General features: G+C 66.1%; 31 protein-coding genes and 1 pseudogene. 23 read left to right on the forward strand and 9 right to left on the reverse strand.

Features of this window, described 5'->3' with window-relative positions:
• Positions 1-169: 169 nt before the first annotated feature.
• The 8 genes from PMN64_RS21750 to PMN64_RS21785 all read left to right on the forward strand — a co-directional run bounded on the left by PMN64_RS21750 (position 170) and on the right by PMN64_RS21785 (position 13,287).
• Positions 170-1,612: an amidohydrolase family protein gene (locus PMN64_RS21750; protein ID WP_411782104.1), complete on the forward strand. Its 1,443-nt coding sequence runs from the start codon at positions 170-172 to the stop codon at positions 1,610-1,612.
• Between the two features lie 174 nt (positions 1,613-1,786).
• Positions 1,787-4,219 (forward strand): CaiB/BaiF CoA transferase family protein, encoded by a 2,433-nt coding sequence (locus PMN64_RS21755; protein WP_411782105.1) that lies wholly within the window; start codon positions 1,787-1,789, stop codon positions 4,217-4,219.
• Positions 4,219-5,295, forward strand: coding sequence for an ABC transporter ATP-binding protein (locus PMN64_RS21760; protein WP_411782106.1), 1,077 nt, complete (start codon positions 4,219-4,221; stop codon positions 5,293-5,295). The genes PMN64_RS21755 and PMN64_RS21760 overlap by 1 nt, the downstream gene beginning before the upstream one ends.
• Positions 5,292-6,296: an ABC transporter ATP-binding protein gene (locus tag PMN64_RS21765; protein WP_411782107.1), complete on the forward strand. Its 1,005-nt coding sequence runs from the start codon at positions 5,292-5,294 to the stop codon at positions 6,294-6,296. Before PMN64_RS21760 ends, PMN64_RS21765 begins: the two co-directional genes overlap by 4 nt.
• A gap of 217 nt (positions 6,297-6,513) precedes the next feature.
• Complete coding sequence (locus PMN64_RS21770) at positions 6,514-8,061, forward strand: ABC transporter substrate-binding protein (protein WP_411782108.1); 1,548 nt, start codon at positions 6,514-6,516, stop codon at positions 8,059-8,061.
• 3 nt (positions 8,062-8,064) lie between these two features.
• Complete coding sequence (locus PMN64_RS21775; protein ID WP_411782109.1) at positions 8,065-9,021, forward strand: ABC transporter permease; 957 nt, start codon at positions 8,065-8,067, stop codon at positions 9,019-9,021.
• Positions 9,018-9,902 (forward strand): ABC transporter permease, encoded by an 885-nt coding sequence (locus PMN64_RS21780; protein WP_028343670.1) that lies wholly within the window; start codon positions 9,018-9,020, stop codon positions 9,900-9,902. The genes PMN64_RS21775 and PMN64_RS21780 overlap by 4 nt, the downstream gene beginning before the upstream one ends.
• An 82-nt stretch (positions 9,903-9,984) precedes the next feature.
• The gene (locus PMN64_RS21785; protein WP_411782110.1) at positions 9,985-13,287 is read left to right on the forward strand and encodes a carboxyl transferase domain-containing protein; all 3,303 of its coding nucleotides are present in this window, start codon (positions 9,985-9,987) and stop codon (positions 13,285-13,287) included.
• A 199-nt stretch (positions 13,288-13,486) separates the two neighbouring features.
• Here PMN64_RS21785 and PMN64_RS21790 read toward each other — a convergent pair whose 3' ends face one another.
• Positions 13,487-15,121 carry a flavin-containing monooxygenase gene (locus PMN64_RS21790; RefSeq protein WP_411782111.1) on the reverse strand — a complete coding sequence of 545 codons (1,635 nt, stop codon included), beginning with the start codon at positions 15,119-15,121 and terminating at the stop codon, positions 13,487-13,489.
• 234 nt (positions 15,122-15,355) lie between these two features.
• On the opposite strand from PMN64_RS21790, the gene PMN64_RS21795 reads away from it, so the two are divergent.
• The 7 genes from PMN64_RS21795 to PMN64_RS21825 all read left to right on the forward strand — a co-directional run bounded on the left by PMN64_RS21795 (position 15,356) and on the right by PMN64_RS21825 (position 22,461).
• On the forward strand, positions 15,356-16,579 hold the full coding sequence (locus PMN64_RS21795) for a cytochrome P450 (RefSeq protein ID WP_411782112.1): 1,224 nt from the start codon (positions 15,356-15,358) through the stop codon (positions 16,577-16,579).
• A gap of 115 nt (positions 16,580-16,694) precedes the next feature.
• A complete protein-coding gene (locus tag PMN64_RS21800) occupies positions 16,695-18,296 on the forward strand; it encodes a GMC family oxidoreductase (RefSeq protein ID WP_411782113.1) in 1,602 nt (533 codons plus the stop codon).
• Between the two features lie 7 nt (positions 18,297-18,303).
• Positions 18,304-18,753: a hypothetical protein gene (locus PMN64_RS21805; protein ID WP_411782114.1), complete on the forward strand. Its 450-nt coding sequence runs from the start codon at positions 18,304-18,306 to the stop codon at positions 18,751-18,753.
• An 85-nt stretch (positions 18,754-18,838) separates the two neighbouring features.
• A complete protein-coding gene (locus PMN64_RS21810; protein ID WP_411782115.1) occupies positions 18,839-19,861 on the forward strand; it encodes a S1C family serine protease in 1,023 nt (340 codons plus the stop codon).
• Positions 19,862-20,240: 379 nt separating this feature from the next.
• The gene (locus tag PMN64_RS21815; protein WP_411782116.1) at positions 20,241-21,149 is read left to right on the forward strand and encodes a LysR family transcriptional regulator; all 909 of its coding nucleotides are present in this window, start codon (positions 20,241-20,243) and stop codon (positions 21,147-21,149) included.
• A gap of 100 nt (positions 21,150-21,249) precedes the next feature.
• On the forward strand, positions 21,250-22,140 hold the full coding sequence (locus PMN64_RS21820; RefSeq protein WP_411782127.1) for an NAD-dependent epimerase/dehydratase family protein: 891 nt from the start codon (positions 21,250-21,252) through the stop codon (positions 22,138-22,140).
• A 3-nt stretch (positions 22,141-22,143) separates the two neighbouring features.
• A complete protein-coding gene (locus PMN64_RS21825) occupies positions 22,144-22,461 on the forward strand; it encodes a DoxX family protein (protein ID WP_411782117.1) in 318 nt (105 codons plus the stop codon).
• Between the two features lie 148 nt (positions 22,462-22,609).
• Here PMN64_RS21825 and PMN64_RS21830 read toward each other — a convergent pair whose 3' ends face one another.
• The 5 genes from PMN64_RS21830 to PMN64_RS21850 form a co-directional block, all read right to left on the reverse strand.
• Positions 22,610-23,389, reverse strand: coding sequence for an alpha/beta fold hydrolase (locus PMN64_RS21830; RefSeq protein WP_411782118.1), 780 nt, complete (start codon positions 23,387-23,389; stop codon positions 22,610-22,612).
• 4 nt (positions 23,390-23,393) lie between these two features.
• Positions 23,394-24,689: an O-acetylhomoserine aminocarboxypropyltransferase gene (locus PMN64_RS21835; protein ID WP_411782119.1), complete on the reverse strand. Its 1,296-nt coding sequence runs from the start codon at positions 24,687-24,689 to the stop codon at positions 23,394-23,396.
• Positions 24,690-24,797: 108 nt separating this feature from the next.
• A complete protein-coding gene (gene pncB / locus PMN64_RS21840) occupies positions 24,798-26,102 on the reverse strand; it encodes a nicotinate phosphoribosyltransferase (RefSeq protein WP_092082610.1) in 1,305 nt (434 codons plus the stop codon).
• A gap of 61 nt (positions 26,103-26,163) precedes the next feature.
• On the reverse strand, positions 26,164-29,706 hold the full coding sequence (locus PMN64_RS21845) for a molybdopterin cofactor-binding domain-containing protein (RefSeq protein WP_411782120.1): 3,543 nt from the start codon (positions 29,704-29,706) through the stop codon (positions 26,164-26,166).
• Positions 29,706-30,173 (reverse strand): (2Fe-2S)-binding protein, encoded by a 468-nt coding sequence (locus PMN64_RS21850; protein ID WP_411782121.1) that lies wholly within the window; start codon positions 30,171-30,173, stop codon positions 29,706-29,708. Before PMN64_RS21850 ends, PMN64_RS21845 begins: the two co-directional genes overlap by 1 nt.
• Before the next feature lie 275 nt (positions 30,174-30,448).
• On the opposite strand from PMN64_RS21850, the gene PMN64_RS21855 reads away from it, so the two are divergent.
• From PMN64_RS21855 to PMN64_RS21890, 8 genes are all read left to right on the forward strand, one after another.
• The gene (locus PMN64_RS21855) at positions 30,449-31,897 is read left to right on the forward strand and encodes a 6-hydroxynicotinate reductase (protein WP_411782122.1); all 1,449 of its coding nucleotides are present in this window, start codon (positions 30,449-30,451) and stop codon (positions 31,895-31,897) included.
• Positions 31,894-32,802 (forward strand): UPF0280 family protein, encoded by a 909-nt coding sequence (locus PMN64_RS21860; protein WP_411782123.1) that lies wholly within the window; start codon positions 31,894-31,896, stop codon positions 32,800-32,802. The genes PMN64_RS21855 and PMN64_RS21860 overlap by 4 nt, the downstream gene beginning before the upstream one ends.
• A 16-nt stretch (positions 32,803-32,818) precedes the next feature.
• Positions 32,819-33,403, forward strand: coding sequence for an amino acid synthesis family protein (locus tag PMN64_RS21865; protein WP_016842455.1), 585 nt, complete (start codon positions 32,819-32,821; stop codon positions 33,401-33,403).
• Between the two features lie 28 nt (positions 33,404-33,431).
• Entirely contained in the window at positions 33,432-34,646 is a 1,215-nt protein-coding gene (locus tag PMN64_RS21870; protein ID WP_411782124.1) for an ABC transporter substrate-binding protein, read from the forward strand.
• Positions 34,647-34,797: 151 nt separating this feature from the next.
• Positions 34,798-36,687 (forward strand): ABC transporter permease, encoded by a 1,890-nt coding sequence (locus PMN64_RS21875; RefSeq protein ID WP_411782125.1) that lies wholly within the window; start codon positions 34,798-34,800, stop codon positions 36,685-36,687.
• Complete coding sequence (locus PMN64_RS21880) at positions 36,684-37,475, forward strand: ABC transporter ATP-binding protein (protein WP_016842451.1); 792 nt, start codon at positions 36,684-36,686, stop codon at positions 37,473-37,475. Before PMN64_RS21875 ends, PMN64_RS21880 begins: the two co-directional genes overlap by 4 nt.
• Positions 37,472-38,176, forward strand: a complete 705-nt coding sequence (locus tag PMN64_RS21885) for an ABC transporter ATP-binding protein (RefSeq protein ID WP_028343689.1) — start codon at positions 37,472-37,474, stop codon at positions 38,174-38,176. Before PMN64_RS21880 ends, PMN64_RS21885 begins: the two co-directional genes overlap by 4 nt.
• 15 nt (positions 38,177-38,191) lie before the next feature.
• Positions 38,192-38,647: a MarR family winged helix-turn-helix transcriptional regulator gene (locus tag PMN64_RS21890; protein WP_038383940.1), complete on the forward strand. Its 456-nt coding sequence runs from the start codon at positions 38,192-38,194 to the stop codon at positions 38,645-38,647.
• 224 nt (positions 38,648-38,871) lie between these two features.
• On the opposite strand, the gene PMN64_RS21895 is transcribed toward PMN64_RS21890, so the two are convergent.
• From PMN64_RS21895 to PMN64_RS21905, 3 genes and pseudogenes are all read right to left on the reverse strand, one after another.
• Entirely contained in the window at positions 38,872-39,540 is a 669-nt protein-coding gene (locus tag PMN64_RS21895; RefSeq protein WP_411782126.1) for a hypothetical protein, read from the reverse strand.
• A gap of 102 nt (positions 39,541-39,642) precedes the next feature.
• Positions 39,643-41,043: a selenium-binding protein SBP56-related protein gene (locus tag PMN64_RS21900; protein ID WP_168857886.1), complete on the reverse strand. Its 1,401-nt coding sequence runs from the start codon at positions 41,041-41,043 to the stop codon at positions 39,643-39,645.
• Positions 41,044-41,367: 324 nt separating this feature from the next.
• Positions 41,368-41,570, reverse strand: a pseudogene (locus PMN64_RS21905) (IS110 family transposase); the annotation flags it as partial.

Raw genomic sequence — 41,570 nt, forward strand, 5'->3', positions numbered from 1 at the left:
ACGGCATACGCGATGATATCCTAAGTCTCGTGGGCTCGGAGATGTGTATAAGAGACAGCTCCACGAGTCATATCGTGCTGAGAGCCCCCACCCGGATCGCATCTCCGATGCGATCCGACCTCCCCCGCGAGCGGGAGAGGTGAAGTTACGCAAGCGGAGATGACAGGCGATGATGACCGACGTCACGGCAAGCCGTCTGTTCTGCGGTGCTGACCGCGACATCCGCAACGACATTGTGCTCCGTCACGCCGACGGCATCATCACCGACATCTCCGAAGCCGCGGGCCCGGCGACAGCCCCGCGCTCGCTCATCCTTCCCGCCTTCATCAACGCCCACGACCACGCGCGCCCGCGCGCGTCGAGCTTCGGCGCGGTCGGCATGCCGCTGGAGAGCTGGATCCTGCGCACAGTGGTGGGCACGCCGGTCGATCCGTATCTCACCGCGGCCTCGGCGTTTGCCCGCGCAGCGCAGGCCGGCTGCGCGGCGATGATGGTGCACTACACCCGTCCGAGCGGGACCATGCCGCTGGTCGAGGAGGCCAGGGCGATCGCGCGCGCCGCCGCCGATGTCGGCATCCGCATCGCCTTTGCCATCGCGGTGCGCGACCAGAACCCGATCGTCTATGGCGACAGCGAAGCGGTGCTGTCAGACCTTCCGGCCGACGATCGCAGCGCGATCGAACAGCTGTTCGTTCGTGCTCCGATGTCGCCGCAGGCCTATATCGAGCTGACCGACGCCATCGCGGCGGCGATTGGCGGGCCGAAGGTCGACGTGCAGCTTGGGCCGGCCGGGGTGCAGTGGTGCTCGAAGCCGCTGCTGGAGGCGGTCGCGGAGAACTCGGCGCAGACCGGCCGTCGTATCCATATGCACCTGCTCGAGACGATCCACCAGCGCGCCTGGGCCGACCGGCATTTTCCCGATGGCATCGTGCGCTATCTCCGCGACATCGGCTTCCTCTCGGAGCGGCTGACGCTCGCGCATTGCATCCACGCGCGGCCCGACGAGCTCGAGATGATCGCGGCCTCGGGCGCGCGCATCGTCACCAATTTCTCCTCCAACCTGCACCTGCGGTCCGGGTTGGCACCGATCGCGGCGGCGCACGCTTGCGGTTGTGCGATTGCCGTCGGCGTCGATGGCCTGGCGCTCGACGAGGATGACGATGTGCTGCGCGAGATGCGGCTGGTGCAGATGATGCACGGCGGCCTCGGCTTCAAGCGTACATGGACTGCTCAGGAATTCTTCACGCTCGCGATCCGCAACGGCCGCCGCGCCACCGGCGCGCCGGGCACCGGCGAGCTCGCGGTCGGTGCGCCGACTGATTTCTTCGGCATCGATCTCGACCGCCTCGAGCGCGATCAGATTCTCGATGCCGATCCGCTCGACCTGTTGTTCGCGCGCGGCAATGCGTCGCTGATCTCAGAGCTTGTGGTCGATGGTCGCACCGTCGCCAGGGGCGGCCGGTGCCTCGGTGTTGATCTTCCCGCCATTGAGCAGGAACTGCGCGGCATCACCCGTGCGAGCGCGGCCACATACGCGCATGTCTTGCGCGCATGGCCGCGATTGTCGAACTCAGTGCAACACTGGTTCGAAGCGCAGCTCACCTGCAATTAGCTGCACAATCTTCGCTTCGCGCTGAGCAGCAGCTTCGGTCATACGCTCGCTAATTCCGTCAAGCGGAAGAAAATTCCACTTGCATCACACTCGTCGCGCGGCTTCAAGTTCACCCAACAAGAAAACTGAATCAGCCGCTGTCACCGGCTGGTCATTTTGTCGCGAGGAAGCGTGATGGGCGCGTTGTCGCATCTGCGGATTGTCGAGATCGGAAGTGCTGCGGCGACGAGCTATTGCGCGCGGCTGTTTGCCGATTTCGGCGCCGATGTACAGAAGATCGAGCCGCCGTACGGCGATCCGCTTCGCCGCACCGCGCCGCTGACGCCCAAGGGCCAGAGTGCGTGGTTTGCGTTTCTCAACTTCAACAAGTCGAGTGTCGTGCTCGACGCGAGCGACGCGGGCGCGGCATCCCGCTTGCGGGAGCTGATTGTCGGCTGCGACATCCTGCTCGACGGGCGCGGCATCGCTGCGGCGGATTGTCCCGAGATCGATCTCGACGCGATCAAGCGGGATAATCCTGGCCTCATTCATCTCGACCTCGCCTGGTTCGGCGATCGCGGTCCCTACGCCAATTTCGCGGCGACGGACTCCACGATCCGCGCGCTGACCGGGCTGGTGAAGCTGGTCGGTCCGGAGCAGGGGCCGCCGATGCATGCGCCGGATTTCCAGATCGGCATCCTGGGCGGGCTGTGGGGTTTCATCGCCGCGGCCTCGTCGGTGCTCGGGCGCATGCAGGACGGGCGCGGCCGCGCAAACCATCTCAGCCTGTTCGAGGCCTCTATCGCCGTCACCGAATACATCATGTTCGAGGCGTTCCAGCGCGGCGACATCATGCGGCGGATCGGCGTCAACCGGTTCTGGCCGACCTTTCCGGTTGGAATCTACGAGACGAAGCAGGGCTGGCTCGGCGTCACCACGGTGACCCCGGCGCAATGGCGCGCGTTCTGCGAGATGCTCGGGCTCAACGAGTTGCGCGACGATCCGACGCTGGTCATGGGTGTCGACCGGCTGCGCCATGTCGCCGAGATCGAAGGCAGGATCTTGCCGAAGCTGAAGCAGCGCACCGCGCAGGAGTGGTTCGCCGAAGGGCTCAAGCGCAGGATTCCGATCGTGCCGGTGCCGGAGGTAGCGGATCTCATCGCCGATGAGGAGAAGCGTGCGCGTGGCGCCATCGTCCCGATCACCATCGGTGACGAGACCGGCTTTTCCGCCGGCACGATGCAGCGGCTGACCGCAACGCCGCCGCTGCGCGGCGGCCGGGTGCCTGATCTCGGCGAGCAGCAGGCGCGGCGCGACGCTGCGCCGCGCGTGCCGGTGCCCAGGGCCGATACAACCGATCGCTTGCCGCTCGAGGGCATCCGTGTCGTCGACTTTTCGATGGGCTGGGCCGGGCCGATCTGCACCCGCACGCTCGCCGATCTCGGCGCCCACGTCATCAAGATCGAGGCGACCCAGTATCCGGACTGGTGGCGCGGCGTCGACCGCCGTCCGGCCTATGTGCTGGAGCAGATGTACGAGAAGTCGGTGCGCTACTGCATCATGAACCGCAACAAGCGCGGCATCACGCTCGATCTGACCCGGCCGAGGGGGCTTGAATTGGCGAAGCGCCTGCTCGCCGATGCCGACCTCGTGGTCGACAATTATTCGGTCGAGGTGCTGCCCAAGCTCGGCCTCGGCTACGACGTGCTGAGCAAGATCAATCCCAAGCTGGTGATGATGTCGATGTCGGCGTTCGGCGCCGGCAGCGTGCATCGCGACTGCCGCGCCTATGGCTCGACCCTGGAGCAGGGCTCCGGTCTGCCGAGTGTTGTCGGCGATCCCGATGGTCCGCCCGTCATGAGCCATACCGCGTTCGGCGACGCCGTCGGCGGGCTCAACGGCGCCGCCGCGGTGCTGACCGCGCTGATCCACGCCAAACTGACGGGGCAGGGGCAGTTCATCGATCTGGCGCAGATCGAATGCATGATGCCGTTCGCCGCGCCCTGGATCGTCGCGCATTCGACCAATGGCAAGCCGCCGACCAAATACGGCAACCGCCACCCCGATTTCGTGCCGCACGGCTGCTTTCGCTGCGCCGGAGAGGACAACTGGATCGTCGTCGCGGTGTCCGACGACGCGATGTGGCCAAAGCTCGCGCGGCTGCTCGGCCGCAAGGACTGGGCGGCGGACGAGACGCTCAGGACCGCCGCGGGCCGCCGCGCCATCGAGGCCGAGATCGAGGCTGCGATCACGGCCTGGACCGCGGCGCGCGATGCCGATGCTGCGATGACCGCGCTGCAGGCCGAAGGTGTCGCCTCCGGCGTGGCGCGGCTGCCGATCGATCTCCTGGAGGATCCGCAGCTCCACGCCCGCGGCTTCATCCAGCAGGTCGACCGCGCGTTCATCGGACGACATCCGCAGCCGTCGATGCCGTTTCGCGAGAGCGATGCGCCATTTGCCATTCGTTCAGTGCCGCCGACGCTCGGCGAGCATAACCGCGCGATTCTTGGCGGCATGCTCGGGCTCTCCGACGCCGAGCTCGATGAGCTCAGCCGCGAGGGCATCATCGGCACCGAGATGCTGATGGAGGAGCAGCTGGTGAAAGAGAAGAAGCGGGCGGCGGGCTGATGGAGGCAGGTCAGCCGGCACAGCGCAGGGCGGAGGGCGCGCGCGAGGCCGCGCGGCCGCTGCTGTCCGTGCGCGGGCTCGGCATCCGCTTCAAGACCGCGCAGGGTGTCTGGCAGGCGACGCGCCGCATCGACTTCGACATCGCGCCCGGCGAGCGCGTCGGCATCGTCGGTGAGAGCGGCTGCGGCAAGACCATCACCGGCCTGTCGATCCTGCGGCTGTTGCCGGGCAATTTTGCCGGCCTCGACGGCAAGATCCTGTTCGACGGCGTCGATCTCGCCTCCTGCAGCGCGCGGCAGATGCGCGCGATCCGGGGCAAGCGCATCGCGATGATCTTCCAGGAGCCGATGAGCGCGCTCGACCCGGTGTTCACCGTCGGCCACCAGATCGCCGAGACGCTGCGCGTCCATACGGACGTTTCCCATGAGGAGGCGCGCGCCAGGACGCTGGAGATGCTCCGCCGCGTCGGCATCGCCTCGCCCGAGCGGCGGATCGACGACTATCCGCACCAGCTGTCCGGCGGCATGCGCCAGCGCGTGATGATCGCGGCGAGTTTGATCTGCGGGCCGCAGCTTCTGATCGCCGACGAGCCGACCACCGCGCTCGACGTCACCGTGCAGGCGCAGATCCTCGAGCTGCTGCGCGACATCAGCGAGACCTCGAAGACCGCGCTGATGCTGATCACCCACGATCTCGGCGTCGTCGCCGAGACCTGCACGCGGATGATCACGATGTATGCCGGCGAGGTGATCGAGGACGCCACCGTCGACGAAGCGCTGGTGCGGCCGCTGCATCCCTACACGTCGGGCCTGTTACGCTCGCTGCCGCATTTGAGCCCGCGCCACGGCCGCCTGCCGTCGATCCCGGGCCGGGTGCCGTCGATCGCGGAGATGCCGAACGGCTGCCGCTTCCGGGCCCGCTGCGCGCATGCGGCCAAAGGTTGCGAGGCCGAGCAGAAGCTGCAGGACGCCGGCGGCGGCAGAAGAGTGCGCTGCTGGCGCTTTGCCGAGCTCAATCTGCCGGGCGCGCTGCATCCGCCCGGCGCGCCGGCTGCTGCAAAGGTCGCGACGCAATGACCACAGCCGGTGCCGAGCCCCGCCGCGATGCCATCGTCTCGGTGCGCGACCTCCAGGTCCGCTTCCAGACCTCGGACCGCCGCGCCACCGTGAAGGCGGTCGACGGTGTCAATTTCGACGTCCGCCGCGGCGAGACCTTCGGCATCATCGGAGAGTCCGGATCGGGCAAGACCACGATCGGCCGCGCGCTGGTGTTTCTGCTCAATCCCAGCGCCGGCGCCATCCTGCATGACGGCATCGATCCAACGGCGCTGCCACGCCGGGAGTTTCAAAGCCATCGCCGCGACTACCAGATCATCTTCCAGGACCCGAACGCCGCGCTGAATCCGCGCATGACCATTCTGGCCTCGGTGCTGGAGCCGCTGGAGCTCGCACGTGCCGGCAGCCGTGCCGAGCGCGAGCGGCAGGCGCGGGAGGCGCTGGAGCGGGTGGGCCTGCCTCAGGAGTTCGGCGCGCGTTACCCGCATCAGCTGTCCGGCGGCCAGAAGCAGCGCGTCGTGATCGCCCGCGCGCTGACGCTGAAACCCAAACTGATCGTCTGCGACGAGGTGGTGGCCGCGCTCGACATGTCGATCCGCGGCGACGTGCTCAATTTGTTTGCCGATCTGCAGCGCGACCTCGGCCTGACCTATGTCTTCATCACCCACGATCTCGCCGTGGTCTCGCATATCAGCGAGCGCGTCGCGGTGATGTATCTCGGCCAGTTCGTCGAGCTCGGGCCGACCGAGGAGGTCGCCGAGCGGCCTCTGCATCCCTACACGATCGCGCTGCTGTCGGCCGAGCCGCGGCCGTTGCCGTCCACGATGCGGCAGGAGAGCCGCATCGTCTTGCAGGGCGAGGTGCCGAGCCCGATCGATCCACCCTCGGGCTGCCGCTTCCGCACCCGCTGCCCGCATGCGCAGCCGCTCTGCACCGACCGCGTGCCGGAGTGGCGCGAGCTGAAGCCCGATCACTGGGTGGCCTGCCATTTCGCCGACCGCCCCAATTTTTCGCCGAGTTAGCGCGCGATGAGATCAGTTCGAATAGCGACCCCGAAGGAACTGCACTCCCTCTCCCGCTTGCGGGGGAGGGCTCTCTCCACGAGTTACATCGTGGAGAGAGCCCCCACCCGGATCGCATCTATGATGCGATCCGACCTCCCCCGCAAGCGGGAGAGGTGCAGCCAGTCTGCCGCTAAGCCGATTCAAATTGACGCCCTGGGATAATGGAGGACCTGCCATGACGATGACGACACGACGCGAGGTTATGGCGCTGATCTCGGGCGCACTCGCCAGCACCACACTCGGCGGCCGTGCGTTTGCGGAAGGCGCGCCGAAGAAGGGCGGCACCCTGCGCATCTCGGCGCCGGCCAACCCGTCGAGCCTCGATCCCGCGACCGGCGGCGCCGGCTCCGACCACGCCTTCCTGTTCACGATGTACGACACGCTGACCGAATGGGAATTCGACACGCTGAAGCCGAAGCCCGGCCTTGCCGAGAGCTGGAAGTTCACCGATCCCACCACGCTGGTGCTCAACATTCGCGCCGGCGTCACCTTCCATGACGGCACGCCGCTCGATGCGGAAGCGGTCAAGTTCAATCTCGAGCGCAACCGCAGCGATGCGAAGTCGAACATCAAGGCCGATCTGCTCTCGGTCGCCGCGGTCGAGGTCACTGGCCCGCAGCAGGTGACGTTGAAGCTGAAGACGCCGGATACCGCGCTGCCCGGCATCCTCTCCGACCGCGCCGGCATGATGGTGTCGCCGACGGCGCTGAAGGCGGCCGAGGGCGGCGTCGTGACGCGCAAGCCGGTCGGCGCCGGCGCCTATTCGTTCGTCAGCTGGGCCGACGGCGAGAAGATCGTGGTCAAGCGCAACGAGAAATACTGGAAGCCGGAGCGGCCGCTTCCCGACGCCATCGAGATCTCGATCATTCCCGAGCTCACCACCGGCGCCCGCTCGGTCACCGCCGGGCAGAACGATCTGATCTACCAGCTGCCGCCGCGGCAGAAGGTGATCATCGAGCGCGCCTCGAGCGTCAAGGTGGTGCATGGCCCGACGCTGTACGTGCTTCAGATCTTCCTCAACTGGGCCAAGCCGCCGTTCGACAATCTCAAGGTCCGCCAGGCGCTCAACTTCGCGATCGATCGCGAGTCCTTCGTCAAGGCCGCGCTCGCAGGTCTTGCGGAGCCCGCCTACATGAACCTGCCGAAGGCGCATTGGGCCTATGATGCCGAGGTCGCAAAACTCTATCCCTATGATCCCGACCGAGCGCGCAAGCTGCTCGCCGAGGCCGGCTTCAAGGAGGGCACCCAGATCGAGCTCGGCGGCTATCCGGACCAGGATTCGGTGCAGCGTCAGGAGATCCTGATCGAGCAGCTGCGCAAGGCCGGCATCGGCGTGCGCTTCGTCAACGCCCCGATCGCGGAAGCTTCCGCGGCCTTCTTCGGTGCGGAGAAGAAGGGCGCCGGCCTGCTCTCGGCCTGGACCGGACGGCCCGACCCGAGCCTGACTTACTCGCTGATGTTCACCAAGGACGCCTACTACAATGGCGGGCGCGCGCCAGTGCCGGCCGAGCTCGAGGCCGCGATCAAGGAATCGCGTGCGTCGGAGGACATCGACACCAGGCGCAAGGCGTTCTCCACCGTGCAGCGGCTGGTGATGGAGAACGCCTTCGTCGCGCCGCTGGCCTTCCAGTTCGAGCTGGTCGCGATGAACAAGAAGGTGCAGGGCTATCGGCCGAACCTGCTCGGCAAGCCGAAATACGACGACGTCTGGCTCGGGAGTTAGGCGATGGCGCGACGGTCACCAGTCAAGGTCATCGGCAGCCGCCTCGTGCAGGCGCTGCCCGTGATCCTGCTCGCGACCTTCATGGTGTTCGCGCTGCTCAAGCTGGTGCCCGGCGACATCGCCGTGACGCTGGCGGGCGACAACGCAACCGACGCACGGATCACCGAGATCAGGAAGATCTACGGCCTCGACCGCCCGTTCCTGGTGCAATATGGCGCCTGGCTCGGCAATGTCGCGCAGGGCGATCTCTCGCAATCGCTTCTCACCGGCGAGAAGGTCGCGGACTCGATCGGGCGTGCGTTTCCGAACACGCTCCTGATCGTCGTGATCGCGCTGGCGCTGGCGCTGGTCACGGGCATTCCGATGGGCGTGATGGCCGCGATCAAGCCGAATGGCTGGGTCGACAAGCTGATCAGCATGCTGGCGTCGCTCGGCGTCGCGGTGCCCGGCTTCTGGCTCGCGATGATCCTGGTGGCGGAATTCTCGCTGAAGCTGAACTGGCTGCCGGCGACCGGCGCGAAATCCTTCAGCGCCTCGCCGGTCGATGCGATCAGGCATGCGCTGCTGCCTGGCATCGCGATCGCGGCCTATGGCATGGCCGAGGTCGCGCGCCAGCTGCGCGGCGCGCTGCTGGAGGTGCTGTCGTCGCAATATGTCCGCACGCTGCACGCCAAGGGCCTGTCGATGTCGCGCATCCTCTGGCAGCACGGCCTGAAGAATGTCGGCGTCAATCTGCTCACCATCATCAGCCTGTTGGTCAACCGCATGCTGGCGGCGACCGTGGTGATCGAGGCGGTGTTCGCGATTCCCGGCCTCGGCAGCCTGATCGTGCGCGGCGCGATCCAGCGCGATTTCCCGATCGTGCAGGGCGTCGTCTTCACCATGGTGGTGGTTGTGATCGCGGTGAATTTGATCACCGATTTGCTGTGTGCTGCGGTCGATCCGAGGATCGAGCAATGACCGAGGTGGCGCTCGCTCCCCTGAAGGCACCGGCGAGGCCGACGCGGCTGCGGCGATTTGCGCGCTGGCTCGCCGGCGATCTCCGCGCCGCGCTGTCGATCCTGGTGCTCGTGGTGCTCGTCGTCGTCGCAATCGGTGCGCCCTGGATCGCGCCCTATGCGCCGACCGCGCAGGACGTCAACAACATGCTGGCGCCGCCGGGGCCGGCCCATCTGCTCGGCACCGACGATCTCGGCCGCGACATCTTCTCGCGCCTGATCTACGGCGCGCCGGCCACCGTCTATGCCAGCCTGCTGGCGGTCGGCGTCGCGGTCCTGATCGGGCTGCCGGTCGGCCTCATCGCCGGCTATTTCGGTGGCTGGATCGACGACATCATCAGCCGCATCATCGACACCTTCCTGTCGTTCCCCGCCATCGTGCTGGCGATCGCGGTCACCGGCGCGCTTGGCATCGGGCTCACCAACGGCATGATCGCGGTCGGCATCACGATGTTCCCGGCGCTGGCGCGCATCGTCCGCGCCCGCACGCTGATCGTGCGGCAGGAGCTCTATGTCGATGCCTCCAGAGGCTTCGGCGCGCCGACCTGGCACGTGCTTTGGCGCCACGTGCTGCCGAACACGCTGCAGCCGGTCATCGTGCAGGTGACGCTCTTGCTCGCCGCCGCGCTGCTGGCGGAAGCCAGCCTGTCGTTCCTCGGCCTCGGCATCCAGCCGCCGGACCCGAGCTGGGGCGCCATGCTGGCGCGCGCCTATCAATACATGGAAATCGCGCCGGAGCAGATGTATGCGCCGGGCCTTGCCATTCTCGTCGTCTCGCTGGCGTTCAACGCGCTCGGGGAGTCCTTGCGCGTCGTGCTCGATCCGACCATGAAGGATCGTTGACTGTGAGACGTCGGCCGGTCGCGCACGATTTCTTCACCTCGCCCCGCTTGCGGGGAGAGGTAGCAAACTCACGGAATTGATCATGTCGTTCAAGAAATTGCTGATTGCCAACCGCGGTGAGATCGCGATCCGGATTGCCCGTGCCGCCGGCGAAAGCGGCCTTGCCACGGTCGCGATCTATCCCGCCGACGATGCCGCCTCGCTGCATGTCCGATCCGCCGACGCCAGCCACGAGATTCCAGGCCGCGGCGCGCGGGCCTATCTCGACATCGAGGCCGTCATCGCGGCGGCCAAGACCACGGGTTGCGATGCGCTGCATCCGGGCTACGGCTTCCTCAGCGAGAACACGCAGCTCGCGCGGCGCTGTGCCGAGGAGAGGATCACCTTCGTCGGCCCGTCGCCGGAGGCGCTCGATCTGTTCGGCGACAAGGCCAAGGCAAAGGCGCTGGCTAAGAAATGCGGCGTCCCGATCATTGCCGGCACTTCGGGCGCGACCAGTCTCGACGAGGCAAAGGCGTTCTTCGCCTCGCTCGGCGCCGGCGCCGCCGTGATGATCAAGGCGATCGCCGGCGGCGGTGGGCGCGGCATGCGGGTGGTCGAGGACGCCGCCAAGCTCGACGAGGCCTATGCGCGCTGCCAGTCGGAGGCCAAGGCGGCGTTCGGCAGCGATGCGGTCTATGTCGAACGGCTGATCCGCAAAGCGCGTCATATCGAGGTGCAGATCATCGGCGACCGTCACGGCGTCATCAGCCATCTCTGGGAGCGCGAATGCACCATCCAGCGCCGGAACCAAAAGCTCATCGAGGTGGCGCCGAGCCTGTCGCTGAGCGAGAGCCTGCGCGCGCGCATCATCGAGGCGGCGAAGCAGCTCGCGACCGCCGCGCGCTACGACAATCTCGGCACCTTCGAATTCCTGGTCGATGACGAAGCCGGCGAAGGTGAGGGCGCGTTCGCTTTCATCGAGGCCAATCCGCGGCTCCAGGTCGAGCACACCGTCACTGAGGAGGTGCTCGGCGTCGACCTCGTGCGCGCGCAGCTCGCGGTCGCCGCCGGCGCTACGCTGGCCTCGCTCGGCCTCGCGCAATCAGCGGTGCCGCTGCCGCGCGGCTATGCGATGCAGCTGCGCGTCAACATGGAGGTGATGGACGAGAAGGGCATCACAAAACCGACCGGCGGCACGCTCAGTGTGTTCGACCTGCCGTCCGGCCCCGGCGTTCGCGTCGATACGTTCGGCTATTCCGGCTACCGGACCTCTGCCGCGTTCGACTCGCTGCTCGCCAAGGTCATCGTGCATTCGCCGAGCCCAAAATGGACCGACGTGGTGCACAAGGCATCGCGCACCTTGCGTGAATTCCGGATCGGCGGCGTCGCCACCAACATTCCGTTCCTCGGCGCGATCCTGGCGCATCAGAGCTTTGGGCGGAACAAGATCAGCACCAACTTCATAGATACCCATGTGGCGGCGCTGGTCGGCGCGGCGCAGGATCTCGCCGCACCATTGATCGAAGTGAGCGAGGTGGCTGCGACAAAGACCGTCGTCACTGAGGCGCCGCCCGAGGGATCGCTCCCGGTGCCCGCGCCGCTGCAGGGCACCATCGTGGCGATCGAGGTCGCGGAGGGCGATCTGGTCCGTCCCGGCCAGCAGATCGCGGTGCTGGAATCGATGAAGATGGAGCATCTCGTCACGGCACCGCATGGCGGCCGGGTGACCAGGATCGCGGGCGGCATCGGCGTCACCCTGATGCATGGCGAGCCGATCCTGTTCTTTGAGCCTGCCGAGGTTGACGGCCATCACGCGGCGGAAGAGGCCGCGATCGACCTCGATCACATCCGCCCTGATCTCGCCGAGCTGATCGCGCGCAAGGCGATCACGCTGGACGAGAACCGCCCGGCCTCGGTCGAGCGCCGCCGCAAGACCAACCAGCGCACCGCGCGCGAGAACATCGCGCAGCTGGTCGATGAGGGCTCGTTCGTCGAATACGGCTCGCTGGCGATCGCGGCGCAGCGCCGCCGCCGCAAGGTCGAGGACCTCATCAAGAACACGCCGGCCGACGGCCTGATATCAGGCGTCGCCACCGTCAACGCCAAGGATTTCGGCGCCGACGGCGCGCGCTGCATGGTGATCTCCTACGACTACACCGTGCTCGCCGGCACCCAGGGCCATATGAACCACAAGAAGATCGACCGCATGCTCGGCCTCGCCGAGCAGTGGCGTATGCCGCTGGTGTTCTATGCCGAGGGCGGCGGCGGCCGTCCCGGCGATACCGACCGGCTCGGCATGACCGGCCTCGACGGCCCGTCCTTCGTGCAGTTCGCAAAACTCTCCGGGCTGGTGCCCGTGGTCGGCGTGGTCTCCGGCTATTGCTTCGCCGGCAATGCCGCGATGCTCGGGGTCTGCGACGTCATCATCGCCACCAAAAATGCCTCGATCGGCATGGGCGGCCCCGCGATGATCGAGGGCGGCGGGCTCGGCGTCTACCATCCGGCCGAGGTCGGCCCGGTCTCGTTCCAGTCGCCGAACGGCGTGATCGACATCCTGGTCGAGGACGAGGCCGAGGCGACCACGGTGGCGCAGAAATATCTGTCCTATTTCCAGGGCGCGGTGCAGGACTGGAAGGCGCCGGACCAGCGGCTGCTGCGCCGTGCGATTCCGGAAAATCGCCTGCGGGTCTACGACATCCGCAACGTGATCGACCTGATCGCCGACGAGGGCTCGGTGCTGGAGATCCGCAGGGATTTCGGCGTCGGCATGATCACGGCCTTCATCCGCATCGAGGGCAAGCCGTTCGGCCTGATCGCCAACAATCCGAAGCATCTCGGCGGGGCGATCGACGCACCTGCCGGCGACAAGGCCGCGCGCTTCATGCAGCTGTGCGACGCCTTCGACATCCCGATCGTCTCGCTCTGCGACACGCCGGGCTTCATGGTCGGCCCCGAGGCCGAGAAGACCGCGATCGTGCGCCATGTCGCGCGGATGTTCGTCACCGGCGCCAGCATCACGGTGCCGCTGTTCGGCATCGTGCTGCGCAAGGGCTACGGTCTCGGCGCGCAATCGATGATCGGCGGCGGCTTCCACGCCTCGTTCTTCACGGTGGCGTGGCCGACCGGCGAGTTCGGCGGCATGGGTCTCGAAGGCTATGTCCGCCTCGGTTTCCGCAAGGAGATGGAGGCGATCGAGGATCCGGTCGAGCGCGAGAAGTATTTCCAGACCAAGGTCGCCGAGCTCTACGCCAACGGCAAGGCGGTCTCGATCGCCTCGGTGCTCGAGATCGACGAGGTGATCGATCCCGCCGACACCCGGCACTGGATCATGGCCGGCCTCCGCTCGGTGCCGAAGCCCGAGCCGCGGACCCACCGCAAGCGGCCTTGCATCGATGCGTGGTAGGGTGGCATAGGGTGAGTTAGATCGTGCATCAAACTCGGTGTCGTCCCGGCGAAGGCCGGGACCCATAACCACCGATGGTCATTGTTGCACGGTGCTGGGGCCATAGCCTCCTTCAACAACCCAACCCTGTGGTTATGGGTCCCGGCTTTCGCCGGGACGACGGCGGCGGGTGGGCGGGCGTCTCGCGTCATTGAGAGAGTTACCCCAACCTCAACTCCGCATATCCCCCCGCCGCCACCTCGTCGCATCGCGCGCGATACGCCGGCGCGCTGCCGCTGTAGCGGGCGACGATGCGGGTTTGCTTGCCCTCGACGTTGCGGTTGATGCCGGTCATCCAGGAATCGACCTCGTTGGAGAGCAGGCCTGTGCCGAGCGCCTTGACATGCTCGGTCCAGTCGGCGGTGCCTTCAGGCGTGGCGTCGAGGAAGGTCAGGCCTTTCGCTTTCGCGAAGCGGATCAGCCCAGTGACCCAGTCGACGCTGTATTCGACGCTGCGCGGGATGTTGCCGAGCGCGGTGTGCGGGCCCATCAGCATCATCATGTTGGGGAAGCCGTCGACCATCAGCCCGAGATAGGTCTCCGGGCCGTGCGTCCACTTCTCCTTCAGCCGCGCACCGTGCGCGCCGCGGAAATCGATCTTGTCGAAGCTGCCGGTTATGGCATCGAAGCCGGTGGCGTAGATGATGATGTCGAAGGCGTAATCCTTGTCGGTCGTCCGGATGCCCTCGGGCGTGATCCGCTCGATCGGCGTCTCCTTGATGTCGACCAGCTCGACATTGTCGCGGTTGTAGACCTCGTAATAGAAGGTCTCGAGCGGCAGCCGCCGCGTGCCGAAGCCGTGGTTCTTCGGGATCAGCTTCTCGGCGACCGCCTGGTTCTTCACGCGCTCGCGGATCTTGCGCGCGACGAAATCGCTGATCGTGGCATTCGCCGCGCGGTCGATCAGGATGTCCTTGAAGTTGCCCTGCCAGATGCCAAACCCGCGTTCGCCATAGAGCTTCTCGTAGAACGCCTCGCGCTCCGCCTCGCTCACCTCGAAGGCGCCGCGCGGATCGGGCGTATGCACGAAGCAGGCGAAGGTCTCCTTGCAGCGCGCGAAGATCTCGGGATAGCCGGCCTTGATCCCGGCTTGCGTCTCGGCGTCGATCTTGCCGTTGTGCAGCGGCGCCGCCCAGTTGGCGGTGCGCTGGAACACGGTGAGGTGCCCGACCTCGCCGGCGATGGTCTGGATGGTCTGGATGCCGGTCGCGCCGGTGCCGATCACGGCGACGCGCTTGCCGGTGAAATCCACCTTCTGCTTCGGCCAGCGCGCGGTGTGAAACGATTGGCCCCTGAAATCGTCGCGGCCCTCGATGCGCGGCAGGGTCGGCGTCGACAACGGACCGATCGCGGTGATCAGGAAGCGGCAGGAGTGCTGCGTGCCGCTCTCCAGCGTGATCCGCCAGCTTCGCGTGTCGTCCTGGTAGATCGCTGAGGTGACGCGACTCTCGAACTGGATGTCGCGGCGCAGGTCGAACTTGTCGGCGACATAGTTGCAGTAGCGCAAGGTCTCGGGCTGGCCGGCGAAATGCTCCGACCATTCCCATTCCTCGAGCAGCTCCTTCGAGAACGAATAGCCGTAGGAATAGCTCTCGGAATCGAAACGTGCGCCGGGATAGCGGTTCCAGTACCAGGTGCCGCCGACGCCGGTGCCGGCCTCGAACACGCGCGCGCTAAGGCCGAGCTCGCGCAGCCGATAAAGCTGGTACATGCCGGACAGGCCGGCGCCGATGATGATGACGTCGTAGTCCAGCGCAGCCGTCTGGGCGGTGTTGTCCTGGCGCAATTCGGCCACCTGTCGTTGCTCCCTGATGGATTGATTGCCGGCAAGGCTAACCGGTCTTCCTGCTGCCGACAAACATCGAACAGCGGGGCAGCTATCGGGATTTGCCGGGTGCGTCGGGTTGCGCGCATTCCGCGCGGCGGGCTGTCCGCCCCGCGGCTTTACTCGGCCGCGGGATTTCCTCTATCGTCGGCCCGACACAACGATCGCCCGCCAAGCGGCGACGGAACCAGCGGGAGTGACGCGATGGGAGAGGCGCTGCGCAGGCCGACGTCTACGGACGTCAGCAATCCCCGGCTCTATCAGGACGACACCTGGCGGCCGCTGTTCGCGCAGCTCCGCCGCGACGATCCCGTGCATTATTGCGAGGCGTCGGCCTACGGCCCGTACTGGTCGGTGACGCGCTACGACGACATCTTCGCGGTCGAGCTGGATCACCAGAACTATTCGTCGGCCTCCGAGCTTGGCGGTATCCAGGTCGCGGACCAGCCGAAGGGGCAGGAGCGGCCGAGCTTCATCCGCATGGATCCACCCGGCCACACCGCGCAGCGCCGCACGGTGGCGCCGATCGTGGCCCCGTCGAACCTCGCCAATTTCGACGCCCTGATCCGCAAGCGCACCTCAGCCGTGCTCGATGCGCTGCCGCGCAACGAGACCTTCGACTGGGCCGAGCGGGTCTCGGTCGACCTCACCAACATGATGCTGGCGACGCTGTTCGATTTTCCCTCGGAGGACCGCGCCAAGCTGACCTGGTGGTCGGATGTCGCGATCACCAACGTCGAATCCCCCGACGCGGTGGTGCATTCGGAGGCTGAACGCACCGCCGAACTGGTCAAGATGGGAGAATATTTCCGCAAGCTGTGGGACGCGCGGGTCGATGCGCCGCCGACCTTCGATTTGATCTCGATGCTGGCGCATTCTGAGGCGACGCGGAATCTGGAGCCGCGCGAGTTCATCGGCACGATCGGGCTGTTGATCGTCGGCGGCAACGACACCACGCGCAACTCAATGTCGGCCGGGCTGATGGCGCTGTGCGAGAACCCGGAGCAGTTCGAGCTGGTCCGCGCGAGGCCGGAGCTGATCCCGAACCTGGTCTCCGAGACCATCCGCTACCACACGCCGGTGCTGCACATGCGCCGCACCGCACGCAATGATGTCGAGCTTGCCGGCCGCCGGATCAGCAAGGGCGACAAGGTCGTGATGTGGTACATCTCCGGCAACCGCGACGAGGACAAGATCGAGCGCGCCGACGAATTCATCATCGACCGCGCCAAGCCGCGCCAGCATCTCGCCTTCGGCGCCGGCGTCCACCGCTGCGTCGGCGACCGCCTGGCCGAGCAGCAGCTGCGCATCCTCTGGGAGGAGGTCCTGGCGCGCGATCTGCGTTTTGAGATGATGGGCCCGCCGCAAAGGCTCTATTCCAATTTCATCCGCGGTATACGAAGCTTGCCGGTGAGAATCGTCAATTGAATCCCACATTGTCATTCCGGGATGGTCCGAAGGACCAGACCCGGAATCTCGAGATTCCGGGTTCGATGCTTCGCATCGCCCCGGAATGACGGAATGATGAGATCAAGGAACAAGAATGAAGAACGATCCCGTTGACGTCCTGATCATCGGCGCCGGCGCGTCCGGTGCTGCGGTGGCCTGGAGCCTCGCCGATACCAAGATGCACATCCTCTGCCTCGATCAGGGCGGCTGGATGAATCCGGCCGAATATCCGAGCACCGGGCGCGACTGGGAGGCGAAGTTCTACGGCGAGTGGTCGTCGAGCCCGAACGTCCGCCGCCGGCCCGAGGACTACCCGATCAACGACGACAATTCGCCGATCAAGGTCGTCAACTTCAACGCCGTCGGCGGCTCGACGGTGATGTACACCGCGCACTGGCCGCGGCTGCATCCGTCCGACTTCAAGGTGAAGACGCTCGACGGCGTCGCCGACGACTGGCCGATCGATTACGACGCGCTCACCCCGTTCTTCGAGGAGAACGATCGGATGATGGGCGTCTCGGGCCTGTCGGGCGATCCGCTGTCGCCGCTGAGCCACCCGCCGATGCCGCAGCAGCCGCTCGGGCTATCCGGCCCGCTGATCGGCAACGCCATGAACAAGCTCGGCTGGCACTGGTGGCCGTCGGACACGACGGTGGCGACGATGGATTACGAGGGCAGGGCGCGCTGCATCAATCTCGGCCACTGCACGCCGGCCTGCGCGCAGGGTGCCAAGGCCTCGACCGACATCACCTACTGGCCGCACGCGGTCCGCGCCGGGGTCGAGCTCAAGACCCATTGCCGGGTGCGCGAGATCCTGACCAACGAGCACGGCATGGCCTCCGGCGTCGTCTATTACGACAAGGACGGCGTCGAGCAGTTTCAACCGGCCGAAGTCGTCATCATCGCCTGCAACGGCGTCGGCACGCCGCGGCTGCTGCTCAATTCGGCGTCAGGCAAGTTCCCGAATGGCCTCGCCAACTCGTCCGGCCTGGTCGGCAAGAACCTGATGTTCCACCCCTACGCGCAGATCTACGGCTTCGTGAAGGAGCCGACCGACAGCAACCGCGCGCCGCCGACCTGTCTGTGGAGCAAGGAGTTCTACGACACCGATCTGTCGCGCGGCTTCGTCCGCGGCTACGGCATCCAGTTTGGCCGCGGCGCCGGGCCGGTGTTCGAGGCGGTCGCGAGCGAGCAGAAGGGCATCCTGCCCTGGGGCAAGGATCATCACCGCGTGTTCCGCAAGCTCAACGGCCATCGTCTCGCGGTATCGGCGATCTGCGAGGATCTGCCGGAGGAGCACAACCGCGTCACGCTCGATCCCGTGCTGAAGGACAGCCACGGCATCCCCGCGCCGAAGATCGATTACACGATCAGCGCGAACAGCCGGAAGATGATGGACCACGGGCTGGCGCGCGGCCGGGAGATTCTCGAGGCCGCCGGCGCCACCGACATCTGCATCAATGATCCGATCCCGTGGGGCGGCTGGCATCTGCTCGGCACCGCGCGGATGGGCGCCGATCCGGCGCGCTCCGTGGTCAACGAATGGGGCCGCTCGCACGACGTGAAGAACCTCTTCATCGTCGACGGCAGCATCTTCGTCACCTCGGGCGGGGTGAACCCGACCTCCACCATCCAGGCCCTTGCGCTCTACATCGCCGACCAGATGAAGCAGCGCCTCGCCAATCTGTTCGATTGAGACCGACATGTCCGACGCAAAAGAACTGACCGCAGCTCAGCGCGCCGATCTCCGCACCGTCGCCGCGATGATCGTTCCCGCAAGTGACGAGTACAAGGTGCCGGGGGCGGACGATGCCGCGATCCAGGCCGACATGCTGGCAACCCTCGGCCGCGACACCGCGCTGGTTGCGCGAGCTCTGGATCATCTGGCCGATCTTGCCGGCAAGCCGCTCGCCGAGCTCGACGACCCCGGGCGCGATGCGGTAGCGCAGGAGTTTCGTAGCCATGGCGGCGCGGCCGCGGCGACGCTCGTCCGCGTGGTGCTGCAATGCTACTACCGCGACGACCGCGTGCTGCGCTCGCTCGGCCTCGAGCTGCGCGCGCCGTTCCCGAAAGGCCATGTGCTGCCGGAGGGCGACTGGTCGCTGCTCGATCCGGTCCGGGAGCGCGGCGGGACGCTGCGGCGGGCGCCCTAACCAGTCGGGCAGGGCTGCGCGGAAGCGTAACCACTTGCGGCGCGGGGAGCCGGTCACCATCTGAGGAGACCAAAGGACTCTCGCCATGCTGGATATTACCTCAGATGCCGCCGGTGACACGCCGTCACCGCGAACGGCTGATGCTGCCCGGGATAACGACCGGGCTTTGCTGGATGCCTATTCCAATGCCGTGATCGACGTCACCGACCGCGTCGGCCCCGCCGTGGTTCGGGTCGAAACCGGGCCGAAAGTGCGCAATGCGCGCGAGCGCGGCGGGCTCGGCTCGGGCATCGTGATCTCGCCCGACGGCTTCGTGCTGACCAACAGCCATGTGGTCGGATCGTCGAAGGAGATTCGCCTGCGCGACACCGAGGGCTTCGTCACCGACGCCCATGTGCTCGGCGTCGATCCCGACACCGACCTCGCCTTGCTGCGGGCCGATGGCGCGCGCGATCTGCCTTACGCGTCGCTCGGCAACTCCAAGACGCTGCGGCGCGGCCAACTCGTGGTCGCGATCGGCAATCCGCTCGGCTTCGAATCGACGGTCACCGCCGGCGTGGTCTCGGCGCTCGGACGCTCGATCCGCTCGGTCAGCGGGCGGACCATCGAGGACGTGATCCAGACCGACGCCGCGCTCAATCCCGGCAATTCCGGCGGGCCGCTGGTGTCGTCGAAGGGCGAGGTGATCGGCATCAACACCGCGATCATCAACGGCGCGCAGGGCATCTGCTTTGCGGTCGCCAGCAACACCGCGCAGTTCGTGCTGTCGGAGATCATCCGCCACGGCTATGTCCGCCGCGCCTATATCGGCGTCGCCGGGCAGACCGCGCCGGTGCCGCGGCGGCACGCGGTGCTGGCCGGGGTCGAGAACAAGATGGGCGCGCTCCTGATGCAGATCGAGCCGGACAGCCCGGCCGCGCGCGCGGCGCTGCTGCCGGGCGATGTCGTGATCGGGCTCGACGGCATCGAGATCAACGGTGTCGACGACCTGATCCGCGCGCTCGATCACAGCCGGATCGACCGGACCCTGTCGATGGACGTGCTCCGCCTCGGCCGCCTGCGCGCGATCGACATTCATCCGATCGGGCGGAAGCCCGCGAAGCAGTGAGGATTATCCTTTCCGCGTGCGAGCTGCACCCTCTCCCCTTGTGGGAGAGGGTCGCTTCGCGCAGCGAAGCGGGGTGAGGGTTTCTCTCCACGATCTCATATGTCGACAGAACCCCTCATCCGGCGCTTCGCGCCACCTTCTCCCACAAGGGGAGAAGGGTAGCCGTGTCGTCTCTAATCTGAGTGGAATGCCTTTTGAAAAGACCCGCCTCCTAAGCGGCGTCCGCTTGTGGGTGAGCGCGGATTGCCAAGCGGTGGATGACTTGCCGTAACGCCATCCTCGACGGATCGGGTCCAGCCCAACCGGGGGGCCCTCGAGCGGCGTGCGCTTGACGTACGGCCGCTATCCCCGTTCGGCGCATTCCCTTATGGTCGGCCACATGGATATAGCCGGCTTCGACCTCAACTTGATGAAGGCCTTTGATGCGCTGTACGCGGAGCGCCACGTGACGCGCGCCGGATCGCGGATCGGCCTCAGCCAGTCGGCGATGAGCGGAGCGCTCACGCGCTTGCGAGAGCTTCTTGGGGACGAGCTCTTCGTGCGAACGCCTTCAGGCATGCAGCCAACGCCCCGCGCCCATGACCTTGCTGGTCCCGTCTCGGATGCGCTCCGGCTTCTCCGGAGCGCGCTACAGGCCGATAGCTTCGATCCCGCGACGGCCGACAATACCGTCACGCTCGCGATGAGCGACTATGCGGCGTTCGTCCTGTTGCCGCCGCTCATGGCCCTCCTCAGCATCGACGCCCCGCACATCAACGTGCGGGTCTGCGGGATGTTCGGACGAGAAGAAGCTATCACGCTGCTCGACAGCGGCGAGGCGAACCTCGCGATTGGTTTCCCCGTCGAGACGTCGGCGCGCATCATCAGCAGCCCGCTCTTTTTTGAGAGTTTCGCCTGCGTCGTGCGGGAGGGACACCCGGCGTTCGCGGATGGTCCGAGCCTCAAGGCTTTCGCAGCGGCGCCGCATCTTCTGGTCTCTCCGGAAGGCGACCGCTCCGGGATCGTCGATCTGAGGCTTGCCGATCTCGGCCTCGAACGGCGCGTCGTACTGAGCCTGCCACAATTCCTGGCCGCCCCTTTCGTGATCGCCGGGACCGACCTCGTCGCGACGCTGGCCTCCCGGGTCGCACGAAGGTTCGCTGGTACCGGAGCAGGCTTAGCGATTTATGATCCGCCGCTCGAACTGCCTACCTGGCCACTCCACCTGATGTGGCACCGGCGGGCGGATACGCATGGGGCTATTGCCTGGCTGCGCGGCATTATCACCAAAATCGCCGCCTCGGCTTGACGCCATCGGCGCGATCGATAGCGCTACATCAGAACTCGCGATTTCCATCCGCATTGCCGTTCCGCTTTGTTGGATTCACCGAAATTGAAGGGTGATCGACATGCGAGTTTTGGTAACAGGCGCGACTGGCTTGATCGGCGGTGCGGTAGCGCACCGATTGAAAGAGGGAGGTCATGAAGTCGTAGGACTCGCCCGGTCGGAAGCGAGCGCGACCAAGCTGCTCGACCGAGGTTTCGTGGCGAAGATAGGTGAGCTTGCCGACCCGGTGAGCTTGGCCTCGGCGGTGCGGGGCGTGGACGCCGTCGTCCATGCCGCTTCGCCCAACGATCAGAACGCTGCGTCTCTCGATGAGATTGCGACGCGCGCGATCCTCGAAGCCCAGCGCGGAACGGGTAAGCGCTTCATCTATACCAGTGGCAGCTTGGTCTACGGCTCCACGGGTGACACGTCAGTCACCGAGCGCACTCCACTAAACCCGGTCGAGATGGTCCGCTGGCGCCAGGCCCTGGAACGCGAGATCCTCGCGGCCGAAGCCGGGGGCGTCCATCCGGTCGTTATCCGGCCTGCCTGGGTATATGGCAACTGGGGTGGCGCCGCGATGATGATGGTCGCAGCGGCCAAGGAACATGGTGCGGCGCTTCATGTCGGTGACGGTCAAAATCGCTGGTCGACCGTGCATGCCGACGATCTGGCCGATCTCTATGCGCTCGCGCTCGAGCGGGCACCGGCGGGATCCGTCTTCAATGGCGCGCACGGTTCGGCGCCGCGGCTCATCGAGATCGCACGCGCAGCGAGCGAGTTGGGCGGTGCCGGGGGCCGAGTAGCGGCATGGCCGCTCGAAGAGGCGCGCAAGGTCCTCTCGGGTTTCGCCGATGCGATCGCCTCCGATCAGATCATCTCGGGCGAGAAGGCGAAGCGCGAACTCGGCTGGAATCCTTCGCGGGGATCGATCATCGACGAGTTACGCGCTTATGCGTTGGCGGTCGCTTAAGTCATGCACCTAATATTCATTAGGCTGCTTGCCGTTGCCTTCGCCAGTGCAGGTCTGTTCAATGCGATCGCGACGTCGACGACGCGGAGCAACTTTGTTCGATGGGGGTATCCCGCGTGGTGGTGCCGGGTCACCGGCGGATTGGAGATATCGGCCGCGATCCTGGTCACACTACCGGCAACCCGTGCAGCAGGCTTGATCCTCTGCGCCGTCATTCTCGCAGCGGCAGCTTTGACCATCCTGCGACATCGGGAGTTTTCCCATCTCGTACCGATCGGTTGCTTCGCTGCCTTGCTCCTGATGGCGAGCCGGATTTCCTAAGAGATCGGTGGCTCCGGGAGCGTCACGGAAATTCGGAATAATAGAAGATATCGCTGAGTTGCCCGACGTGTCAAGTTGCTTGTCCGGGGGCCGGCGGCCGCCCGGCTACTTTGCATGGGGTTGTTTTCGATATTTTGGGTGCGCTCGCCTACCGCAGCGCCGCCAGCAGCTCATCCGGCTGCTCGACCATCATCATGTGGCCGGCGCCTGACAGCACGACGGTGCGGGCGTTCGGCGTCGCGGCGGCGAGCGCCTTGCCGGCCTTGGCGGGGGTCATCATGTCGCGTTCGCCGAGGACGAAGGTGGCGGGCACCTTGACCGCGGCAGCAGCCGTGAGCGCGTTCTGGTAGGCGTTGCAGGCGTTGAGGTCGTTGTACAGCACGCCTGGCTTCGCCTCCTGCAGCACCCGCTGCGCGCCCTGGTGCATCCAGAGGCCCGGCGCGAGGCTGCCGCCGAGCTCGGCCTTGAAGCCGAGGCCCCAGATCGAGACCATGTCGATCGCCGCAACATCATTGGCTTCGGCGGCCTTCAAGAGATCGGGGCCGACGGTCATGGTCGCGGCGGTGCCGATCAGCGCGAGGCCGGAGACCTTGTCGGGATGCCGCGCCGAGGTCTCGATCGCGATCAGCGAGCCCATCGAGTGGCCGATCAATCGGGCCTTCGCTGCGCCGGCCGCCGTGATCAGCGCCGCGATCCAGTCGGCCATCTCCGCGATGGTCTTCAGCGGCTGGCCGGCGGAGCGGCCGTGGCCGGGCAGGTCCGGCGCCAGCACGGAGAATCCGTGATGGGCGAACCAGCGGCTGTGCAGCGCCCAGGTCGAGGAATCGAAACCGGCGCCGTGGATCATCACCACCGCCGGCAGCGATGCATCGAACGGCCTGCCGCCGGTCGCGATAAAGGTGTCTGATCCGTTCACGGAAAGCTGCATGGCCCTAAGTCCTTTGCGAGGCGCGCAGCGCCTGGCCGAGATCGTCGATGATATCCTCAGCGGTTTCGATGCCGACGGACAGCCGCACCAGCTCCTCGCCGATGCCGGCGGCCCTGAGCTGCTCGGCATCCATCTGCTGATGCGTGGTGCTGGCGGGATGGATCACCAGCGTCTTGGCATCGCCGACATTGGCGAGATGGCTGATCAGCTTCAACGACTCGATGAACTTCTTGCCGGCGGCGCGGCCGCCCTTGATGCCGAAGCTGACGATCGAGCCGGCGCCGCGCGGCAGCAGCTTCTTCGCCAGCGCATAGTCCGGATGCGTCTCCAGCGAGGGATGCAGCACCCAGTCGACCGCCTTGTTTGCCGCGAGGGCGTCCAGTACCGCATGGGTGTTGCTGACGTGGCGGTCCATGCGGACGCCGAGCGTCTCGATGCCCTGCAGCAGCTGGAACGCGTTGGTCGGCGACAGGCAGGCGCCGAAATCGCGCAGGCCCTCGGTGCGCGCGCGCATGATGAAGGCGGCCTTGCCGAACTGCTCGTCGAAGACGATGCCGTGATAGCCGGCATAGGGCTCGGTGAGCTGCGGGAATTTGCCGGAGGCGCGCCAGTCGAACCGCCCGCCGTCGACGATCACGCCGCCGATCGCGATGCCGTGGCCGCCCATCCACTTGGTCGCCGAGTTCATCGTGATGTCGGCGCCGAGCTCGATCGGCTGGCTCAGATAGGGCGTCGCGAAGGTGTTGTCGATCAGCAGCGGAATCTTCGCATCATGGGCGATCTGCGCGACCGCGGGGATGTCGAGCACTTCGAGGCCGGGATTGCCGATGGTCTCGCCGATCACGAGGCGGGTGTTCGGCTTGATCGCGGCACGGAATTCGTCGAGCGCACGCGGCTTCACGAAGGTCGTGGTGATGCCGAACCGCGGCAGCGTGTGCGCCAGCAAATTGATGGTGCCGCCATAGAGCGAGGCGGAGGCGACGATGTGGTCGCCGGCATTGAGCAGGGTTGCGATCGCCAGATGCATCGCGGCCATGCCGCTGGCGGTGCAGATCGCGCCGACGCCGCATTCAAGCGCGGCGATGCGTTCTTCCAGCACTGATGTCGTCGGGTTCGAGATGCGGGTGTAGATGTGGCCGGCGCGCTCGAGGTTGAACAGCGCCGCGGCATGATCGGCATCCTGGAACACATAGGACGTGGTCTGATAGATCGGAACCGCGCGCGCGCCGGTTGCGGGATCGGGGCGCTGGCCGGCGTGCAGGCTCAGGGTTTCGAAGGCAGGCGGCTTGGGTGCGGGCATGCGAAACTCGTCAGGTCAGTCGATGGGGATGGTGGGTTGGCGAGAGGTCATTTATTTGACGCGTTTTCTTCACGCGAACCGGTGTCCACTTCGCTTGAAAACGCTTTGTTACACGTGAACTGCGGTGCGAACACGGCCGACATTGCCGAACACGCGCAAATAGCGCTCGACCTCTGTGGGGATGCCGGTCGCCTTCTCCGGATTATCGGAAAGTTTGACGGCCGGCCGTCCGTCGACCGACGTCACCTTGCAGACGATCGAGATCGGGTCGAGCTCGGCGGTGCCATCGGGCGCGCAGCCGACGAAATCGTTGGTGAGGTTGGTGCCCCAGCCGAAGCTGACGCGCACGCGTCCCTTGAAATGGTGGAATGTCTCCTCGATCGAGCCGACATCCATCGCGTCGGAGAACACCAGCAGCTTCTCCTTGGGATCGCGGCCCTTCTGCTTCCACCACTTGATGATCTCTTCGCCGGCCGTGATCGGCGGCGCGCTGTCGGGTCGAAAGCCGGTCCAGTCGGCGACCCAATCCGGCGCGTCGCGCAGGAACGGCTTGGTGCCGAAGGCGTCGGGCAGCGCGATCAGCAGATTGCCGCCATAGGTGTGGCGCCACTGGTCGAGGATGCGATAGGGCGCCCAGCGCAGCGCCTCGTCGTCATTGGCGAGCGCGGCCGCCACCATCGGCAGCTCATGCGCGTTGGTGCCGATCGCTTCGAGGTCGTTGTCCATCGCGAGCAGCACGTTCGACGTGCCGGTGAAGGAGGGGCCGAGGCCTTCCTTCACCGCCTCGACGCACCAGCGCTGCCAGAGGAAGCCGTGGCGGCGGCGTGTGCCGAAATCGGACAGCCGCAAGCCGTCCAGCTTGCGCAGCCGCTCGACCTTGGCCCACAGCTTGGCCTTGGCGCGGGCGTAGAGCACGTCGAGCGCGAAGCGGCCGTAGGTCTTGGTCGCCGCGCGCGAGCGCAGCTCGTTGAGGATCGCGAGCGCCGGGATCTCCCACATCGTGGTGTGGGTCCACGGCCCGTGGAAATGCAGCTCATACTGGCCGTCGACCTTGTGCAGCTCGTACTCGGGCAGCCGGAAGTTCGAGAGCCAGTTGATGAAGTCGGGCGAGAACATCTGGGTCTTGCCGTAGAACGTGTTGCCGGCGAGCCAGATCAGCTCCTTCTTGGTGAAGCGGATGGTGCGGGCGTGGTCGAGCTGGGCGCGCAGCTCGGCCTCGTCGATGACCTCGGCGAGCCGGATATGGGTCGAGCGGTTGATCACCGAAAAGGTCGTGCGGGTGTCCGGATAGCATTCCCGGATCATCTGCTGCATCAACAGCTTGTAGAAATCGGTGTCCAGCAGGCTGCGCACGATCGGGTCGAGCCGCCAGCCGTGGTTGTAGGTCCGGGTCGCGATATCTGTCACAGTCATGCGGGAACCTTAGCCTGCCCCGCGCCGCCCGCCCAGTGGGTATCGGGCGGAACATGGCAGGTCAGCGCGCTATGGTCTGCCGTATACGGCCGACGGTGGCGGTGACATCGGTCCAGGCCGGCTTGTCAGGGGCAAATTGCCGCCGGAGGAAGGTGACGAGCTCGGCGACCTGGCCGTCGCTCATGCTGTCCTTGAAGGCCGGCATGTAGCCCAGATCGGTCACGGCCGGCTTGGCGATGCCGTGCAGGATCACCTGGATCAGATTGTCGGGCGCGTCGCTGTGCAAATTGCTGTTGAGCGCCAGCGACGGCCGGCTGCCGAACAGCGGCGGGCCGCCGACCTCATGGCAGACCGCGCAGGCGCCTTGATAGATCCGCGCGCCGGTCGAGGCTGCCGTGGTCACAACGGTGCCGGCTTCGAGCTTGGCTGCCATGGCGTCGTGGGCCGGCCGATCAGCGGTCTCGTTGAACGAGGCGAGGTAGACCGCCATCGCGCGGATGTCCTGATCGGGCAGCGCGGCGAGCTCCTGCACGACCGGCGCCATCGGCCCAGCGGCGACGCCGTGCAGGCGGGACTCGCCGGTGCGCAAATAGGCGTAGAGCTCGTCCTCGCTCCAGGGGATCGGCGCCTTCGACAGCGACGTCAGCGCCGGCGCCTCCCAGCCCTCGGCGAAGCCGCCGGCGAGATAGGCCGCTTGCCGCTCGGCGCCGAGCGCATTGCGCGGCGAGTGACAGGCGCTGCAATGGCCGAGCCCTTCGATCAGATAGGCGCCGCGATTCCAATTCGCTGACTTCGATGGATCGGGCTGGAATGCCTGCGCCTGATGGAACAGCGCATTCCATCCGGCGAGCAGCGGCCGCAGGTTGAACGGAAAGGCGAGCGCGTTGGCCGGCGTTTCGGCGCGCACCGGCGCCTGCGCCATCAGATAGGCATAGAGCGCCTGCAGGTCGGCATCACTGGTCCTGGCGAAGTGCGTGTACGGGAACGCCGGATAGAGATGGCGCCCGTCGCGATGAATGCCCTCGCGCATCGCGCGCTCGAACGCCGGATAGGACCAGGCGCCGATGCCGGTGTCGACGTCGGGCGTGATGTTGGTCGTGAAGATGGTGCCGAACGGCGTTTCGAGCGGCCGGCCGCCGGCGTTCACGATGCCATGCTCCGAGGTGTGGCAGACGGCGCAGGCGCCGAGCGCCGCGAGCTCCTTGCCGCGGGCGATCGTCGCGGCGGAATACACCGAAGCATCGGGCCGGGCGATCGGCGCGATCGCGCGCCACGGCAGCACGGCCGCGCCGATGCCGATCGCCGCTGCGCAGAGTGCGGCAATGCCGGCGAGCACGCCGCCGCGCTTTGCAAACGGATTCTGCCATCTGTTGCGGTCGGCCGTCTGCGCAGGCGGCGGGAGCGGGGCGGGCGCTGTGGGTTGCTCGCCGCGCAATCCCTTCAAAATGCGCTCCGGCGTGAACGGCAATTCGCGGAAGCGCACGCCGGTCGCATCATAGATCGCGTTGGCGATCGCGGCGGCGCTCGGCACCGAAGCGGACTCGCCGACCCCGAGCGGTGGCTGGTCCTGACGCGGCAGCATCAGCACATCGATCTTGGGCAGCTCAGGAAACTTGATGATGGGGTAAGCACCCCATTCGCGCGCCGTCACCGTGCCGCGCTCGAAGGAGACCTCCTCCATCAGCGCGCGACTGGTCGACTGGATCACATTGCCTTCGATCTGGTGCCGCACGCCCTCCGGATTGATCATCAATCCGGAATCCTGGCCGGCGACGACGCGCGTCACACTGACATCGCCGGTCGCCTTGTTGACCGCGACGTCGGCGATCCAGGCCGACCATGCCGCGCCGTAGCCGGGAAACTTGCTGTGCACGTAGAGCGCATAGGCAAAGCCGCGACCGCGCACGATATCGCCGTCCGCCTCGGGCTCTTTCCACACCGGGCGCGGCGTCCAGCCGGCGCGCTCGGCGACCGCATTGACGAGATCGATCGCGCGCTTATCGCTGAGATAGCGCAACCGGTATTCGATCGGATCGACCTCGGCCTCCGCCGCGAGCTCGTCGATATAGGATTCATGCGCAAAGGTGTTCGGCAGCGCCGACACGCCGCGAAACCAGGACGCGCGCACGATCGGCGGCATGTCGTTGGCGACCACGCGCATGTTCTCGTAGTCGTAGGGCGGGATCGCGGTGCGGTCGCCCATCTCGAACACCGCGGCTTCAGGCGCGATCCGCCCGGTGAGCAGCAGCGCCAATGTCGGCGCGCCGTTGGACGGATAGCTCGTCGCAAAATCATAACCGGCGACGCTGCCGTCGGCGTTGAGCCCGCCATTGACGTCCATCAGCTGCGCGGTGCCCTTCGGCTCCCAGGCATGTTCCTGCTCGCGGGTCAGCTGCACGCGCACGGGACGGCCGACCGCGCGCGACAGCAGCAGCGCATCGGCGGAGACATCGTCGGCGCAGTTACGGCCGTAGCAGCCGGCCGCCTCCATCCGGATCACGTCGATCTCGGACTCGGGCCGCTGGATCAGCAGCGCGAGGTCGCCGCGCAGGATGTGCGGGTTCTGCGTGCCGGACCAGACCCGGATCGCGCCCTCGCTGTAATCGGCAACGGCGCATGACGGGCCGATCGAGCCGTGCATCTGGTAGGGCCAGAGGTAGGTCCGCTGCATCGGCTTGGCGGCCGCCTTGATCGCGGCGTCGACGTCGCCCTTGTCGATCAGCTGGCGCGGCGTCGAGGGATTGGCGCGCAGTGCCTTCTCCACGTCGGCAAGATCGGTCAGCGCTGGTCCGGGCTTCCAGCTCACCGTGAGCTGCGCGGCAGCCTTGATTGCATTCTCCTCGCGCTCGGCGACGACGCCGACGAAATCGCCGATCCGCACCACCGCGACGAGGCCTGGAATATCGCGCACCGAGGCTTCATCGACCGCAATCAGGCTGGTGCCGACGAACGGGCCGGCGTCGACGCCGGCGTAAGGCGGCCGGACCACCCGGCCGTGCAGCATGCCGGGCACGCGCACATCGTGGACATAGACGATCTCGCCGGTGGCCTTCGCCGGCAGATCGACCCGCGGCACGGACTTGCCGACGACCGAATAGGCGCTCACGGCCTTGACCGGAACCTCATCGGCAAGATCGAGCCGGATGGTCTCGTCCGCGATCAGCTCACCATAGGTGATGCTGCGGTTGTCGTGACCGCGGATCAGGCCGTCCTCGATCGTGAGCTCGTCGACAGCTAGCTCCAATCGCTCGGCGGCCCGTGTGAGCAAAAAATGCCGCGCTTGCGCGGCGGCCTTGCGCAGGGGAACGGCGGTGATCTGGATGGTCTCGCTTGCGATGGTCGGGCCCTGGTTCGGCACCACGGCGGTGTCGCCGAGGATCACGACGACGCGGGCAAGGGAGACGTCGAGCTCCTCGGCAACGATCTGTCCGAGCGCGGTGCGGATGCCGGTGCCGAGATCGACATGGCCGTTATAGGCATTGACCGTGCCGTCGGCGGTGATGGTGATGAAGGTCTCGAACGCGCCTTCCGCGCCCAGCACCGCAGGGCGGACGACCGACAGCGAGCCGCGCTGGCGTTGCTCGGGAGGCCGTGTGTCGACCATCAATCGCGCGCCTCGAGCGCGTGGCCAGCCGCACGCATCGCCGCGCGGATGATCTCAATATGCGCGCCGCAGCGGCAGAGATTGTAGCGCAGCGCCTCCAACACCTCATGCTCGGACGGACTTGGATTGCGCGTCAGCAATGCCTTGGTGGTGATGATCATGCCGTTGAGGCAATAGCCGCACTGCGCGGCCTGTTCGCGGATGAAGGCGTCCTGCACCGGATCGGGGTGCTCGCGGCTGCCGAGGCCTTCGAGCGTGACGATGTTGCGGCCGGCGCAGCCTTCGATCGGAATCAGGCAGGCGCGCGCCGCGACGCCGTCGATCAGCACCGCGCAGGCGCCACACTCGCCGAGGCCGCAGCCATATTTCGGTCCGTTCAATTCGAGGTCGTTGCGCAGCACGTAAAGCAATGCGGTGTCGGGAGCGGCGTCGACATCATGATTCCTGCCGTTCACGGTCAGGCGCATTGCCCCGGTTCTCCCCTGATGTTTGCGCTGCAACGTCAGCGTCAGATCGCCGACGAGGATAACGTTTGTATACAAACGTGCAAGCGGCGGCATGCCGCGCTGCAGCGCGTGCCCGCTTTATGAACAGGGTGCGCACGCGAAGGGCAGGGTTTGATTGCAAAGGCCGCTTGACAGGTCACGGGCTCGCGCGCAGGATCATTCGTATACGAACGATATGTATGGGAGGCGGAAGGGCAGTATGATCGACCGCTGCCACAAGTCCAGGCTTGGTCACGATGGCTGACACAATGACCGTCGCCGCCGGCGACAAGATCCGCTGCGATGCCTGTCCGGTGATGTGTTACATCAAGCCGGGCGCGGCCGGCGCCTGCGACCGCTATGCCAATCATGACGGCACGCTGGTGCGCGTCGATCCGCATGTCGTGCTGGAGCGCACCGGGTCGCATGGCGGTAAGCTGGTTCCGTTCCAGGTGAGCGGCGACTGGGACGGCAAGATCGTCCGCCAGCCCGAACTGTTCGTCACGGCGATCGGCGCCGGAACCACCTATCCGGACTACAAGCCGGCGCCCTTCATCGTGTCGTCGGAGGTCGACGGCGTCGACATGGTCACCGTGGTGACTGAAGGCATTTTCTCGTATTGCGGCGTCAAGGTGAAGATCGACACCGACCGCTATCTCGGGCCGGAGACCGCGATCGTGCGTGCGGACGGCGAGGCGGTCGGCCATGTCACGACCAGCGAATATGGCTCGCAGATGCTCTCGCTCGGCGGGGTGCATCATCTGACCGGCGGCTCCAAGAAGGAGGGCCGCGTCACCTGCGACACGCTGATGGATCTCTCCAACTGCAAGGCGGTCGAGCTGACGATCGACGGCGGCGCCACCGTCGTCGTGCAGGCCGGCAGGCCGCCGATCGTCAACGGTGTGGCAGAAGAGCGCATGCGGGTCGGATGCGGCTCGGCGACCATCGGCATGTTCGCCAAGCAATGGCACGGCAAGGTCGATGAGGTCGTGGTGGTCGACGACCACATCACCGGCGTGCTCAGCGAGCACCAGGCCGGCAAGCTGCTCGACATCGCCGACACCGGCATCAAGATGAAAGGGCGGCGCTCGACGCCCGGCCGCTATTTCCAGGTCGCCGATCCCGGCACCGGATGGGGCGGCACCAACATCTCCGATCCGCTGTCGATCCTCGGTCCCTTCAATGCGAAGGAGGCGCGGCCCGGGCTCACCATGCTGATGGTCTCCACGACCGGCGAGCATGCGTCCTATTACGTGCTCGACGAGGCGTTGAAGCCGGTCGAGACCGAGATGCCCGCGGACCTCAAGTTCTCGGTCGAGCGCATCCAGGAGAATTGCGAGCCGGCGCTGTGCACTGTGCTGTTCATGGGCGGCGCGGGCGGATCGCTGCGCGCCGGCGTCACCGACAATCCGGTGCGGCTGACGCGCTCGGTGAAGGACGCACTGACGCGGGTGACCAGCGGCGGCGCGCCGGTCTATGTCTGGCCCGGCGGCGGCATCACCTTCATGGTCGATGTCACGCAGATGCCCGCCGGCGCGTTTGGCTATGTGCCGACGCCTGCACTGGTGGCGCCGATCGAGTTCACGATGCAGCTGTCGGACTATGCGGCACTCGGCGGCCATATGGACTACGTCCGGCCGCTGTCGTCGCTGCGGGACAGCGCCGAAGTTCGGTCAATGCCGTATCTTCCAGGGCGGCGCGCATGAGCCGGCTGCCGCAAATCGCGCTTCTTCCTGACGGCAAGCGGCTGCATTTGCAGGACGGCCCGATCGATCTGGTCATCGAGGCCAAGGGCGGGGATGCCGATATCAGCGCCGCCTATCAGGCCGCGGCGGAACGCTTCACCGGGTTGCTTGACGAACTCTGCGCGGAGCTGGCCGCACTGCGCAGCGCCGCCGCTCCGGGCGGCTGCACGCTGAAAGGCGTGGTCGCGCGGCGTATGCATGCGGCGGTCGCGCCGTTTGCCGCCGATTGCTTCATCACGCCGATGGCGGCGGTCGCGGGCTCGGTCGCCGAGGAAATCCTCGGCGCGATGCTTGAGGCCACGCCGCTCGATCGCGCCTATGTCAACAATGGCGGCGACATTGCCCTGCATCTCGGCGACGGCGAACAATTCACCGTCGGCCTGATGGATCGGCCCGACCGTCACGGCGTGATGCGCACCATGACGGTCGATGCCGACACTCCGGTCCGCGGCCTCGCGACCAGCGGCCGCCACGGCCGCAGTTTCTCGCTCGGAATTGCCGATGCCGTCACCGTGCTGGCGCGGACGGCGTCGCAGGCCGATGCCGCGGCGACCGTGATCGCCAATGCGGTCGATCTGCCGGATCATCCCGCGATCCTGCGCTGTCCGGCGAGCGAATTGCAGCCCGACAGCGACCTTGGCGCGCGGCTGGTGACCCGCGATGTCGGGCGGCTCTCGGAACGCGAGATCGATCAGGCGCTCGAGGCGGGGGCAGCGCGGGCGCGCGACCTCCTGATGTCGGGATTGATCGAGGGCGCGGCATTGCGTCTACTGGGCGAAACGCGAATTGTCGGTGCAACTGGCAGCGGAACGCCGGCGTCGCACGCGTTTCAACGAAGAACGACAGAACACATGCTGCGGGCATGACCGGGAGCGAGGCAAGATGAGCGCCGTCATTCGCAAGATCGTCACCGTGGTCGAGGAGACCCATCTGGAGATGGGCAAGACCATCGCGCCGCCGACAAGGCGGGCCGCCGCGATCGCCGTGATCGAAAACCCCTTTGCCGGCCGCTATGTCGAGGATCTGTCGCCGCTGATCGCGATCGGCGAGGAACTCGGCGAACTGCTTTCAAAGCGGGCCGTCGCCGCGCTCGGCATCGACGGCGCCAAGGCGCACAGCTACGGCAAGGCCGCCGCGGTCGGCGAGAATGGCGAGCTCGAGCATGCCGCGGCGATCCTGCATCCGAAGATGGGCGCGCCGGTGCGCAAGGTGCTGTCGAAGGGCGCGGCGCTGATCCCGTCGTCGAAGAAGCGCTCGGGCCCCGGCACCACGCTGGATATTCCGCTCGGGCACAAGGACGCGGCTTTCGTGCGCAGCCATTTCGACGGCATGGAGGTGCAGATCAACGACGCGCCGCGGGCCAACGAGATCATGGTCGCGGTCGCGGTAACCGACAGTGGACGGCCGCTGCCGCGCGTCGGCGGGCTGACGGTCGGCGAGATCAAGGGTGAAGACGGATTGCGATAATCTCATTGAAGAAAAACTGGAGGACGGGATGCGTGGTTATTTCGTAGGGGCGGGATTGGCGATCGCGGTCGCGACCATGGCAACGAGCGCCATGACGACGCAGGCCTTGGCGCAGAGCGAAATCAAGATCGGCGAGATCAACAGTTACTCGCTGCTGCCGGCGTTCACCGAGCCCTATCGCAAGGGCTGGCAGCTCGCGGTGGAGGAGATCAATGCCGCGGGCGGCATCAACGGCAAGAAGCTCGTGGTCATTTCCAAGGACGACGGCGGCAAGCCGGCGGATGCGCAGACCGCGGCGAACGAGCTGGTGTCGAGCGAGAACGTCGCGATGCTCACCGGCACGTTCCTCTCCAATATCGGCCTTGCCGTCTCCGACTTCGCCAACCAGAAGAAGGTGTTCTTCCTTGCGGCCGAACCTTTGACCGACGCGATCACGTGGTCGAAGGGCAACCGCTATACGTTCCGCCTGCGGCCGTCGAACTACATGCAGGCCGCGATGCTGGTGGAGGAGGCGGCGAAGCTTCCGGCCAAGCGCTGGGCGACGATCGCGCCGAACTATGAATACGGCCAGTCGGCGGTCGCGGTGTTCAAGAAGCTGATGTCGGCGAAGCGGCCCGACATCCAGTGGGTCGACGAGCAGTGGCCGCCGCAGGGCAAGATCGACGCAGGTCCGGTGGTGCAGGCGGTTGCCGCGGCGAACCCGGAAGCGATCCTCAACGTCACCTTCGGCGCCGACCTCGTCAAGCTCGTGCGCGAAGGCAACACGCGCGGCCTGTTCAAGGGCCGCACGGTGGTGAGCTTCCTGACCGGCGAGCCGGAATATCTCGATCCGCTCAAGGACGAGACGCCGGAAGGCTGGATCGTCACCGGCTATCCCTGGTACGCGATCAAGACGCCTGAGCATGACGCATTCCTGAAGGCCTACCAGGCCAAGTACAACGACTATCCACGGCTCGGCTCGATCGTCGGCTACCAGACCATCAAGGCGGCGGCGGCGATCCTCGCCAAGGCCGGCTCGAGCGATCCGGAGAAGCTGATCGCGGCTGCGGAAGGCATCTCGATGCCGTCGCCGTTCGGCGAAATCACCTTCCGCAAGATCGATCACCAGTCGACGCTCGGCGCCTTCACCGGCAAGACCGCGTTGAAGGACGGCAAGGGCATCATGGTCGACACCGCCTATCGCAAGGGGGCGGACTATCTGCCCAGCGATGCCGAGATCGAGAAGCTGCGGCCGAAGGATTGAGGTTGCGAATATAGCGGGGCCTCGTGGTTCGAGACGCGCGGCGTTGCCGCGCTCCTCACCATGAGGGTCTCGCTCCTCATCCTGAGGAGGCGCGGAGCGCCGTCTCGAAGGATGACGCCCTGATGCAAGTTCACGTTGAAGCGGACCGCCCATGGCCTTCTATGTCGTCCAGTTCCTGACCGGTCTTGCCAGCGCGGCGTCGCTGTTCCTGGTCGCTTCGGGTCTGTCGATCATCTTCGGCGTGACGCGGATCGTGAATTTCGCGCATGGCGCGTTCTACATGCTGGGCGCCTATGTCGCCTTCACGCTGACCGAGCGCTTTTCCGGCGCGCTCGGCTTCTGGGGCAGCATCGTCGTTGCCGCGCTGGCGGTTGCTGCGATCGGTGTGCTGGTCGAGATGGTGCTGCTGCGCCGGATCTATCATTCGCCGGAGCTGTTCCAGTTGCTCGCCACCTTCGGCCTGACGCTGATGGTCGAGGACCTCGTGGTGCTGATCTGGGGCCCGGACGATCTGGTCGGCCGCCGCGCACCCGGCTTCAAGGGCGCGATTGATTTCTTCGGCCAGAACATACCAAGCTATGATCTGTTCCTGATCGTGCTCGGGCCGGTCGTGCTCGGCGTGCTCTGGCTGTTGTTCCAGCGCACCCGCTGGGGCGTGCTGGTGCGCGCGGCGACGCAGGACCGCGACATGGTCGCGGCGCTCGGCGTCAATCAGAAATGGCTGTTCACCAGCGTGTTCGCGCTCGGCGTCTTTCTCGCCGCGCTCGGCGGCGCGCTGCAGATTCCGCGCGATGCGGTCAACCACGCGATGGATCTGCGCGTCATCGTCGAGGTCTTCGTCGTGGTCGTGATCGGCGGCCTCGGCAGCATCATCGGTGCGTTCGTCGCGGCGGTGCTGGTGTCGGAGCTCAACGCCTTCGGCATCCTGATCTTCCCGAAGATCTCCATCATCCTGGTGTTCCTGGTGATGGCGGTGGTGCTGATCGTCCGGCCGTGGGGGCTGTTCGGCAAACCGGAGGCGCCGGCACGGCGCACGCCTGGTCTCACCGTCAATCCGTGGCGGCCGCTGACGATGAACGAGCGGTTCGCCGCGATTGCCGTGCTCGTCCTCGCCGCCGCGCTGCCGTTCGTCGCCGGCAATTACGTGCTCACGGTCGGCTCGGAGATCGCGATCTTCGTGATCTTCGCGGTCAGCCTGCACTTCCTGATGTCGGTCGGCGGGCTCGCCTCGTTCGGCCACGCCGCCTATTTCGGCCTAGGCGCCTATGGCGTGGCGCTGCTCGCCAAGATGGCCGGCCTGCCGATGATTGCCTGCCTGCTGCTCGGGCCGCTGCTCGGGCTCCTCGGCGCCGCCGTATTCGGCTTCTTCGCGGTGCAGCTCTCCGGGGTCTATTTCGCGATGCTGACCTTGGCCTTTGCCCAGATCGTCTGGTCGATCGCGTTCCAGTGGGTGTCGGTCACCGGCGGCGACAACGGCATCCTCGGGGTCTGGCCGGAGAAATGGGCGGCGAGCCCGTCGCATTTCTACTGGCTGTCGCTCGGCATCGCCGCGCTCGCCGTCGTGATCCTCCGCATCATCGTGTTCTCGCCGTTCGGCTTTGCGCTGCGCGCGACGCGCGACTCTCCGCTGCGCAGCGAAGCCATCGGCATCGACGGCAAGCGCATCCAGTGGACCGCCTTCGTGATCGCGGGCACGGTCGCCGGCCTTGCCGGCGCGCTGTTCGCCTATCTCAAGGGCAGTGTGTTCCCCGACAATATGGGCATCTCGCTGTCGGTCGATGCGCTGGTCATGGTGCTGCTCGGCGGCGTCGAGACGGTGTCGGGCGCGGTGGTCGGGGCCATCGTCTACAAGGCGCTCAACATCTGGCTGGTCAGCCAGACCGATTGGTCGAAACTCGTGCTCGGCGGCTTCGTCGTGCTGATCGTGGTCGCGTTTCCGAAAGGCATCGTCGGCACGCTGGAAGCCTTCATGCATCGCCGGCGCAAGTCCTCGTCGTCGGTATCGCCCTTGCTGACCTCCCGCATCGAGAGCGCCGAATGAGCATGGTTCCCACATTGCTGTCGGTCGAGGGGCTGACCAAATCCTATGGCGGCGTGCATGCCGTGCGTGGCGTCTCCTTCGAACTGCGCGCCGGCGAGATTTTGGCGCTGATCGGGCCGAACGGCGCAGGAAAAAGCACCTGCTTCGACATGCTCAACGGCCAGAACATTCCGGACAGCGGCCGCATCCGCGTACTGGGCGCGGAGACCACCGGCAAGAAGCCGCGCGTGATCTGGCGCATGGGCGTCGGCCGCACCTTCCAGATCGCGGCGACATTCCCCACCATGACGGTGCGCGAGAACGTGCAGGTCGCGCTGGTCTCGCATGGCGGGCAACTGTTCAACCTGTGGGCCTCGACCGCGCGCCACGCCCGCGACGAGGCCGGACGGCTGCTCGATCTGGTCGGCATGGGCGCCTATGCGGAGCGGCCGTGCGGCGAGCTCGCCTATGGCGACGTCAAGCGGCTCGAGCTTGCGATCGCGCTCGCCAACCAGCCGAAGCTGCTCTTGATGGACGAGCCGACCGCCGGCATGGCGCCGCGCGAGCGCGTCGAGCTGATGCGGCTGACGGCGCGGATCGCGCGCGAGCAGTCGATCGGCGTGCTGTTCACCGAGCACGACATGGACGTGGTGTTCGAGCATGCCGACCGCATCCTGGTGCTGAACCGCGGTAGCCTGATCGCCGAAGGTTCGCCCGAAGAGGTCCGCGGCAATGCCCAGGTGCGGGCGATCTATCTCGGTGAGGGCCTCGTCTATGACGCCCGGCACCGCGAGGGAGCATCGGCATGAAGCTGACGGTAAAAGATCTCAACAGCTTCTACGGCCCGGCGCATATCCTGTTCGACATCGCGCTCGAGGTCGGCGAGGGCGAAGTGGTCGCTTTGCTCGGGCGCAATGGCGCCGGCAAATCGACCACGTTCCGCTCCATCGTCGGCCTGGTCGAGAACCGCTCCGGCCGCGTCATGTTCGAGGGCCGGGACGTCTCCGATTTGCCGACGCATGCGATCGTGCGCGGCGGGCTCGGCTATGTCCCGGAGGAGCGGCGCATTTTCACGGATTTGACGGTCGAGGAGAATCTCGAGGTCGGCCGCCAGCCGAAGCGCGCAGGCGCGCCGCAATGGGACCGCGAAAAACTGTTCAAGCTGTTCCCGAACCTCGGCGAGATGCGCGGCCGGCCCGGCGGACGCATGAGCGGTGGCGAGCAGCAGATGCTGACGATCGCGCGCACGCTGATGGGCAATCCGTCGCTGGTGCTGCTCGATGAGCCCTCGGAGGGGCTGTCGCCGAAAATCGTCGAGCAGATGGTCGATGCGATCCTGGCGATGAAGAAAGAGGGCGTCAGCATCGTCGTCTCCGAGCAAAATCTGCATTTCGCCCGGCTGATCTCGGATCGCGCCTACATCATCGAGCGCGGCCGGATCTGTTTCGGCGGCACCATGGCGGAACTCGATGCGCGTCCGGATGTCCGCGACGCGCATCTGTCGCTGTAACGGGCGGGGTGGACGATGGCGAGGAGTGCGGCACCGAAGCGAAACGGGAAGGCGACCAAGCCGGGATACGTGCTGGATGAGCAGATCGGCTTCATCCTGCGCCAGGTGTCGCAGCGCCACGCCGTGATCTTCGCCCGCGAGATCGGCATCAATCTGACGCCGACGCAGTGGGCGGCGCTGTCGAAGCTGTCCGAGGTCGGCGCCTGCTCGCAGAACCAGCTCGGGCGGCTGACCTCGATGGACGTTGCAACCATCAAGGGCGTGATCGATCGCCTGACCGCGCGCGGCCTGACCGAGACCGCGCCCGATCCCGACGACGGCCGCCGCCTGCTGGTGAGTCTCACGCGCGCCGGCCAGCAGATGGCCGACAAGGCCGCGCCCAATGCGCTGGTGATCTCCAGGGAGACGCTGGCACCGCTGGACGCCAAGGAGCGCGAGACGCTGATCGCGCTGCTCGGCAAGCTTCGCTGACACAATCTATCACCGTCACCCTGAGGAGCCGCGCGGAGCGTGGCGTCTCGAAGGGTCGACGCCCGGCTGTCTGCCGCGGGCCGTTCACCCTTCGAGGCACGCTTGCGCGTGCACCTCCAGCGACAACGGCAAAGCCGTTGCGCGGGGATGACGGGTCATCTATCGTGCCTCACGTCGTCACGACCTCCGCAACCTTGCCGATTGGGCAGCGTGCCGCGTCCGGACTACGTTGCAAGAGCAAGCACCAGCGCAACGACACCCACCAGCACCAGGCTGAGCGCCCAAACCGTGTCCAGGTTGAACCAACTCCGGGATACGAATTTGAGCCCGAGGTAGCGGTAGACCAGCCACGCCAGGCATCCGCCGGCGGCGATCATCGCGCCGGCATGGACGACGGAGACCAGCACGGCCATCGTGAGACTGGTGTCGATCAGGCTGTTGGCAGCCGCATGGCCTTGGTCCGCTTCAGCCTCGCGGCACAGCCCCAGATAAATCGGCACTAGCATCAGCGCCGCGCCGTGGGCGATCGCTACGGCAAAGGACCACAAAGCGAGTTGCGTCGGCGGTATCCGCACCAGGGCCCGCGGATGGCGCCGGTCGATCAGCCGATAGACACCGAACAGGATGACGAGCAGGCTGGCGCCGATCCGGATCGTGCGCTGCCATTCGACGAGGGTAATCAAGAGTGCGAACGGAAGGATCACCAGCAGCATCGCCAGCAAATGACCGATCGCGAGCGGGCCAAGCGCGGTCACCAGCGCGCGCGAACTCTTCTGCATCAATCCCGCAGAAACGGCGAGTGGCCAGCCCATGCCCGGGTTGATCCCGTGGTAGAGGCCGCTCGCGATGACCGCCAGCCACAGCCAGGCCGGAGTCCAGTCGGCCGGGCTCACGTCAGGGCCTTTTCCGTTCCGATCGAATCGGAACGGGCTCTGGATTCTTGTTTTGACGCGTTTTCTTCACGCGAGCCGTTACCCACTTCGCTCGAAAACGCTCTAGACCGACGGATAGCAGAAGGAGTCGGTCGAGCAGTCGCCGCCATCGAGCCGGATCTGGTGCGCCCGGTAGCCGTCGGGGAAGCTGACCCAGTAATCCTTCGCCAGCTCGAGGCCTCCGCCCGGGCTTGCATTCGCCATCACCTCGGCGCCGGGAATGCCTTGCGGGTAGAACTGGTTGTCCCAGGTCGAATAGAGCGAATTGGTCCAGTACACCCGCTTGCCGTCGCGGCTGATCTCGACCATCTGCGGCCCGCCGGCAAAAGCCTGTCCGTTCGGGTGAGGCGCGCGATGAACGATGCCGCCGATGCGGACCGATCCGGCGAGCTTCGGCTTGCGCGGATCGCTGACATCGTATTGGCGCATCTCGCCGGTGCCCCAGCAGGCGACGTAGAGAAACTTGTCATCCATCGACAAGTCGATATCGGTCACCAGCGGAGGTACGGCCCCGAAACCCTGCAACAGCGGCGGCAGCTGGTCTTTCGATGCAGGCTCGGGTGGGATCGTCACCGTCTTCTCGATGTGAAACTTGCCGCCCTCGCGCCACCAGGTCCAGATCGAACCCTCAAGGTTCGTCGTATCGACCACGACGCCAACGAAGCCGTGTTCGCGAACCGGATCATGCGCCGGACGCACCTCCAACGCCATTTGATGGTTGGCGCCGAGGTCGATGGTCTGGACATTGCGTCGGGCGCGCAGGTCCCAGAAATGCAGGCGGTGCCCGTATTTGTTCGACAGCAGGTCTTCCGGCACGATGCCGTTCTCGAACTGCGGCGGCAAGGCCCACTCGCTGCTCACCATGTAGTCGCGCGGCAGGTTCCACCAGAAGTCATAATGCTTGGTCTGCGGACCACGATCGATTTCCCACCGGCCGAGCACCTCGAATGTCTCGCAGTCCATGATGAAGATGCCGGGCGGCCCGTCGGTGCCGTCCTTGCCGCTTCCGCCGAGCGTGCTGACATAGATGCCTTCCGGCCCGCAGTGGATGGTGTGCGGTCGCGAGTAGCCGGTCTTCTTGAAGATTTCCTCGGGCTCGATGATCTTGTGGATCTTCGCTTGCGTCGGATCCGGCTTGGTGTCGACGATATAGATCCGGGACGATCGCATGCCGGGGATGATGAGATAGCGACGTTCGAGGAAGGCGTGTCCGGCCAGCGGGGACAGTGCCGACGAGCAGGCGTTCCAGCCGAAATGGTGGAACTCGTCGCCCTTGTTGGGCATCGTCACCGTATGGACGATCTTGCTGTAGGTCGGAGAGCCGGGCTTGACGTCGATCACCGCGAGTGCGTCCGGCTTTGAAAAATCCGGACTGAGCAGCACGGTGTAGGCAAAGCTCTCGGCCGGCGCTTCCATCGCGAGCTTCGGCGACGCGTGGAACGTAGGATCTGGCCTCATCGTCATCGGCTGCCTCCTGATTGCCTGGTGTAGATCAACACGGCATGGCGGCACGCGGCAGCAAGAACTATCCGGATCGAAAATGCCTCTTGCGAGTGCCGCCGGCTAAGGTTCGCTTGCCGTCAGGATACACCGCAATGGTGACAGGTGAAAACAAGGTTCGGTTACGCAGGCGGCGCGGCAAAGCCGCGCGCCGCCGGGCGCGCGATCTGGCAGCCCGCTCAAGGGGTTGGGCAAGCGATCCAGCACGATCAGCCTGGGAGCAAGTGAATGTATGACTGACGAGTGGCACCAAACGCTCGGTGTCGTCCCGGCGAAGGCCGGCAACTGTTATGTCGGTTTGGTCTGTAGGTACGGCTTTCGGTCTCGCATCATGGCATTGAGGACCGTGAGCAGCTTCCTGGCGACGGCGATGAGGGCGAGTTTGGCTGGTTTTCCGGCCTGTCGCAGTCGTGTATAGAAGGCCTTGAACGGATCAGCTCTGCGAACTGCGTTGAGGGCCGCCATATAAAGGGCGTCACGAACGCGCTTTC

Source organism: Bradyrhizobium sp. UFLA01-814, assembly GCF_046718885.1.
Taxonomy (GTDB): domain Bacteria; phylum Pseudomonadota; class Alphaproteobacteria; order Rhizobiales; family Xanthobacteraceae; genus Bradyrhizobium; species Bradyrhizobium elkanii.

What these genes read in the sequence shown, in the direction of transcription:
- PMN64_RS21900 (WP_168857886.1), bottom strand. Translation starts at nt 41,043, where the DNA reads ATGACGATGAGGCCAGATCCTACGTTCCACGCGTCGCCGAAGCTCGCG.
- PMN64_RS21785 (WP_411782110.1), top strand. Translation starts at nt 9,985, where the DNA reads ATGTCGTTCAAGAAATTGCTGATTGCCAACCGCGGTGAGATCGCGATC.
- PMN64_RS21810 (WP_411782115.1), top strand. Translation starts at nt 18,839, where the DNA reads ATGCTGGATATTACCTCAGATGCCGCCGGTGACACGCCGTCACCGCGA.
- PMN64_RS21870 (WP_411782124.1), top strand. Translation starts at nt 33,432, where the DNA reads ATGCGTGGTTATTTCGTAGGGGCGGGATTGGCGATCGCGGTCGCGACC.
- PMN64_RS21855 (WP_411782122.1), top strand. Translation starts at nt 30,449, where the DNA reads ATGGCTGACACAATGACCGTCGCCGCCGGCGACAAGATCCGCTGCGAT.
- PMN64_RS21865 (WP_016842455.1), top strand. Translation starts at nt 32,819, where the DNA reads ATGAGCGCCGTCATTCGCAAGATCGTCACCGTGGTCGAGGAGACCCAT.
- PMN64_RS21845 (WP_411782120.1), bottom strand. Translation starts at nt 29,706, where the DNA reads ATGGTCGACACACGGCCTCCCGAGCAACGCCAGCGCGGCTCGCTGTCG.
- pncB (WP_092082610.1), bottom strand. Translation starts at nt 26,102, where the DNA reads ATGACTGTGACAGATATCGCGACCCGGACCTACAACCACGGCTGGCGG.
- PMN64_RS21800 (WP_411782113.1), top strand. Translation starts at nt 16,695, where the DNA reads ATGAAGAACGATCCCGTTGACGTCCTGATCATCGGCGCCGGCGCGTCC.
- PMN64_RS21885 (WP_028343689.1), top strand. Translation starts at nt 37,472, where the DNA reads ATGAAGCTGACGGTAAAAGATCTCAACAGCTTCTACGGCCCGGCGCAT.
- PMN64_RS21815 (WP_411782116.1), top strand. Translation starts at nt 20,241, where the DNA reads ATGGATATAGCCGGCTTCGACCTCAACTTGATGAAGGCCTTTGATGCG.
- PMN64_RS21750 (WP_411782104.1), top strand. Translation starts at nt 170, where the DNA reads ATGATGACCGACGTCACGGCAAGCCGTCTGTTCTGCGGTGCTGACCGC.
- PMN64_RS21835 (WP_411782119.1), bottom strand. Translation starts at nt 24,689, where the DNA reads ATGCCCGCACCCAAGCCGCCTGCCTTCGAAACCCTGAGCCTGCACGCC.
- PMN64_RS21760 (WP_411782106.1), top strand. Translation starts at nt 4,219, where the DNA reads ATGGAGGCAGGTCAGCCGGCACAGCGCAGGGCGGAGGGCGCGCGCGAG.
- PMN64_RS21830 (WP_411782118.1), bottom strand. Translation starts at nt 23,389, where the DNA reads ATGCAGCTTTCCGTGAACGGATCAGACACCTTTATCGCGACCGGCGGC.
- PMN64_RS21780 (WP_028343670.1), top strand. Translation starts at nt 9,018, where the DNA reads ATGACCGAGGTGGCGCTCGCTCCCCTGAAGGCACCGGCGAGGCCGACG.
- PMN64_RS21765 (WP_411782107.1), top strand. Translation starts at nt 5,292, where the DNA reads ATGACCACAGCCGGTGCCGAGCCCCGCCGCGATGCCATCGTCTCGGTG.
- PMN64_RS21850 (WP_411782121.1), bottom strand. Translation starts at nt 30,173, where the DNA reads ATGCGCCTGACCGTGAACGGCAGGAATCATGATGTCGACGCCGCTCCC.
- PMN64_RS21820 (WP_411782127.1), top strand. Translation starts at nt 21,250, where the DNA reads ATGCGAGTTTTGGTAACAGGCGCGACTGGCTTGATCGGCGGTGCGGTA.
- PMN64_RS21775 (WP_411782109.1), top strand. Translation starts at nt 8,065, where the DNA reads ATGGCGCGACGGTCACCAGTCAAGGTCATCGGCAGCCGCCTCGTGCAG.
- PMN64_RS21890 (WP_038383940.1), top strand. Translation starts at nt 38,192, where the DNA reads ATGGCGAGGAGTGCGGCACCGAAGCGAAACGGGAAGGCGACCAAGCCG.
- PMN64_RS21805 (WP_411782114.1), top strand. Translation starts at nt 18,304, where the DNA reads ATGTCCGACGCAAAAGAACTGACCGCAGCTCAGCGCGCCGATCTCCGC.
- PMN64_RS21875 (WP_411782125.1), top strand. Translation starts at nt 34,798, where the DNA reads ATGGCCTTCTATGTCGTCCAGTTCCTGACCGGTCTTGCCAGCGCGGCG.
- PMN64_RS21755 (WP_411782105.1), top strand. Translation starts at nt 1,787, where the DNA reads ATGGGCGCGTTGTCGCATCTGCGGATTGTCGAGATCGGAAGTGCTGCG.
- PMN64_RS21860 (WP_411782123.1), top strand. Translation starts at nt 31,894, where the DNA reads ATGAGCCGGCTGCCGCAAATCGCGCTTCTTCCTGACGGCAAGCGGCTG.
- PMN64_RS21770 (WP_411782108.1), top strand. Translation starts at nt 6,514, where the DNA reads ATGACGATGACGACACGACGCGAGGTTATGGCGCTGATCTCGGGCGCA.
- PMN64_RS21880 (WP_016842451.1), top strand. Translation starts at nt 36,684, where the DNA reads ATGAGCATGGTTCCCACATTGCTGTCGGTCGAGGGGCTGACCAAATCC.
- PMN64_RS21795 (WP_411782112.1), top strand. Translation starts at nt 15,356, where the DNA reads ATGGGAGAGGCGCTGCGCAGGCCGACGTCTACGGACGTCAGCAATCCC.
- PMN64_RS21825 (WP_411782117.1), top strand. Translation starts at nt 22,144, where the DNA reads ATGCACCTAATATTCATTAGGCTGCTTGCCGTTGCCTTCGCCAGTGCA.